The organism is Colwellia sp. BRX8-4 (genome assembly GCF_014077345.1).
GTDB lineage: Bacteria > Pseudomonadota > Gammaproteobacteria > Enterobacterales > Alteromonadaceae > Colwellia_A.
In genome coordinates, this window is record NZ_JACGVS010000018.1 from 57672 (window position 1) to 100743 (window position 43072).

The window sequence follows — 43072 nt, forward strand, 5'->3', positions numbered from 1 at the left end:
AAAGAAGAACAAGCACTCACTATTACACTACCAGCAACCCAACAAACAACAGGTAAAAAACGCCTCTTTATTCTATTCATCCATAACCCTTTATCCAAAAATAATAATATGATGAGTAAGGTAGCTTAAACCTAAACTTTACGTCAACCAATCTGTACAAGTAATTGCCTTAGATATATTTTATCAACACAGAAAGTAATATTTCAACCGACAGGTCTAAACTTAATAAAGGGAAGGTTTAATTGTATTAACAAAAACTAAAAAAAAGCGCTAATAATGAATAGCATTGAAAATTTTATCTGGAGTTGAGTTATCACAAAGAAATAACCGCACTAGTGCACGGTTATTTAACAAGTTATCGCTTACTTTTAAGTATTGGTTAATACTTTTATTATTGCCCTTCAGGTCTTAAATAAGCCAAATCATCTTCATCGTCAGCATGAAAGTCATAGCCACCGTCAAAGTCGCCATTGAGCTCATTAGCAACAGTGATAGGCAATTCTAATATCTCCTGAATATAAATAGAGAGATTTTCCTGTTGATCAATAATGCCCTTAAGTTCAGTGAACGTTAATAACTTTATATCTTGCAGGTAACCTTTAGTTAAAACTGATAATTGTTCAGTAAAACTGGCAATACAAGTATCGACTTTAGTCAGTAGGGCCTGTTTATCTGTTTTGGTCAGGTAAGTATTCAACTGCTCGTACAAACTTGTAGTAAAAACTTTTTTATCACTATCAATAAGTAATAATGCAATGGCGGTGTTTAGAAATTTTTGTAATTCAAACAACAATACCTCTTCATCATCGTCAACAAGTAAACTGGTTGCACAATAATCTGTGGCAATGCTTTTATAAACTTGTAATAACTTGGCACTTTTATACCCTTCATTAACTAACGCTGTATGCATTACTCTGATATCAGTTGTATCATTGATGGCTAAAGCGTAACGGCGAATAGATATTTCTTCGAAGTATGAAGGGGATATTGTTTTTAATTGAGCATACTTTGCCCAGCCTGCCCGAAAGCAATAAACAACACCTTGGCTTTTTAAAATTTCTTTTGCCTTATCTGTGTCGTTATCACAAAGGTCTAACAAACCTAAATTACTCATTCCCAGAACAATTTCACAGCCTTTTTTAATTTGATCAGCATAAATTATTGATAGATTATCAGACGCTATTCTCAAAGACATATCAGATAACTGTTGCTTGGTTTTATGCATAAATTCAGGCGTAAAAAAACCTTCACTTTCGCCGTCTCTTAATACTAAAAGTAAAAACGGATAATTTCTTAACTCTGCAATGTTCATTGATGAATTCCAATCAATTAAAGCGGTTATTATAAGCTAAATAAATACGGTGGCAGTTTAGCGTTAAAGAGGCGCAAACATATCGTCGGTATCCATTTCTACAGCAGTCACTCTTTGTTTATTTGCATTTTGCTTTAATGCATTCTCTATATTATCGAGTGTGCCATTGGTACTAACCGTCATTACTTCACGATAAGCTTCTTCGCTTAAGGATTTTATTTTCATTAATAATTCTTCAATACTACCAGAGGTTTGTTCTTCATCTTCTTCAATTTCTGAAAAATCATGGCCGATGAATGGTAAAGACAAGTATAAAAGACCAAAGTCGTCTTCAACTATCGCCGTTAATACTTCTCGTTGTTTTTCTTCATCATCAGAAGAAAGAAATATTTGCGTTAACAAACTATGCGCTTCTGTTTGTGCACAAAAGACGTGGTCTTCATCAATATTTTGCCAGTAAGATGGTTCAACATTTAAGAGTTGTTTTATTGACTCAGCATCCATTAACCATGTGGCAATAGAGGGAATGGTGGCATCGTGCTCTCTGACAATTTTTGCTACCGTTAAAATATCCATCTCGGTTAACACTGCCAGCATTTTTTCGTCGCCGTGCTCAGAGGCAATAGCCTCTAATGAAGTGCCTGCACGTCTACCGCTGTGTTGTGCTTGTTCTATAATATCGCTAGCTAGAATTAATGCATTTTTTGTCAAGTTGATTCCTTAAAACTTATATTTATTTGTCGATTATTTCGGTTTTTAATGGTGAGTTAAACTTAATTACACTCTTATTGATTAAGCTTAGTAGTTCTCATCATAATCATTAGATTCATCGTCATCATCGACTTGAGCGTAATCATCTTCTTCGGCTTTTAAGGGCGTTGCATCATAACCATTATAGAAATGAATCAGCAAAACAGCTTTTTTCAAGTCGTCTTCAGCATGCGCCATTATTTCAGTAATACATGCTCGAGCATCAGCATGAACGCCGACAAAAGGCTTAACGTCAGCCCACTCTGGTTCATCGTTAAGCTCGATTGTCGATAAATTTTTACTATCGATTCTTACCTTAGTTGAGATAGCCATCGCCAACTGATCAACCATGCCATTAAATAATAAAGGCATTTGCTTTAATTGTTCAAACAAATTTGATAAATAATTTGATAATAGATCAGGATTTTCTGGATCCGATAATGAATTCATATTCTCTAAATACATAGAGAAATCATCCGTTAAATATTCTGGTAAGTTAGTTTGGGATTGCATACAAATCTCCTAGTAAAAAGGCTAATTCTGCGCTTGATTAAAAGCACTTTGCCAAAAAGAATCAGCAATTTCTCGCGGATCGGTTATTACCGTATAGTTACTTTTTAAATATAATGACCGTTTTTTTGGATCAGAAATAACATCATATGCTTTTTGAATAAGTTGAAACTTTTCTTTGGCTTCAACATTATCATTTCTATCTGGGTGATATTTATTGGCAAGTTTTCGATAAGCTTTTTTAATTTCGATGGTGGTTGACACCCTACTCACGCCTAACTGTTCAAAATAATCCATAAAATTTCAACTACCTTTAGCAAGACAACATAAAAATGACTGTTGACACAATTTGCGCAATTTTACCTTCGCTATTACATAATTAACATCATTATGTTTGCTTATTTTTCGTTTATATTAAGGTATAGAGGTAATCGATTAAAACTAAACGCAAATAATGTTGTTAGGGCTAACTTAAGCAACAGATAGAAACAGTTGCCGACTTTACATTTTTATTATCTCTGGTCTCAAAACAGCTAATTTAACCAATATTTTATTTTGGGACTGATAAGAGATATCAACATCTTCCATCGCCTCTATTAACAACTCTACCACACGATTAAAATCAGCTTCATTGATATTCATGCCGGTATGAATATCAATCATGCTATCGCCATTATATTTACAGGGACCATTAACCACACCACACAGATGGTTGATAAAACCGTGCTTGAAATGTTTGACGCTCGACTTGGCAAAATAAGGCAGTATTGCTTTATCCTTGACAATTCTTTTTACAAAAGCATCAACAAGTTGTTCTATCCCTTGATGACCGCCAATATCTTGATAAAGTTCATCACTTGGTATTAAATTCTTACTACTACAGCCAAGGCAAAGTTGCAGGACTAGGACAATAAAAAAACCGTTAACATATTTAATCATTAATAAGATCCCGACAAAGATAAATACCAACCCTTTTGATCGGCTAATGCAGCTATAGTGCCTAAATTAAGATAGGCGAGAGTAACGTTCAAATGTTTGTTTGGGAACCAAGCAACAAAAACATCTTGCCAGTCGTCTTCTCCAAGACCTAAATTGTCTGGTTTATGGCGATATTCAGTGCCAATCGCCAAGTGTTTATTCATTAATACGGCTACTGACATTTCGGTTTGTAATGCACCATTACCTTTTGGGCCACTAAAACCGAGTAACCCCATTTCATTTGCTTTTGTGTAACGAGCAGTGGCATTCCATAACACGTTATAGCCGGCCAACAAACCTAAATGAAGCTTGCTCGCTGCTAAATAAATATCGGTACCTGTGTCATCTTTCGCGCCTAATGAAAAAGCGATATCGGCAGTTGATAGTGATTTGTGCTGTATACCTACTGATAATTGTGGCCAAGTGCTATAAACCAAGTCACCGTACAAACGTACTTTAAGACCTAAAATTTTTTGAGATAAGGTTAATGATAATGGGTCGACCTGAAAATTTTGCTTAGCAAATGAAAACTCGACACGGTCATAAAAATTAATTTGCCCTCCGCAGCTATTTAATTGAAAGTCTTTCACGTTAGCCTGCGAACAAAAGGCAGAAAAGGCTATTTCGTCTTCCGTTGCATAACCCGCTAATTGCGCCCAAGGCACTAGACCACCGCCTCCTGAGCCCTCGACTTGAGAAACACCAGGGGTTGCTAATATTTTACCATTAGCGAAGCTAGTCAAAGGTAAAAGGAGTAATATAAGGCTAAAGAGGCGATTCATAAGTTTTATACCATTCTATAAATTTTTCAGCGCTAACAGGTCTTGATAAATAGTAACCTTGTGCATAGTCACACTGAAAGTCATTTAATAACATTAAGCTTTCTTTGTTTTCAACACCTTCAGCGACCACACTCAGCCCAAGTTTATGACCAAGAGAGATAGTTGAGGCAACAATATCTTGATCTTTCTGGCATTGTTCTAACTTTAAAATGAAGGTTTTGTCAATTTTCAGTTCATCGACGGGTAAACTTTTTAACTTAGCTAATGAAGATTGACCAATACCATAATCGTCGACTGAAATCAGAAAACCTAATGATTTTAGGTGAGATAAACGCGCAACGACTAATGCTTCGTTTTCGGCAATATCTCTCTCTGTTAATTCCAAAGTGATTTGCGATGTTGACACTTCGTGATTATTTACTGTGTTAAGTAAATAATCAACAAATTGCTCATTTTGAATATCTTGTGCGGATAAGTTAATCGCTACCTTAAAACGGTAGCCCATCTTATTCCATTGTTCAGTTTGTTGAATAACTTGTAGGATCACCCAGCGTGTTAAGGATACAATCAAACCGGCCTTTTCAGCTAAATCAATAAACAATTCTGGGTTTACAAAGTTACCTTCTTTATTTATCCAACGAATTAACGCTTCAAGTTTATCAATTTTACCGGTATTCATATTTAATTTTGGCTGATAATTCATGAAAAGTGGACTTACTTCACACTCAAGTGCCTCTTTTAACTCTTCTATTAAGCGCAACTTATAAAGGTAAGCCTCGTCTTCTCCATCTTGATAAAATCGCAATAAGACCTGGTCTTGATAAGCTGAAGCAACTGCCATGGTTGATCGCCTGATCAATCGCTCCGCATCGACACCATGCTCTATAGAGTTGGCGACACCAAAATAAAGTGATAAATTAATTTTAATGTCATCAAGCCAAAAAGGACGATTAAGTTCACTCTGCAGCAATTCGATAAAATGTTTTATTTCATTGGTTTTCTGTATAGGAACAGCCAATAAAAATTCATCTGAATTAGTGCGCGCAGCAATAATATCGTGCTCTAAGTTATGATTTGATTTTTCAATATAGACTAAAATACGGGCAGCAATTTCTTTTAAAATATTATCACCATTAGTCAATCCTATGGTGTCATTAAGTGCCTTAAAGGCTTTAATATTAAAAGTAATCACCACTAAGTGAATATCTTTATTAAAGTAGTCAGCTACTTTCGTTAATGTTTTATGACGGTTGTATAAGCCGGTTAATATATCGCGCTCTGCCTGATAAACAATTGACTGCTCACGATTCTCAATAGCCGCGCCCATCAATGAAAATCCTTGATAAAGTTCGCTAAATTCAACAGGCAAACGGTTGGCCAATTTAGGCACATTAAGTTCACCGCGGCCAATTTTTTTCGTAACTTCCATTAAAATATGTAACGGCGTAGATAAGCCTCGAGATAACAGGCGAGAAAAGGTGATAGCAATAACGATGACAATCACCGCTATTATTAACATAGAAAAAATCAGCCGATTAAAATCACTTTGAATTTGTGTTAAAGGCACAGACAAGGTTGCTTTTATATCTTTAGAACCACCGAAGTTGATGGTTTTGTGGAAGTAATCTGCTCGTGTTAACAATAAGTTTGGCGACTGTTGTTTAGTGCCTTGTAACAATTGTTTTATAATGTCTTCACGTTCGATACTTGACTCAATCAGTTGATTGTTTTGCACTAATGTTAAGTCTAAAGCGATGAGATCTTTCAGTTTTAATAGTGCAACTTGGTCAAATTCAAAGCCAATCACGGTGTAAGCAATAACTCTTGGCGCCTTAACCGGGACAACAATAACTTGGTAAACTTTATTTTCGATACTCAGAATTTGAGCATGAACCTCCCTAAAAGGAAGTTTAGTAATATTTGCTTGAATTGTTTTTTCATCGAATGAGTGTAATGAACTGGTCGTCGATAACTTACCTTCTAAGTCTAGAATCAACATCAAATCAGCATTGATACGTTTACCGTGATTAAAGAGAACGCTCTCCACCGTGTTTTTGTCGCGAGTCGCTACCGCTTGTTTAAAACCAAAGTCTGCGGCTAAAACACTGGCGGTAGTCGTTAACACACGCTCTTGCGACCTTAATGTTTGGTCGAGTACGTTTTGAGCAAAATACATTTGGCGTTCGATTTGGTTTTCTGCATAATCAGCAAACCTAAACCAATTACTCCCCGTTAAAATAATTACGGTTAATAAAATTAAACTGGTTAATAGCCAAGTAATTTGTGCTTTAAAACTAAACCTAGTGTTCATGGAAAGCTAACTCTTCAAAACTGCCTCTTGCTTGAGGTGCATTTACGCTTATGGTGATAAAAATTTCATTGTTATCAATCATTTTTTGATCAACGGTTAACAGGGTATGTTTTGTTAAACCTACAGTGCTATTAGGATGCCAAATTTTTAACTGGGTATTTAACGCTAATGGTTGCGTTAACAAGACCTCTCCGTTGGTATCACTTAAGTAGGCATTATTTTCATCTGAAACATAAATATAGCCGACCATAGCATCATGGATATTGCAGCCCATGACGACAAGACCTTTATCTTCGAAACGAACCGGACTTTTAGGCTTACCTGAATACAATTTTAATTCAAATGTTTTAGCTAGCGAAAAAGAATAAACATGATGTCTAATATCATCTTTATTGGGAAAGCTAACCTGACTATTAACCGGCACAACTAAAACATGAGGGGAAAATTGTTTGTTTATTTGATCCATCACGTAGATACGATCATCGATTGATTGATTTATAACGGGTTGAGGTATGACATACTCAATAACAGCATCGGGCAGAGGGTCGTTATTTTGATCAACAATTTTTATAAGTGTTTGGCTAAAAGCAGTTTCAAGGAATACCACTGAACAGAAAGATATAACCATAAACAATCGAAACGTAAACATTATCATGATGACCTTAAATGATTTTTTTTCGGTTTTAAATAATACCTGTACATATGACAAGAGTCTAATTTTATTAAAGTAATATTCAATCCCACTCCATTGTTAACGGTGTAATAACTTATATTTAACGATAATAGTAAAGTTAAAAGACTTAGCGCTTTACCTGCTAAGCATCAGTAAAAAGAATCGTTGCCAATAGTTTAATGAGTCGATGTAAAAATGAACAATATCCTTTGCACAAGTATAAATATAAGTAAAAGAGCATTAGGGGATCACTTGGGGAGTAATCATAAGCTATAGCAAAATAAGGGGATCACTTGGGGGAGTAACCATAAGCTATAGCAAAATAAGGGGATCTCTTGGGGGAGTAATCATAAGCTATAGCAAAATAAGCGAGTTACTTAGCTATAGCTTGTCTGGTGATTTTTACTTACACAGTTGCAACACAAACGTCTAAAGATTATTGGCCGTTTAAAATGACTTAATTATCAATTAAACCCAGCAAACCTTTTTTGACAAAGCTAGGTAAGGCGAAGGCAGCAGAGTGAAGCGGAGCATTATAATAATCAAAACTTAAGCCTGACTTTTCAACCCGTTCAGCGTTAAAATCATTAATAGGATGGTATTGCTTAGACGCAAAAGTAAAACTCCATAAGCCGCCTGGATAAGTTAAATTACTAAAACTATACAAGTAAGTTTTAGGAAAGACATTGTTTAATACTTTCAATAGCGATTGTTGAATATCCATGGCATACCAAGAAGACTCTCCCTGGGCAACAACGATACCGTCATCGGCTAAACAGTTAAAAACATCTTTATAAAATGCTTCGCCAAATAAGGGTTGAGCCGGTCCAATCGGATCAGTGCTGTCGACAATAATAACGTCAAACTTCTCAGTGGTTTCTTTAACAAATTGCACACCATCACCGATAATAAGATCTATGCGTTCATCATCGAGGGCTGAAGCGGTTTGTGGAATGTGCTCTTTACAGGCGTTGACAACCATCACGTCGATTTCAACCATAGTACATTTTTTTACCGATAGATGACGAATGACTTCTCTTGCCGTTCCACCATCACCACCACCAATCACTAAAACATTCTTAGGGTTAGGATGCACAAACAAGGGCACATGGCTTATCATATCGTGATAAGCAAATTCGTCTCGCTCGGTGACCATAATCAAACCGTCATTTAGTAACATTTTACCATGACCTTTAGTTTCAACAACATCAACGGTTTGAAATTCACTTTTCCCAGAGAAAAGTACTTTTTCTACTTTAAATTTAATCCCCAAAAAGTCTTCAAACTTTTCTTCTACCCATAAATTAGAGTGCATGGTTTTCTCCTGAAATATCAATCATAATTGGCTCAGCAAAGACTGTCTGTGGCAGAATATAGTTGGCAAAGTTTACTAAATAGCCATTATCAAGCTTTTTACAAACACGTGATTTACTCACATATTGTGTTGGAATTAACACCCTTAATTTTTGCTCAAAAGCTTGTTCATTAAAGCTCATTAAATCAAAAGATTTTGGTGCCAGTATCTCTAAAAGTTTTGGCGTAAGCAAAAGTAAATCTATATTCGATTCAAAGCTAATATAACTACTGTCCATTTGAGGCGTCACATGAATGGTTAAATATTGCTGTTCGTTAATCGCATTAAGTGAATAACCGTAAGGAGAAAAGACAAAGTCATCAATAATAAAGCCAGGTAGAATACTATCAATACACAAAAACTGACGAATTTCTTCAGCTGACAAATTAGCTTGTGTTAAATGTTTCGAAGCCTGCTCACTTATTTGATAGGCGAGTAACTCGTAGGTAATGTCATCAGTATCAGCAGTAAAGTCGTTATCTAAATGAAAAACGTAGTTGTGGTGACTGTCCATTTCACCAAAACGATAAGCCTTACCCGGTAAATATTGATTAATTAATTTGATATCATCACCAAAGCAGCTAGGCTGGGCGTTTGAAAAATATTCGTTTTTACGCTGATAAGTGAGCTGTTTAATCACTTTTGTGCCAAATTTTTGAATAAAAAACTCTACCGCTTTAACTAACTGCGTTTCACCACAAGTTAATATTAATATTCTATCTGACCAGACAAATAAACTCGACTCGGACAGTAAAAAAGCTTTGCAATACTCATTTTCAATCGAAGATAATATTTGAGCTTGACTACGATTAACTAATGCTGACCAAAATTCGTCGTCAATATCGTTAAGTAAAGAAAGCTGCTTACCATCGATTAAGATTTCAGCTTTTTTTTCTGATCCCTCAAAAAACATAACAACTCCTCATTAAAAAAATAGTGCGTCATTTTACAAATTATTTCATTTTTATCAATAAAATAATGTAGCTAACATCGAAAAAATAAACAACAAGCTTGCCATCCAATAGCCCTATTTTTATTAACAACACTATATTTTATAAATAAAACTATACATTTAGCCTTTATTTTGGATAATTAAGAAAATATTGCCGTTAGGTATCACGACTCGATGAATATGGTTAAAGAAATTAATGTGGGTTTAATATCCCCGCCAACACCTTTTGAAGGAGCTAAAGATAAGCGAGGTATTTTTCAAAATACGAGCCACATCATCGGCTTTGAGTTTGATGGTACCGCATGCTTTAGAAAAGGAACTAAGGCTGGGCCTAACGCACTTCGAGCCGTTTCTGATGGTATTGAATCGTATTCTCCGTATTTAGACGCAGACCTTGAAGATATTTCATTTGTTGATCTAGGTAATTTACCGATTGATTTATCTATTAATGAACAAAGTTGTCAAGCTGATATAGAAAACGCCTATAGTAATGCTAATGATGCTTTTAACACCTTATTTGAAAATGTTGCTTTAAAAGAAAATAATATTCGCATTGTAACCTTAGGCGGCGAACATTCTATTTCTTACGCTCCAATAAAGAAGTATTTGAGCGAATACCCTGACTTAATCATATTGCATCTCGACGCACATGCTGATTTACGCGATGGTTACTTAGGATATCATTATTCCCATGCCGCTATTATTCGCCGTATTACCGATCATTTTGGTAAAGATAATAAGCTAATACAATACGGTATTCGCTCAGGTACTCGTGAAGAATATCAATGGATGAAAGCACATCAAACACTCAAAAAAAGCAGAGCTGAATTTCTTGCCAGTGTTGAGGCGATTGCACAAGATACACCTATTTATTTAACCTTAGATTTAGATTATTTTGATCCAAGCTTTTTTCCAGGTACCGGAACACCTGAACCAGGCGGAGAAGATTTTCATTCACTGATTAGCTTATGCAAAATTTTACGATCTAAATATTTTGTTGGCTGCGATGTAGTCGAGTTAGCGCCTAAAATTGACAGTACAGGAAATAGTGATGTTTTTGCGGCGAAAGTCGTGCGGGAATTATTACTTTGTTTAGCAGGGCCAAGCACAGCCTAATAGTCGATGAATATCCTAAGAGAACACCTTTAATATAACGCAGTTACATTAAAGGTGTTCCAGATTACTTAGCCATTAATCAAAAAATGAACATAGATACTGGCGCTATAGCCTAAAGCGATAGCCCAACTCCATTTAAGGTGGCCAACAAATGAGTATTTGCCTTTCGTTTGCCCCATTAAAGCAACACCCGCCGCAGAGCCAACCGACAGTAAACTTCCCCCTACCCCAGCGGTCATTGTAACTAATAACCATTGCTGTAAATCCATTACGGGGTTCATACTTAAGACAGCAAAAACAACAGGGATATTATCAATAATGGCTGAAAGTACGCCGACAGCAATATTGGCATAGGTCGGATCCCAGTTGGTATATAATAAGTCTGATACTAAACTTAAATAGCCCATAAAACCGAGGCCACCAACACACATAACAACCCCATAAAAAAACAGTAAGGTATCCCACTCTGCGCGAGCTATTTTTTCAAAAATATCAAAAGGAACGATATTACCTAACCTTTTCAGGGCTTTTTCATCATGACGGATAGTTGCTAAGGTACGTTTTTTATCTAATGAACGAGGAAGGCTTCTTCTTAAATAAAACCCTAAAAACTTGAGGTAACCTAAGCCCATCATCATTCCTAACACGGGTGGCATGTTAACAACACTATGGGTGGCAACTGACGTAGCTATGGTGAGTATAAATAAGAAAATAATTCGCTTCGCGCCACGTTTTAGCATGAAGTCTTCATCGGTTATAGGTGTTGATCTTTCATTAGAGATAAAAAAGCTCATAATAATAGCAGGGACTAAAAAGTTGACCAGGGAAGGTATAAATAGTACGAAAAATTGCTCAAACTTAACTAAGCCTGCCTGCCATATCATTAAAGTGGTTATATCCCCAAATGGACTAAACACACCGCCTGCATTAGAGGCTACCACTATATTGATACAGGCAATGTTAATAAACTTAAGGTCCTTAGGAGCCACTTTAAGGACAATGGCACACATCAACATTGCCGTCGTTAGATTATTAGCAAATGAAGAAATAACGAATGCCATCATGCCTGTTACCCAAAACAAACTGCGTAAACTTAACCCTTTAGAAATCATCCAAACCCGTAAGCTATCGAACACCCCTCGCTCTTCCATCGCATTTATATAAGTCATCGCGACTAATAAAAATAATAATAACTGAGCATATTCTAATAAATTATGATTAAAAGCTTCTTCTGCCGCTTTAGGAATGCCGTGTTGGGTGTAAATCCAACCAATAATCAGCCAAATGACACCAGCCGCGACCAATACCGGTTTTGACTTTCTCAGATGAAGAAACTCTTCACTAATAACCAGTAGGTAAGCGATAATAAAAATCGTTAATGCAGTAAATCCTGCAATAGTGTTAGTGAGATCAATTTCACCGGCTCCAGCGGCAAAAGCAGGTGTTGCAAAGAGGAGCAGCAATACAGTCGTTATTAATTTTTTCACGATATTTCTCTGAGTTAATTTAAAATTTGTCAAAAAACGTTTTATCTCAGCGAGCAGCGCTGCATTAGATATTTCTTTGACAGAGTAGGCAAAGATAATACAAGGCAACGGTCACCATCAAAAAAAGCCTGTGGCTAACGCTTTTAAAGGCTGAAAATTAAAAACAGCCATAATATAAGTATGTTGGGGTTTTATCTGCATGTCTTGCTTACATAAAATAAATATGGGTAAATATCATCAATATATAAGCGTAATTTATCGGTTAATATTTCACACGACAGCCAACAAAACGACAATTATATTCCAATTAAAAGACAATACAATTCTAATTAAATGATAATGAAAATAACATGTCGCTATACAAACATTAAAGGTGGTAAAAACAACAGTCAGACTTACGGTATTCATTGATCATAAAAAGGCGAACTTTGAAAAACTGGCTGCATTAGATGGTGTTAATGCGTCTTAGAAAGCTCGACAAATGATCGGGGAATATATTGAGGAAAAATCAAGAGGAAGTTTGCAAGACGATGTTTTTAAATAAAAAAACTTTAATAGCTTGGTCGTTATCGACTTTTATAGTCTTTATTGTCCCTATAAAGCGCTTAGCTAGGTAGGCTAGTATCGACAGGACTAGTATCTATATTTTCGAGCAAATATAAGGTGAGGTTGTAGCCGAAACCTTAGGTGTTTTGTCCTTTTAAAGGGGAATATCTAATAGCTATTCATTATTAAATGACCAAAAATAGCTATTAAATTTTATTATCCCTAGCTTAAATAAACGTTAACATTATTCAGTTTTATAATCTTGAAGGGTCATAACCGCATCATGCAGGCTATCTTGGTTTACTTGGATAATACCGCGCTTAGGTCTATCTAAATCAATGATAATAAAGACCACCAAGATGATTAAGGTGAATAGTAATATCGTGGGAAATGCGGGGCGCTTCTTCCCTAACCCGCTATTGTAACCAAGCATGCCGCCAACAGTAACAAAAACACTAAACAACAAAAACAATACTGGTTCGGGCACATGGAGTCTAAGCATAGCCGATCGTTTGTTTTCAATTTGAATCATGCTGGACAATGACTGATAAAAGCCATTGGCAATTAACAGTGATCTTGGACTTTCTAATTCTTGTTGTGCTAATTCAATCAGTTTCGCTTGTGATTTACTGACCTTTTTGTTTACAGCCATACGTTGCTCTGCATTGCTCAAATCTATTTGGCTCAGTGAAATACGTAGTGCTAGATAAGACTCTAATTCATCAAAAACGTCATCTTTTACTTTACCACTCAATAGTTTTGCTTGCATGGCTACTCTTGAAATAGCGCCCGCTTCTTCAATAACCGCGCTGCTTCGTCCATCATACCGTTGCAGCGACATATTAAACGTGAAACCCAGCAGCAAAGCCAATAAACCAAGAATACCGGCTTGAATAGCCGTCGATTGACTTTTCATCTCGGTGTTTTCTGCGTCTTTATTACGTAAACCGAAGCTGTAGCCTATTTGGTTAATAATTAACATCAAAATAAAAAGGGTAATAATAATGATAATGCTATTTTTGTCGTACATTAGTTCTTGGCTCACTAATTAAATCTCTACATTTGAATAAATTCGTGGGCAAAGAGTGGGTTGAGGGGGATGATTGGTCAAGGAATATTTTAATAAATATCAGTATTACAGCTAACCTTGATGAAATATTGTAGCCAAAGCGTTATTTTAAGTAAACAGTTTACTCTACTGAGCATATTTTTAATAAAATTTGAAGAAATCAGCACTGCAGATAATAGTGAAGTTAAATTTTTATGATAAATAAAAAAATTGCCAACCTAATGAAAGGTTGGCAATTTTTTAGTGTTATTCCAACAACATAGTTAAGCGTTTAACGGCTGACGTTATGACGATTTTCCTTTATCAACGCCTTTACGTATTAACCAACGCATGTCATTTTTATAACGAGCGAAATAGCGTTTGATATCTTCCATAATCAAATAATTTATCGGCACTAAAAACAATGTAATGATTGTCGCAAATAAAATACCAAATCCCAGACTTACTGCCATCGGAATTAAGAACTGTGCTTGAGTACTCTTTTCAAATAAAAGTGGCATTAAACCAGCAAACGTTGTTAATGATGTCAGTAAAACCGGCCTAAAGCGACGACCACCTGCGGCATAAACAGCCTCAAAAACAGCACTCCCCTCAGCACGCTTTTTGTTAATATAGTCGACCAGGACCAGTGAATCGTTAACCACCACACCCGATAACGCTAAGACCCCCATCAGACTCAATAAGGTTAAATCCATGCCCATTATCCAGTGACCTATAACCGCACCGACAATGCCAAAAGGAATAACCATCATCACCACTAAAGGCTGAGAATAACTTTTAAACGGAATAGCAAGTAGGATATAAATCACCAATAACAAGCCAAACATACCAAATTTCAGTTCTTGGGAAGACTCTTTTTGATCTCTAGCTTCACCAGCCATTTCATAATTCATGCCTGGATACGTACTTATCGATTGTTGTAAAAATTCTTCTAACTCTTCCTGTACCGCAGACAAATTACCTTGCTCTTTGTTAAAGTCAGCCGTAATAGAAAGTGTTCGCTGTCGATCAATGCGTAAAATACTCGAAGGACTTAATCCAGGCACTATATCAGCAATCTGCCATAGCGGAACTTCTTGACCGGCTTCGACTCTTATCATCATCTGCTCTAACGTCTCAATCGACTGTCGAGCAGCAATAGGATAGCGCACCATAACTCGCACTTCTTCACGCCCACGTTGAATACGCTGAACTTCAAAACCGTAGACTGCTTGACGAACTTGTCTTGCAACCATATTTAAATTAAGTCCAAGTAACGTTGCTTCGGGCTTAAGTTTTAATTGTAGTTCTTCTTTGCCATCAGACATTGAGTCTTCAACATCTGAAACTGCTGAGTACTGCGTTAATTTACTTTTGAATTTATCGCCTAGCTCAGCTAAATCATTAGCATTCTTGCCACGCAATTCGATATTAATAGCGGGTCTATTCCAACCAATCTCAGCTCGATAATTTAACTGTTCAGCGCCAGCGACTTGTCCAACCATTTTACGCCATTCTGCAACTATCTGTTGCGTGCCAATATCTGTGCTGCGGTCTTCTGGAGGGATTGTTTCGACACGAACACGTCCCGTACTTGAATTACGTCCACCACTAATAGAATAAATATTCTTAATAATAGACTCACCAGATTCGGGATCAATATATTTCTCTTGTAATAACTTTGCTTGCGTAGTCATATGTTGAACAATACGATCGGTACTTTCAAAGGCGGTACCTGTTGGCATTGTTAGTGTTGCTGTTGCTACTTCACTTTGCACACGAGGGAAAAATACAAATTTTGTTTGTCCGCTTGAAAGCGCACCAATGACTATAAAAAGTGACGACAACATAATTGCCAGCGTCGCGTAACGCCAGCGCAGCGCTAATGCTAATGTTGGTTGATAAAATTTAGCAATAAACGTCTCTAAAGAGGTAGATATTGCCATTTGAATACGTGTTAGCCGCGATGGCGCGCCTGTTCGCGGTTTAATATGTTTAAGATGCGCGGGTAATACCAATTTAGACTCGATCAATGAAAAGAGTAAAACCGGCACAATAACGTAAGGAATACTCTGGTACCAACTGCCTCGTCCTTCAAGTAAAGCCAGGGGTATAAAGGCTGCAACAGTCGTTAAAATACCAAAGGTAACCGGTACGGCAACTTCTTGAGTACCTCTAATGGCAGCGGTAAGGGGATCAGTACCGCGTTGCATATGTTCGTAAACATTTTCCCCCGTAACAATAGCATCATCGACAACAATACCTAGCACCAAAATAAAAGCAAATAGGCTCATTAAATTCAAAGATATACCAAAAAATGGCATCAATATAAATGCGCCCATAAATGACATTGGAATGCCAAGACACACCCAAAATGCAACGGCGGGTCGTAAAAATAAAGCTAAGAGAAGAATAACTAATAGCGCACCTTGCCAAGCGCTTGTAGTAAGCGTAGCTAAACGTGCTTTTATCGATTTACTGCGATCGCGCCAGTAAGTCATCGTTAACCCTACCGGTAATGCTTGTTGTTTACCTGCGATATAATTTTTAACGGCATCGGTTACTTCGATAATACTTTGATCACCAACGCGAAAGACCTCTACCTCTATTGCGGGTATACCGTTAAATCTTGTTCTCAAGGGGGTTTCTTCAAATTCATCACGTAAAACAGCAATATCACCTAAACGGATTAATGTACCATCTTTATCAGTTAATATCGGTAGCTGGCTAAAGTCACTTGCTTTATAAGCTTGACCAATACTGCGGATAAAAATATCTCCGCCTTCAGTTTTCAAATTACCGGCGGATACATCTGTAGAGTTACGTCGTAAAGCGTCGGCAACCTGCTCTAAGGTAATATCATATTTTCTTAATGACCATTCAGGTATTTCAATCGATATTTCAAAACGCAGAGAGTTATCAACACTGACTTGAGTAACCCCAGGCAACGAAGCTATTTCATCTCGAACATCTTCAGCAAAGCGCCGTAATGTTAAGCTGTCATAATCGCCATACATCACCACACCAATGGCGTCACGCATACGCTTAGGCATCGTCACCAAAGGACGTTCAGCTTCAACAGGGAAATTATTAATCGCATCTACGCGAACTTTCATTTCGTCGAGAACTTCTCTAACGTCGAAACCATCTTCTACTTCAACAGTCACGGTTGAACTGCCTTCATTAGAGCGCGAAGTCATTTCACGAATGCCTTCGATATCTTGAATCGCTTCCTCCACTCTTATGGTTAAACCTTCTTCAACCTCTTGTGGTGAAGCGCCAGGTAAAACAGCACTAACTTGTACAGTATTTATTTCAAATTCAGGAAATAAATCTACAGGGATTTTGTTAGACAAACTATAAAGTCCAACAGCAACGATGACCACCATAAGAAGATTAGCAGCGACGTCATTACGAGCAAACCAAGCGATTAAACCATGCATAATGAGTTCCTAGTCCGTAGTCGAAGTGGATGAATTACTTGGGGATTTTTTTAAAGCCGGTAAACCTTCTTGCTTTTCACTATCACTGTCTTGTATCTCTTGATTCCTTGCAGGTGTTGTCATTTTCTTTTTAGCTAATTCTTCATTGGTTGTCGAATTAATGTCATTCAATGATTTAACTCGGGTACCCGCGGCTAAATTGGCCGTTGGCGTTAAAATAAGCTTATCGGTAGAGTCAATAGCGCCAGCATAATTATAAATATCGCCAGCAAGTGAAGAAGCCGAAATAACGACAGACTCAACATCTGTCCACAAAGGTTCAATAGCACGTTTTTGCAATAAACCATCTTCTGCAACCGCAATCATATTATTCTGACTTACTGCTCTTCTTGGAATAGCATAGACATTCTTCAATTGTGTGCCTTCAATCTTTGCTCTTAAAAACTGCCCAACACGTAATGCGGGGAGTTGTGGAGAGCTAACAAAAGGATTATCGAGCTTGGCAACAACGTAAAGCATACGAGTAGATGAATCAAAAGCTCCTTCGCTACGTACTAATTTACCTTTCCACGTATAAGTTTCCCCCCCTAACTCACCTTCAAAAAGAACAACAGATTGATGTTCCTTGTTGTCTGTAGGCTCGTTGCCTGGTGCATTGTATTCATCGGGTAAGTAGATGTGCGCTAGGTCTTGGGCTTTTACCGGTAATCTTACTTCAATATAATCAGTGGAATATATCTCAGCAATAGTTTGAGAAGGATTAACAACTTGCCCTAAATCAACCATTTGCTTCAAAATTTTTCCGTCAAAGGGGGCTTTAACTTGAGTTCTCTCAAGGTTGAGTTTGGCTTTCGCCAATTGCGCTTTAGATGCGTCATAAGAAGCGAGTGCAGCCGCAACTTGTGGAATGCGAAGTGCTAAATCGCGACCCGCTTTACTACCGGGTCTAACATTCCAGTCGCGCTCAGCGACATCTGCTTGAGCCAACTCTTCTTTGTATTTTACCCAAGCATTAGCGACCGTTGATTTTGCAACATCAACTTCTATCTGATAATCACGAGGGTCGATCGCCAGTAAAACATCACCCGCTTTAAATGATGCTCCTGCACGAATATTATTAGCGACCTCAATAACACGCCCACTGACATCTGAAACTAATTGCGTTCTAGTTAAAGGCTCAGCTGAGCCGTAAGATTCAATCCAAACAGGGTAATCCGTAGCCGTTAGTTGTACTGTTTCAACACCAACAGAAGCCGGCGGTCCTCCTCCCCATTTACGTGGAGTAGGTTTACTAGCAAACATCGCTGAAATAATTGCAAAAGCAATAGCAAAAATCACGATGGTTACAATCAAATGTATTCCCCAAACAACAGGTTTTTGGGTCACTTCCACCGGTTTTTGTGGTGAATTAATATCGTTCATTTAGCACTCTCTTAAATTATTTTTGCTGGTGTCTGCACGTTAATCGCACTTACTACCGGTGATATGTATAAATTAATATATGTTATACGATAAAACTAAGATTAAGTTTACTTTTCATGTGAAAAAATAGTTTTATTTTCAGGCGGGTACAACCAAGAAGAGATAATTAAAATTAAACACGAGGGAAAATAACAACGTCAACGCAAAGTTGTCTTATATAAGTACTTTAAAATAAGATTTGGTGCTAAGTGTTTATAGCCAGTTCTTTTAAGTCCTCAATTAAATCATCAAGTTTATTATTAAATCGATTCAATTGTTTATCTGTTAAGCTGTTCATCATAATATGAAATATTTTTACAGAGGTATCACTATTATTTTTAGATAATGTTTTGTGTTGCTCTGACTTTAATGACTCTGGTTCAGAAATAAGTTCAGTAAACATCACTTCATATTCTTGTCTATCTAATCCCATGGCTAATACCTGTTTTAGACCTGAGTGCCATTTTATTCGATAATCCATTCTATGATTAAATGTCGGTGCTAAACTTTTGGTCAGTTGACATACTTCAATTTTTTGACTTTCAGTTAACTTCCCCAACCATTTTTTGAACTGGTCTTGTCGTTCTATACATGTTTCGTTAAGCCATTGCTCTTGAGATAACTCATCATAGTCGTCGAGACGTTCTTCATTATTATTGGCAATTTCATCGACAACTTGTTTTCTTTGGCGACTACTCAGGGTATGAACTAACGATATCAGTGCCGGTTTTGCTTGCTCTCGCACTGCAAGCCAATGCTGTTTGATGATGACTAATTGATCGTCGACTTCTTCTACGGTAATACCGCGATTTACTTGGTCTTTTAGCGTGATAAGTTGCCGACTATATTCACTGAGTTGTGTTCGTCGGTGCCATGTATGCAGCTCATTAAATGTCGTATCAAATGTTTTTTGCTGTTCTTGGCTTAAGGTAACGTAATCATCAAGATACCAATTGCTCCACCAGTCTAAGTGGTTATAAATAAAACTAAAACTACAGGCTGATAGCAAAAATGAACTAAAAATCACCAAAAAACCATTTTTAATTATTAGTGGCATACATAAATCCCATTTTTTATTTATAATTGAAAAACTATTAATGTTCACTACTGTTATTCCTGAGTGTTTTTAGCCCATTCAATATTGAGTTGTTAGACTAAACACCTGATCAAACAATAAAATAAAGCGATACTTTCTAATTCAGTAAAAAGTAAGCATACAACATTGATTAAATTAAACTAAATACGTATGAAATTCACATAAGGTTCAGAAGATACTTATTTTATTGGCTAATATTTTTATAGAACGATTTTAAAACAATAAATATGTCAGTATTTTTTACATTTTATCTTTTTGTCATTTTGCTACACATTACAAACTGTTGTTTTTATAATCAATTAGTAAAAGGGTTTAAACCTTGCATATGACTCATCAACCACTTTAAAAAGGATTACACGGATGCGTAAAGTTCTCAGGTTTTGTTCTATTCTATGTGCTTTTAGTTTAATTGCACCAACAGTTACTGCGGGGTTAATTCCGCTAGATATCTCTATTACCGGTAACGCTGAACTCGATACCACTTATTCAGCTTCTACTACAGGTAACGCCAGTCAAAGTGCCAATATGTCACTTGTTATTGGCGGCGGCACGACACTTACCTCTATTGCTAATCTCACGCCAACAGGTGCCACCCCTTTAGCAGGGACATTGACTGATTTTGGAGATGGCGTTGGTGTTAGTGCTATTGGGTCTTCTACTGCGGGTGCAATAAGTGAAGTTCCTGATTTTTTCTTTGATATCGATTTTTCATTACTCAATAGCTCGGCAACAGATACCTATCAAATATTTTTTGAATTAGCCTATTCAGTCTCTGCCCATGCACAAGGTAATGGTACTTTTATTGATAACGGCTCTGATGCTTTTGTTAATTCAGAAGTTAATCTCTTTGATGACTTAGCCGAGGAAATATTCGCTTCTGATTTAACCTCCGATCGTCGTAATGGTGATGAAATAGGTGATGTACTAGGTAGCACATTTCCCGGCACCAATGGAGCTTCGTTATCAGATAGTGGTACCTTTCTTTTTGATATTACGTTGGCGGCAGGAGCTTCAAATAACTTCTCAGCGTTGGTAAGAATGGATGGAGGGGCATTTAGCAATGATGCTTTTTTTAATGGGCGCAGTAGCGCGTTTATCAGTATTTTATCTGCTGATAATTTAACTGCGGTACAACCACCGTCACAAGTGCCAGAGCCTAGCACATTTATACTGTTTTTTATGGCGATGGCACTATTACAAGTAAAGCGAAAAATAAATAATTAATGGTTTTTTACAAATTAAGGATAATAGAAATGAACATTGTAAAAGTAATAAAATTAAGCTGCATTTTAGGATTTAGTATCACGGCTATCACGATGCCGATGAAAGCATTGGCCTGCTCTTCTCAACCATATTTGGGTGGAATGTGCGCTTTTGGTGGTAATTTTACTATTCGAAGTTGGGCAAAAGCTGAAGGGCAATTACTGGCTATTTCAAGTAATACCGCGTTATTTTCCATTCTTGGCACAACCTTTGGGGGCGATGGTCGTTCAACTTTTGGCTTACCCGATTTACGTGGCCGCTCTCCTATTGGTCAGGGACAAGGACCCGGACTTGGTAATTACCGTTTAGGACAAAGAGGTGGGTCAGAAACTCATGTCTTGAATATTTTACAAATGCCGGCTCATAATCATACCGCAACAACCACAACGAGCAATGTTGTCGATACCAGTGCTACCACAATAGCATTACGTGCATTAGCATCAAGTAGTACAACTAATTCACCGACGGATGCGGTTTTATCAAATAGTCCGAATAGGGAAAATATATATAGTAATGGTGCTCCTAATGTCGATATGAGAGCTGATGCGATTGCATTAAGTTTAGGTGTTGAGGTAAGTTCAACATCTGATACCGTGGTTAATAATAATGGGAGTAGTCAAGCCTTTAATATTCGCGGCCCTTACCTTTCGCTCACTTGGTTAATTGCCTTACAAGGTATTTTCCCGTCGCGTAATTAATATGACTAAATCATCTAAAGGTCAAATAATTCAAGGTCGATTAACTACCGGCCTTGTTATTTTTATTCTACTAATACTCTTCAAACCACCTGTTTTTGCCAACAATGTTGATGATTGGGCAGGCCCATTAAGTAATGCCCAAGCATTACTGGCAAAGCAGCAATATAAAGCCGCATTAATAGCCTTTAAAGAACAAGCCAATTTAGAAAATGGTCTTGCGCAATTTACTGTCGCGTTATTTTACGATCTAGGCTGGGGGATCACCCCCAACCGTTCAACCGCCTGTCAATGGTATCAAAAAGCAGCAAAAAATAATATGCCAGGCGCTATGCAATCATTGGGGCAATGCTTTTTTGAAGGACAAGGAGTTAAGCAAAACAAAAAATTGGCTTACCATTGGTTTATAAAAGCGTTTGAACAAGGAATACCGTCAGGAGCATGCCAGGCTGGCGAATTATTACTTTCCGGTGATGGTGTTAAAGTTGATTTAATGGCTGGGCAACGGCTTTGCCTTGAGGCCGGTCAGCAAGGCTCGATTAGTGCACAAAACAAGCTTGCTCAGTGGTATTTTTATGGTCAATATTTCCCGCAAGATTATCAACAAGCTTTTAACTGGCTACAGCATGTTGCGAGTGAAAAATCGCCCAGTTCAGCTTATCTGTTAGCACAATTTTATGATAAAGGAATTGGCATGAATGTTGACGAGAAAGAGGCTTTGCACTGGTATGAAATCGCGGCATTAGGAAAATACAAAAAAGCTTATATGCCAACCGCTTTATTGTATTGGCAAGTCTTTAACAAAGCACAAATCAATAAAGATAAGCTTTTAGCAAAAAGCTATTTATGGGCAACAATATTGTCACACTCATCAGAGCAATTAGAAGATAAGGCAGTGGCTAAGCAATTATTAGTGCGAATTATGGAGAAAATGCCAGAAACGTGGCAAGAAAGTTTAGATGAAAAGAGTGTTAATCATTTGGCAGTCCCTTAGCCGTTGTTACCTCGATAAAAAGAGTGTTGTAAAAATGCCTCTATATTTAATGGCATTTTTTATATTTTTAAGAACCTCCTTAACTATGCTCTACTACCTAGCCTCACTATTTTTCTGTACTTTAAAGTAAAGAAATGATCAGCTAAATATGATGATTGGCAAGTAACACTATCATCAATAGACTCGATTAAATGTCCTCATTGATATAATCATTAAGGCTGTCAAAAGCCGTTGTATCGTCTAACACTTTTGCTAAAATCATCATCCCTTCTAAAGTAGCTAATAACTGAATAGCTTTAGTTTTGGCAATGTCTACTGCTAAACCTTTTTCTTCAATATAGACTTGTTGTAACCATGCGATGTTTAATTCAAAAAAGCGTTTTATTTCTATGTTGACTTGCTCTGGCAGTGCATCTGACTGTGCGCCTAACAAGCCACATAAACACATTTGATTGTCTTTTTCTAATGCCGTTTTAAAAGCATTAATATAGAGATTAATCGCACTACGGCCCTTTAATTTTGCTTTTTCAGCATCTAATAACGCTAAAAAATCATCTACGTACTGGTGTGCTAGTGCGGCACCTAAATCAGCTTTTGTACGAAAATAGTAATGAACACTTGAGCTTTTAATGCCAATTTCATCAGCCAGTTCCCTAAAGCTAAAATTACCATAGCCACCAGATCTTACTTTATTTTCAGCTAATTTGAGTATTTGAGATTTTTTATTCATAAATAAATGCTATTTGAAGGTGAAGTAAATGATGAAATTATTAAATAAATTTAATAATTTCATCCATTATCAATGACTAGGCTATTTTATTCAAATAGTTAATAATATCTCCAGATTCATACAGCCAAGATTCTTGACCATTTTCTGTAATTTTTAAACAAGGTACCTGTTTCTTTCCCCCTTGTTCGATTAACTCTTTATTAAAGGCTAAATTTTTCTCTGTGTCACGTAATTCAAGCGTAACATTGCTAGTTTTCATTGCGGCAATGACTTGTCGGCAATATGGACAATGAACCTTGTGATATAAAGCATAAGAACTTTTACTCATTATATTTTCTCTCTAGTTAAGGTCATTAAATTCTTTTTTTAATGACCTAATGGTTGTATTTGCGGCAAATAATGCGCCTTCAAGGTAACCGGCTTCTTGCTGAGCAAATTCGCTACCGGCTAAATATAAATTTAATGAGGATAATTCGCCAGCAAACCCCTTCATATTAAAATAAGGATGATTTGGTGGCTCCACTCTGTCTTTTTCAACGGCAACATAATGATCATTACCCCAGCTTTTTAAATAACACTGTGAGTATTGCTGGGCCTCATCACCAAATAATAAGCTCAGTTGATTAATGCACAAAGCTTTAACCCGTTCTACAGATAAACCTTCTATCGCTTGTGGCGAAAGCCCAATAAAACCAAATAAAGCGAAATCTTGCTGTACTTGTGCCGAGGCATCATGAATTTCTATCATAGGTCCAACACGGCTAAAGGCTTGCCCTGCTAAGCCTTTCGTTCGCCAAAAAGCCTCTTCATAAGTTGCAATAAACTTAGCTTGGCTTGCCATCCAAGTCGGCACAGCGACAAGGGCTGCGGTTAAAGCTTTGCTTGCCCAATGAACGGGTGTTAAAAATTCATTAATGATCCGCGGCGGTAAAGCTAAAACTAAATGGTCGGTTTCAAAAATAGATGTCGAGTCATCTTTAGTATTTTTTACTGTCACTTGCCAGCTATCGTGCACTTTTGTTAATTGCTCGACTTGACAACTAAGCTGATAGTTATCTTTAGATAGCTTAGCCTGTAAAGCTAAAATGAGCTTGTATAATCCGCCAGCTAAACGATGTAAAAGTGGCCCTTGACCATTTTCAATAATTTGCGGCTGAGTATGCTGATCCGCATGATAAACAACCGCACCTTCAATATGTTGGTCAAATAAATGTGTTTGCAAGTCAGCCACTAGTGCTTTCATCTGGTGATGATGCGGAAATATCCACGTCGGACCTAAATCATGTAATGGTTCATTTTCATCATACACTTTCGGTTGCTCGCTATATATACGGCCACCAAAAACATCTTTTGCTTCAAAAAGAAGATAAGGAATATTCAACTGTTCTAGTTGATAAGCGGTATATAAACCCGCTAATCCCCCACCGACAATAATCACACGTTTATTATTCATATGTAAACTTTAAAAAAAACTATCTACTGATAGATAAATATTAACTAGCTCGACCTGTAAAAGCAACTTTAATTTTTTAGAAGACTTGAGTTTTAAATAAAATTTGACAATATAATTAAAAATACGCAGACTACCTACCAGTAGGTAGTCAAGTAAACAACGATAACCAAATTAATTGGAAATATAAAATGAAAATATATGATATAGAAGGTTTTCCTAACCCATTGCGTGTCCGCATGGCGTTAGCAGAGAAAAACGCCTCTGACAAGGTCACTTTTATTGCTGTTGATGTGATGAACAAAGAACATCGAAGTGACGCTTTCATCGCTATGAACCCCTTAGCCAGCGTACCCGTATTGGCATTAGATGATGGAACTTACATCGCTGAATGTTCTGCTATTATTGAATATATCGACCACACTTTTGAGGGGATATCGTTAACAGGGTCAACGGCAAAATCGCGTGCCGTTATTAGCATGATGCAACGAAGAGCTGAATTAATGGTACTTGATGCTGTCGCTACTTATTTTCATCATGCTACCGACGGCCTAGGACCTGAACTTGAAACATATCAAAATAAAGAATGGGGTAAGAAACAAGGCGAGAAAGCACTTGCTGGTTTTAAATACTTTAACACTGTTTTAAGCAACCAGACTTATGTCGCAGGTGAAGCTTTTACTGTCGCTGATATTACCCTGTTTGCCGGTCTTGGTTTTGCTGACTTTGCAAAAATAGCCGTACCCGACGAATACACACATTTACTCAATTGGCGTGCTAAGGTTGCTGAACGTCCAAGCGTTAAATAAAAAATGACTGTTAGTCATTTTACATGAAGGTTTTTACTAAATGTAAAATGACTCACTTTCACCCTTACTGTTTTAAAATAGGATTGATTATGGAAATTTTAGCTAACTTTGAACAAAGAGCTATCGTGCACAGTACCTCATTAGCATGGTTAGCTTCACCTATGCCTGGCGTAGACAGAAGACCGTTAGACCGAGTAGGCGGTGAAGTGGCCAGAGCAACATCGATAGTAAGATACGCAAAAGGAAGCAAGTTTTCTGCCCACGTTCACACCGGTGGTGAAGAATTTATTGTACTTGAAGGTGTATTTCAAGATGAACACGGCGACTACCCTGTCGGCTCATATATTAGAAACCCACCACAATCTTCTCATACACCTCGTTCTGATGAAGGCTGTATTATTTTTGTAAAACTTTGGCAATTTCAGCCAGAAGATAGAAGCCATGTTTGTTTACAAACACAGCAAATGTCTGCAACACCGACAAAAATACTAGGCGTTTCAATTATCCCACTACACCAAGATACCATTGAAGAGGTCGCTATTTTATCTTTTGAACCGAGCGCAGTAATGAATATTGTCGCGACTCAAGGGGCTGAAGTTTTAGTGTTATCAGGGGAGTTACAAACACCCAGTGATTTATTACAAAAGCATAGTTGGGTACGTTTGCCATTAGGCGATACCTTAACGGTAACCGCTGGTAGTGCTGGCGCAAGAATTTGGCTTAAGACAGGTAATTTAACTGAGGTAAACAAGCAAATAAAACGAGTAAAATTGGCGGGTTAATATTTAATAGCACAGACAAATATCTACCGGGTATATAACTGTTCAAAGTTAGGAATAGCCCGTTCCCAAATAGGTATTTCTTTTCCTAAATACTCACGAACCGCATCAAAAAATAATCGCGTTCTAACGGGTAGATCGCGATGTGGATATACTGCATAGATAGCGCCATACTCCATTAATCTAACGTCGGTCAATAAAGGTACTAAACGACCATCTTTCACTTCGTTATCAAGTACGAAAGCTGGCGCAACAAAAAACGCGCTACCTGATAATGTTTTCATCAATAAAACTTCGGCATCGTTTGCCCTAAAAATACTATTGAGTTTTTGTTCCTTGGCTTCACCATTTTTATCATAGTAGCGAACACCTTCGACTTTAAACGAGGTGCTAGCGTAACTTGCCGCCGGTAATTGCGTTAAATCTTCGATAGTTTGAGGTAAACCATAATTAGCAATAAATGTCGGGGTCGCTAAAATTAACAAACGATTACGCGCTATTTTACGAGCAATTAACGACGAATCTTTGGGCTCACCGATACGAAACGCAAGGTCAAACCCTTCTGAGACAATATCAATAACACGATCATCTAAACGCAATTCTACTTCAACCTGCGGAAAGCGCATTTGAAAATCGTTAATGACTGGCTGTAAGTAACGTTTCCCAAATAAGGTAGAAGACGTTATTTTGAGGACTCCTTGGGGCTCCAAATGATAATTTTCAGCCATTCGTACTGTTTCGCCCAGTAACTCTCTAAGTTCAGCTGCTTTTTTAACCATCTCAGCGCCAGCAGCCGTTAAGGAAAATGAGCGTGTAGTGCGATTAAGTAATCTAACGCCTAATTGTTCCTCAAGGCGGCTGAGCTGTTTAGAAATAACCGAACGGTCAATATTACGTACCTCAGCCGCTTTAATAAAAGAACCTTGTTCAACCACTTCAAGCAACATCAATAATCGGCTAGTCGTATCCATACTTTATTACCATCACAATTCTATTGGTGCTATTTTGGCACTAATCAAATGCAAAATCTATGGTTTTTATCAACAGGTTTGTTACGTAAAATTGCGCTCAAATTAAAAGAGGTCTTATTATGAATAAACATTTAATCGCAGTAGCTATTGCTATGGCAAGCTTAACTTTATTAGGTTGCTCAGAAGCGCCTAGTCAAAAAACACAGCAGCAACAACTACAGTCGATTGATGTGGCAGAAGTGCTAGTCAAATCTGTACAAAATTGGCACACCTATACCACCCACTTAGAAGCACCTGAGCAAGTTGCTTTGAAACCACGTGTTTCAGGGGTAATAGAGTCGATTGCTTTTGATGAGGGTCAGCAAATTAAAACGGGCGACCTACTGTTTAAACTAGATGATCGACCCTTTTTAGCTATTGTTGCTAGCCTTCAAGCACAAGTTAACAGTGCAAAAGCTGCATTTGATCAAGCCAAAAGTGAAGAAGAACGTGCAATACGTTTAACTCAACGAAAAGCGATATCCACTGAACAAGCAGAGTCTCGCACGTCAACATTACGTCAGCGCGAAGCACAACTCGCCGCATTACAAGCACAATTAACAGCAGCACAACTTGATTTAGAATTTACCGCTATTCGTTCACCTATCGACGGTATTATTTCTCGCGCCAACATTACCAAAGGCAATAACATTATCGCCGGACAAAGTGTGCTAACAACGATTGTTTCTAACCAAGCGATGTTTGCTTACTTTGACATTGATGAGCGCACTTGGAATAGCGATTTTGCTAATATTAGTGCCTCCGATCAGCAAAAAGTCATGATGCAAAAAGTAGGACAAAGTGAGTTTGCTTACCAAGGCTATATTGATTTTATTGATAACCAAATAAATTCGGCAACCGGCACATTGCGGGTAAGAGCGGTATTTAATGAAGAGAAAAACCAACTCCGTGCAGGCTCTTTTGCGCGCATCAAGTTGGCTGCAAATGCCATTACCGAAAAAATTATCGTGCCTTCACGCGCTATTGGTACCGACTTAAAAAATAATTTTGTTTTAACTGTTGGTGAAAATAATATTTTGCAATATAAGCTGGTTAAATTGGGTGAGCGTTACGGCAGTTTACAGGCGATTACTTCTGGGCTAAAAGCAACGGATGTTATTGCTGTTAATGGTCCTGCCCGCGTAGGTCCAGGCATGCCTGTCGCACCTAATAATGTCACCATTGATAGTGCTGGTATTGCCTTTACTTTATCACCTGTTGCTGATGCCAGTTTAACGGCAAAACTAACGTCAGAAGAATAAGAGTTAACCATGAACTTTTCACATTTTTTTATACAACGCCCGATATTTGCAGCTGTCTTGTCATTTGTCATTCTGCTTGCTGGTGGACTTTCACTTTTTCAACTACCCGTTAGTGAATACCCTGGTGTTGTGCCACCAACCGTGGTGGTTACGGCAAATTACCCAGGGGCAAACCCTTCGGTTATTGCACAAACAGTGGCAACCCCACTTGAGCAAGAAATCAACGGCACTGAAAACATGCTATACATGTTTTCACAAGCCACTGGCGATGGTCGTATGACCTTAACGGTGACGTTTGCTCTTGGAACTGATCTAGATCGCGCGCAAGTACAAGTACAAAATAGCGTTAATAGTGCATTATCTCGCTTACCAGAAGAAGTGCAACGTCTGGGTGTGGTTGCAGAAAAATCATCGCCTGATTTAGCTATGGTGGTACATTTATATTCACCCCAAGAAAGCCATGATATCGCATATTTATCTAACTACGCCGATCTCTACGTTAAAGATAAAATCTCCCGCTTACCCGGCGTTGGTGATATAAAATTATTTGGTGGTGGTCAATATTCGATGCGCGTTTGGCTTAACCCAGATGCATTAGCTGCGCGTGAATTAACCGCAACCGATGTTATTAATGCATTACGTGAGCAAAACCAACAAGTTGCTGCCGGTAGTTTAGGCTCTCAACCTGCTGCTAACGACAGTGAATTTCAAGTATTACTCAATGTAAAAGGCCGTCTTGATAACATTGAAGAGTTTGAACAAGTTATTATTAAAGTCGGCGAACAAGGCCAGCTTACTCGATTAAAAGATGTCGCTCGTGTTGACCTAGGACAAAATACTTATGCCTTGCGTGCCATGTTAGACGGGCAACCTGCTTTAGCTATGCCTATTTTTCAACGACCTGGTTCTAATGCTATTGAGTTATCAGATCAAGTACGGGCAACTATGGCGTTATTATCTGAAGACTTCCCTGCTGGTGTCGAATACGACATAGTTTACGATCCCACTATTTTCGTCCGTGACTCTATCGATGCAGTAATAACGACCTTAATTGAAGCCATTGTTTTAGTTGTGATTGTGGTAATACTATTTTTACAAACATGGCGTGCTTCAATTATCCCGTTAATTGCCGTACCCGTGTCGTTAATTGGTACCTTTGCGGTAATGCAATTACTTGGCGTTTCAATTAACACCCTATCACTTTTTGGTTTAGTACTGGCAATAGGTATTGTCGTCGATGACGCTATTGTTGTCGTTGAGAATGTCGAGCGTAACATCGAAAAAGGGCTAAGCCCTTTAGAAGCAACACGCGTTGCCATGACAGAAGTCACCGGACCTATTATCGCTATCGCCTTAGTATTAAGTGCGGTATTTATACCAACGGCATTTATTAGTGGCCTATCGGGGCAATTTTATAAACAATTTGCCTTAACTATTACGATATCAACGATAATATCGGCCTTTAACTCTTTAACGTTATCGCCAGCATTGGCGGCATTGTTATTAAAATCACACGATAGTAAACCAGACCGATTAACACGCCTACTTAATAAACTTTTTGGCCGTTGGTTATTCGCGCCTTTTAACCGTGTTTTTGAACGTGGTAGCCATGGTTATCAGAAGCTGGTTAAAAAATTAATGCGTATGAGTGTTATCGTTATTGTTGCCTATATCGCACTCTTGGGTGGAACGGTACAGTTATTTAGCAGTGTGCCCGGTGGCTTTATTCCAGCACAGGATAAACAATATCTTATCGCTATTGCTCAATTACCTGACGCAGCAAGTCTTGACCGTACCCATGCGGTGGTTAGAGAAATGGAAAAAATTGCTCTAGATATACCAGGTGTTGCTCATACTGTTGCTTTTCCTGGCTTGTCGATCAATGGTTTTACTAATAGTCCTAATAGTGCGATTGTTTTTCTTCCTTTAGATGCTTTTTCTCTGCGAACTGATGATAGTAAATCAGCTATGGCAATTGCAGCGCAATTAAACCAACGTTTTACAGCCATAGATGAAGCTTTTGTTGCGGTATTTACACCACCACCAATCCAAGGTTTAGGTACAACCGGCGGCTTTAAGTTACAAATTGAAGACCGTGGTAACAAAGGCTTTGAAGTGTTATTTAATAGCTTACAGGCAGTTATTGACAAAGCAAGACAAGACCCTGCATTGGTAGGACTGTTTTCAAGTTTTAGAATTCAAGTTCCACAAATGGATATAGATATCGACCGTGAACAAGCCTTAATACAAGGAATTCCACTTGATGAAGTCTTTAATGCCCTGCAAGTCTATTTAGGCTCAGTTTATGTCAATGACTTCAATATGTTTGGTCGTACTTATCAAGTAAAAGCGCAAGCAGAAGCTGAGTTTCGCCAAGACCCTGAACAAATATTAAACCTCAAAGTGCGCAATCGCCATGGTGATATGGTGCCGTTAGGTTCTGTTTTAACCGTAACGCCAACAACAGGTCCAGACCGTGTAATGCATTACAATGGTTACCCAAGTGCTGAGCTTAATGGTAGCCCTGCCCCTGGTTATAGTTCAGACCAAGCACAAACGGCAATAGAAGGTATATTGGCCAATACCCTACCCAAAGGTATTGCTTATGAATGGACAGAAGTGACTTACCAACAAATATTAGCCGGCAACACTATGGTGTATGTTTTTCCGCTAGTGGTGCTTTTAGTCTTTATGGTTTTAGCTGCACAATATGAAAGTTTGCGTTTACCTTTAGCCATTATTCTCATTGTACCCATGACTATATTCTCTGCTTTGTTAGGTGTTTGGCTCGTTGGTTCAGACAACAATATTTTCACCCAAATTGCGTTAATTGTTCTGGTCGCACTGGCCTCGAAAAATGCTATTTTAATGGTAGAGTTTGCTAAGGATCAAAACGAGCAAGGCTTATCTCACTTTGACGCTATTATTGAGTCATGTAAGCTGCGTTTACGTCCAATACTCATGACTTCGATAGCCTTTACGGCTGGTGTACTACCGTTAGTTTTTGCTACAGGTGCTGGAGCAGAAATGCGCCATGCTATGGGTAATGCGGTGTTCTCAGGCATGATAGGCGTGACTGTATTTGGCCTGCTCTTTACGCCAGTATTTTATATTTTAGTGACCAAGACTAAACAAAAAAAGGTTGAGGAGTAGCCAATGATTAAGTTACTTACCCGTAGTTTAAAAGCCAAGCAATTTAGCGCTAAACCGCTAAAAACCAAGTTAACTGTCGGTGTCGTTTTAGTCGCCAGCTTATTATCGGGATGTGCCACCAAAATTGATGAGCAACAGCATCAACAATTAATGAAAAGTTTTATTGCTGATGCTGATATAGCCACACAGTTGACCGGTCAAGACGAGATTAATTGGTGGCAACAACTCAACTCAGTACAATTGAATCAATTGATTAAAGATGCACTTACCAATAACCATGACTTAAAAACAAGTCAGTTACAATTGCAAAGTGCTTTAGCTAAACTCAAGGTAGAAAAGAGTGATTTTCTACCACAAGGTGGGCTTGAGATTGGTGCGCAACGCACCAGCATAGCTGATAATATTAGTCGTCAATCAAGTGCTAATCTAGCCTTAAGTTGGCAACTCGATTTATTTGGTCGTATTAATGCGTTAGTTGATGCCGCCAATGCATCAGCGATGAGCCAGGCTGAACAATTACGCGCCTTGCAAATCGAAGTGATTTCGTCTGTTGTTAAAGGTTTCATTAGTTATCAGGGCAATATGCAAAAGCAAGAGATTATTAGTCTGCAAGTTGCTGCGCTTAAAAAAAGTATCTTGGTTCTTTCCGCCAGGGTTGAAGAAGGCATTGCTAATGAACTTGACTTAAACCGCACTCGTGCCCAGTTAAGTCAACAACAAGCATTATTACCTGAAACAAGTTATGCATTATATAACGATTTATCTACGTTGGCCTTATTAACCGGTCGTTTAAGCGGCGATATAAAGCTTAATAATGAACAAAAGATCTTTGACTTACCCTTTGAGGTCACTTTAGCGCAACCCAGTTCGGCTATAGCTTTACGTCCTGATATTAGCGAAGCCTTATATCAATTTAGCCAAGCTAATTCGTTAAGTGTAGCCGCAAGTAAAGCCTTGTTACCTGACATTAGTTTAAGTGCCTTTGTTGGTGTGCTAAGCCTTGGCAGTAGTCAATTAAATAATAGCCAGCATCAATGGCAAGTCGCGCCACAAATACAATGGTCATTATTAAGCTATCCAGCTTTACTGGCGCAACGTGACGCGCAGCAATATTTAAGTGAAGCGGCTTATAGCCAATATCAGCAGGTTGTTTTAGCGGCTATTAATGACAGTGAACTATCGTTACAATTGCTGACAAAGCACCTTGAACAAAAACGCTTTGCAGATAAACGTTTTCAATTTGCTCATCAAGCTTTTATGCAAGCTAACGCTATGTATCAAGAGGGGCAAATTCCTTACTTAGAGTTGTTAGATGCGCGGCAGGATGTTTTAATAGCCCAAGAAAATGCAGTAAACGCGACCATTTCTTCATCTCTGGCCAAAGTAAGTGCCTATCAGGCTTTTAATGGTCGGTGGAGTTACGGTTTAATCACCTTGTAAAGTTTGAGTTTTTTTATGCTAACTACTGAGATATTGCCCAACATTGACCAACCTACTTCTATGCGAGCTATAGTGCTTGAAAAGGCAAACGAAAAAATCCATTTATCTGATGTGCAATTGCCGTTACCTGAGTGCGATGAACACGAGCTGTTAGTTAAGGTTGAATATGTAGGTCTCAATCCTATTGATGCTCATTTCGCTAAAAGTGGATTTTCTCAATGGCAATATCCTCATATTCTTGGTTTAGATGCAGTTGGCATTGTCGTTCAAGCTAAAAAAGGCCTGTTTCCTAATATTGGCGACCGCGTTATGTGGCATGCCAATATTGGTCAACAAGGCGTGCTAAGTGAGTACGCTAAAGTCCCTAACTTTGCCGTTTCTATTGTGCCAAAAAATGTTACAGCAAGTGAAGCGGCAACACTTCCTTGTGCCGGTATGACGGCTTTAATTGCTTTAGATAAATTACAAGTAGTACAAGGCGATACTATTTTAATTGAGGCTGGTGCAGGTGCTGTTGGGCAATTTGCTATTCAGTTTGCCAAGGAACGTGGTGCAGATGTGTTTACCACGGCTGCTAAGCATAATCATAAATTAGTAAAGAAACTCGGTGCTGATGCAATATTTGATTACCACGATAAAAAACTTTGTCAAAAAATTCGCCTAGCATTAGGACCACAAGGTTTTGATGCAGTTCTTGACTCTGTTGGTGGTGACTCAACAATGCGTAATATTGAGCTGATGAGGTTTTGTGGTCGTATTGCTTGCTTGCGTCCCTTGCCTAACATTGACCAAGAGCTCATGTTTAGAAAAGCGCCCAATATCGGCATAGTATCACTCGCTGGTGCGTGGTTAGCCAATAGCTTGTGCGCACAACAAAAAATGAGTTTTAAGAGTAATCAATTACTTGATGCACTAGCAAAAGGCAGTATTCAAACGCCTGATATTACCTTAATTGAATTTAACGCACAGCAGGTTTCTCGTGCCCTGCACATTCAAGTTGATGGAGGTTTTACCGGTAAACAAGTGGTAAAAATACTTGCCTGAGGGTTTTATTTAGTCCGTTGGCTGGCTACTTTTTTGAGTGCCAATCTGAGATACCATAACGCTGCAATATTTTTGACAGTTGTCCTTTTTTTCTTAGTTTTATTAAGCCTTTATCAAAGGCACTAATATATTTAAGCTTAGTGTCTGGTGCAAAGCCGATAAAAAGAGGAACAAATATACCTTGGGTACCGGCATATTGTAAGTTAGTGATTTTTTTATCCTGAATTTCATATTCAACATTAAAACGCGAATCAAGCAGCACAGTTATACGCTGCTTACTGAGCATTTTTAAAGCACTGGATAACGGCTTATCTCCCGAGGCTAAAAATATAAATTCACCCGAGGTTTCTTTTAGGCGACTCACTGCACTGCCGTATTCATAGCCATTAATAAGCCCAAGAATATTGCCCTGTTCAATGAAGTTTTTAAGGTTCTCTATGGTAGAAAATTTCCATTGAGTTTCGTTACTAACATAAAAGTCATTATACAAGCCGCCATAAACTTGTTGGCTTTGCCTTAAATCAAAAGCTTCAATGTGTTCTTTTGTTAAAGCGAGGACCATGTCTAACTTTGATTGTTGAAGAAGCCTTAATGAACGAGCCAGCGGCATAAGGGTAAAATTAACATCATAGTCTTGAGCTTCAGCAATTTCACTGATGATTTCAATTAATATACCTGGCTTATCATCTTCATTACAAATGTAAGGACACCATTCGTCTGAAGCAATGTTTATGGTGTCATTTGCCCCAACTTGCAGTGACCATGAAAAAACAATAAATAATATATATTTATACGGCATTTAGCACCATCGTTTTTACCTAATTTCAACGGTGAAATTAGGTAAAACCCCATAAGAATGTAAGTAGATCTATTGGTATATTAATAATTATAACAATAGTCAGCTATTAGCTTGTTAAAGATTAGCTTATTTTTAACTTTAACTTTAACAGAAACGACCGATTACTTGTTACTAGGGTCAAAAGTAACAATACCAATTTATACCTTACAGGCATTGCTAATGTAAAGTCGCTCGTCAAACAACTGGCCATTCATCCCATGATTGTAATCAATACACCCCGTTATTTTATCATGTCAGTGGCAACTACCTATTTGAAAACCTAGCATTAAATCAAGTCTTTGCCTTAACAGGACTACAGACCATAACTGCCGGTAAAGTCTAAAACAATGACATTAACACATGCAAGGAAATGTACAGGTAACATTTTATCTTATTACTTGCGAAAATAAATTATGTAGGATCAATAGGTACACAAAAATGATCATTTATTGAACTGGCAAGTGTCTTATTGCATTGATTTTATTGTTGTACACTCCCAAAAGTATCATTAACATCTTTTTATATTTATCTCAGCCATTTGATTTAAGTAATCTAGCCTCTCTTATTTAGATACTATTAGCCTTATACACCTAAAATTTAGTAAGATGCTGGCTAATCTTTGTCACTTAATAGCATGCTAAAGATTTAAAATAACGATGCTTGGTCAGAGTATCGTTAAAGTAATCATAATTCTTCACTGCATATACGGTAATATTTTTAGGAAATGAAATGAAGTTAAATTGCGACCTCGGCGAAAGTTTTGGCTCTTGGAATATGGGCTCAGACGCAAAAGTAATGCCGCACATTGATCAAGCAAATATTGCTTGTGGCTTCCATGCCGGCGATCCTTTGGTCATGCAAAAAACATTACAATTAGCTAAGCAGCACAACGTTAGTGTTGGCGCTCATCCTAGTTACCCTGATTTAGTTGGTTTTGGTCGTCGCTCAATGAAGTGCTCCACAGAAGAAATTATTGCGTTAGTTTTATATCAGGTGGCGGCTATTGATGGCGTTGCTCAGTCTTTAGATATTGAGCTTAGCTATGTAAAACCTCATGGTGCACTATATAACGACATGATGACTAATATTGAAGTGCGCGAGGCGATACTTTCAGCCATAGCCCAATATCACAAACCACTTAAGCTAATGATACAAGCAAGCTCAAATATTAAAAAACATCGCGCTCAAGCAGAAAAATTTAACGTGGAAATACTCACTGAAGCCTTTGCTGACAGATGCTACAACGATGATGGCAGTTTGTTATCACGCAACATAACAGGTGCGGTGCATAATAGAGAAAAAATGATCGCACAAGTTAAACTGTTAAAAGAGCAAAGCAGTGTCATCACTATTAATGGTAAGCGCTTACCTTTAGAAGTAGACAGCTTGTGTGTGCACGGTGACAACCTCGAGGGCGTAGAAGCAATAGCCACTATTAGGGAGCTTATTCGTTAATGTCAGCAACATTTAAAATAGAAATTGCCGGTGAAAACAGCTTGATCCTTTATTTTGACCAACCCGTTAATGATGAAGTTGCCGCAAAAGTACAGCAAGCACAATGGCTGATCAGGCAAGAGATGAGCAATGATATTATTGATTTAATACCATCTTATGCTTCAATATTAGTGATGTTTAATTTACACAATATCGACCATCATCAGATCACTAACAAATTGCAAAAGCTATTAATAAACTCACCAATAATTAATCATAATCAAGGGGCACTCATCGAATTACCTGTTTATTATTCGAGCGAGTCAGGACCCGATTTAGCGGCTATGGCTAAATCTAAAGATTTAACCATAGAGCAAATAATTACCCTACATCAGCAACAAGAATATAACGTATATGCTATTGGCTTTGCGCCGGGCTTTGCTTATTTAGGCGAAGTTGATCAGCGTATTGCGATGCCTAGATTAAACACTCCTCGTATAAAAGTGCCTAAAGGAGCTGTTGGTATTGCTGACAGGCAAACAGCTGTTTATCCAAGTACTTCTCCTGGCGGTTGGAATATTATTGGTCTTTGCCCTATTGAAATGTTTAACGCCAATAAAGCGCCAACAATGCCCGTTCAAGTAGGTGATAGGGTTAAATTTAAAGCGATTTCCAAAGATGATTTTTTTGCACTAGGTGGTGTATTAGGTGCAACATATGATTAGTCAAAGTAAAGCTTCTTTAAGAAGACCGGCAATAAACTTAGGTTTTATTGTTAAACGACCAGGCATGTTAAGTCTTGTTCAAGATGAGGGTCGTTATGGTGCTTTTAATGTCGGTTTAACCAATGGTGGTCCGATTGATAAGCTGGCTTTTCACTGGGCAAACCGCTTATGTAATAATGCCCTTAATGTTAGTGCTATTGAAGTGAGTGTTGGTGGTTTTGCCATCATTGCACAAGTAGATGCTGTTATTGCCGTAACAGGCGCTGACATGCCATTAACCATTAACGGTCAAGTAAAAACGTTATGGCGCAGTTATCAGGTGAAAGCCGGTGACTTAATCGAACTAGGTTTTACTAACCTTGGTATGCGAAGTTATTTTGCTGTTGCTGGTGGTTTTAATATAACACCCAGTTTTGGCAGCACTGCAACCGTTTGCCGTGAAGGTATCGGGGGATTAAAGGGCAAAAAATTAGCCGCGAACGATATACTCCCTTGTGTAACAACAAAAGATTCTCAATTAGTTAGTTTATCTATAGAAGACCAACCTAAATATAGCCAAGAAGTACTGCTGCGTATTATTCCTAGTTATCAGCAACATCATTTCAGTGTAGAACAGCAAAAATTGTTTTTTTCAAGTGAATATAGCGTTGGTAAAAGCTTTGATCGGATGGGTTATCGTTTAGAAGGTCAAAAAATTGTCTCTGATATTAACGGCATCTTATCAGAGGGTATTTGTCATGGTGCCGTGCAAATTCCTAGCGATGGCCAACCAATAGTATTAATGAATGATCGTCAAACAATTGGTGGCTACCCTAAAATCGGTGCAGTTATATCCATTGATACCGCCAAATTAGGTCAGTTATCTCAAGGCGGTAAAGTACGCTTTGCGCCTATTACGATGGAAAAGGCACGTGAACTTATTCTCGAAGATTTAAGCTTATTTGAACAAACCCAAGTTAGCGTCTGTGATTAATATAAGTCACACAAATAAGCTATTGGTTTAGTTTGAAGCTATGGTTGTATTACTTAGCGCGAGTAAAGACCTGCTTATAGTAATAATGCAAAACATTACCAGAAGCGAGTACAGGGAAAATAATAGAACTTAATAAATTAGCCCACTGCCCTGTTGATGGCTCAAGTAGAACTAAACTAACCAATAGACTTAGACCAAGCCCAAAAAGTGCACATAATACAACAACGCCGAATAAAACGATTTTACTGGTAAAATAACAATCATCTTCTGCTAACTTTTTAACACCTACACCCATTAACTGCCCTTATTAAGCTAACAACTTATTATAACTGTGTTTCATTATATCTATAAAAATTAGAATAATACCTAATAAAAACAATATCACACTAATAATAATGAAGAAGCTTACGTTTATTAGTACTTTAACTGCAGATATTAACTCGTCTAGTTCTACAGTTGATTTTGATTTGTATCGCTATTTGGGCTTTCATATTTGGTCGCTCTTCAACGTTGATACTCAGTAGCGTTTTTAGCCAAGCCTTGATTTATTTTATGTTGCATATAAACCACATGTAACAACGATGTAATAAACGGGTTTAACCAAAGTTTGTCTCCTTTATTAGCGCCTGCAATTAGATTAATACGATTACGCACCATAATTATCCAGGTGATATCGAAAATAGATGAGATAATATGAAAACCTAAGGTGAAATTTAAAATACCAGGCTCTTGCCAGTTTACTAGTGCGTGAATTAGAGTGCTAAACGAAATAATATATAAAAATATAGTGATAAAAATAAAAGTCTTAGATATTTTTAACGCTGTATGTTTATTAATTTGCTTAGACAACAGGTAGAGCTTATATATCAAATATGAGCCGATACTTAGAATACAAAGAGCTAAAGTCTTTGTTACTGACGCAATATCAAAAACGCCCATAAATCCATTTTTCATTTATTCTCCAAAGGTAAAACACACTAATACTATTTAGCTACACTCCAATAAGGAGAGGTTAAAAGTTTACTGAAATGTTGAACGAAATAAAAACAGCCAATTGTTAATTTTCATTATTGAGTGGCTTGTCAGCTAGATACTGAAATTTAGAATATAGTATATCGTCATTACGCCTTAATAAAGCCAAAGCTCATTTTGGTTGCCAATGGTATACGTAAATAGGTGTTTGATAGAAGTCTCTAAGCCTGATGACTCTTGTTGGTTGACATAAAGGTAAGGCGAAGGTGTTACTCACAATAGTAACCTTATTAAAGACTTCATCTACTAACTTTTCTTGAAGAGCGACCATGCCTTCAGGAAAAAGGTAACAAACTAGGGTCGAGGCAGTACTGAGATCAGCGTTTTTAAAGTCTTTACGAAAGAGAGTAAGGTTATCTAAACGTAAACTGTGTTTCAAAATTTTTGAAACCAACCACGGAAACCAAGATAACTCGTAGCCGATAACTTGCTGATTGGGGTGTTTTTGGGCAACAGCTATAACCAGCGTGCCCCAACCAGAGCCTAGATCAATTAAAGGTCCTTTTTCATACGTATCTATTTCAGCAAGCATGGTTTTGCACGCTTTGCTTGAACTCATCATAGGGGAAATCCCCGTTTTCAGCGTACTCCAAACAATGGATAATACTATTAGAATAACTATGACAAGAAGTATTAGAGAAAAAAAGTCCATGTTAACAATAGCCTAAAATAGTTGAACGCTGATGATTTCGCTTACACCTAACACCGCAACAAGCGGAAAAAGCCAACTGTTCATTTTACCTTTAATAAAAATTAACAAGATACTCATCCTAAATGTGAGTTAATTTCCCCCTACCTATAGCAGTTTATAATAATCACCAAAGCCGGCTAAAATATTCGTGATAGCAATAGATGAAAGAATGAGTCCCATAACTCGACTAATCACACTTGCTCCACTTGTCCCTATAATGCGGTTAATGAAGCCAGCGAGTAACATTAAGATATAAACTAAAATTAGGACAGATAACATAACTAATGCAGTTTGCGTTTGCTCCCAGAGTGAATATACAGAATTTTTAGTTAAGAGTACGGCCGCTAGCATGGCTCCGGGGCTTGCAATGGAAGGAACCGCAAGTGGAAATATGGCAGTTTCTTTATGGGAGTTTTGTAATGATTTTATTTCTTCATCGGGTTTACTATCGCCAAAAATCATATTGAGAGCAAAAAGAAACAAAACGATCCCTCCAGATATTTGAAATGCGGGTAATGGAATGGATAACGCCGTTAAGACTATTTCACCAACAATCAAGAAAAACAACAACACACACGCAGAGACAATGGTGGCGAGTAAGGCAACACGACGCTTAGTTTTTTGGTCATATTGAGCTGTTACAGCTATAAATACTGGTATTGTGCCAATTGGATCTACAACAGCAAAGAATGTTATAAAAACCGCTAAAATATCTATCATTTTACATGTCCCCCAGATTTAGAAAAGTTTAAAACACGATTGTATTATTTAAGTCGAAAACTGGTGAAGTATACAAGATATAGACTTTCTAAACGATTTTAATTAAGGTAATTATCCCTTCTTAAAGATTGATCCCCTCAATAATACCTTAGGCTTTTCAAAATATTACATCAACTAAGTCTAAATAAGAAACGGTTATTAAACACACAACACCAGCTTTTAAATGTGCTTCTACGCTAAAACCTTCTGTTCCTTTTACGCTATTTACATCTACTATCAATTATCTCAGATAACTTAGTGTATTATCGACTTTCAATCATAAGGAATTGTTTGCGGCAAAGAAATTGGCTGATGAGTCATGGGTCTATCAATTTGATGGGCAATCAAAGACTGAGACAAACGCGGATGTAACAAATGTTCAAATTGATCAAGTTCATCACATTGTGGATCTAACCACTTGTCTATGAGTGATAAATTTTGCGGGAGTATCAGTGGCATGGCTTTGCTGTGGATATGTTTTAATTTTTCATGTGCGGGCAGTGTTATCACCGAGCAACTGAGTTTTATTTCACCCGTTTTAATGTGCTGCCATGTTCTATACAAGCCCCCCAATATTAAACCGCCAGACTCTGCTTGCATATCAAAGTAATGAACCGGCTTTTTATCGACAAATTCAGTTTCACCAAAGCCTTTAACGGCAATAATACACCTAGCGCTCCGATACGCCTGATAACCTGCACTTTGGGGAGTATTAAGCTTATCAAATCGGGTATTAAATGAAGTAAACCGAGAGGGTTTAAAGTCATTTTCAGTTTGATCTAGCAATAACCACCACATAGCATTTTCTACTCGGCGTTGTTCACCCACATTCCTCACAATGGAAACAGTGTCTGCAGCTTTAACAAAGCGACGACCAATCGGCCTATCGATAACCTTATTTATTTTTAAGCGGGTATAAAGCTTTTTTACACCGCTATCAAACGTCGTATTCAACCGACCACACATAATACTATCCTTATTTATATCGGCCAGTGTAGCAACGAATATTAGCTGTGTCTTGCCAACGAATGTAACAAGTTGGTGTTAAAGAGAAAATGACTTAGTGACGACTGATGATTAAAAAGAAGATGTTTTTAATGATAAAAGTGAGCCTATTCAACTCACTTTCATATGACTAACAAGGGTAGTTACCCAATTAGTTAAAAACGATAGGTAGCGTAAACACCTGCCACACGATCAAAATTATTATCATATTGATAACCATTTTCTTGGGCATCGAAGCTTGAATAACCAACAAACATCCCAATGTCGGTCTGTTTGCTGTAATTATAATTAACACCAAGACTAACTTCATGAGCGGATTTTTGCTGAAAGTCTTTTAAATCTCGATAAGTATAGTTAACGTTAGCCGTCCAATCTTTTGCTAAGTGGGTTTGCACACCAACAGAGTAACGGTATTCATCTTTATTTTGTAGCTTCTCTTCATCCCACTTTACATAACCTAAAGAAAAAATCAGAGCTAAGTTTTTATCAAAGACATACTTACCCTTTAAGTCGGTACCATAAGCAACCGAATCTCCATTAATGGTTGATTCTTGAAAGCCCCTTAAACCTAACCCAACCGCTAACTCAAAGCCTGCTTCATTGTCAGGGCGAGCTAAAAGTCGGTAACTAATACCATTCAAACCAATCGTTAAATTGTCAGTCAGCCCGTAGCCCAGATTTAAATTTAGCGCTGCGTGTCTTTCATCCTTCTCTTCTCCCCACGCTAAGGTACCACTGACGGCAATGGTGCCATCAGTTAATGTTAAAGGTCTTAATATTGGATTGGTAGGATATTCAGTTTCTGCAAAAACAGTCGATGAAGCTAAAAGTAATACCGTGCTAATAAGTGATTTGTTCATAATAATTGTTCCCTAAAGTTTATGTTTTGTAATTTATGGGGGTATTATAAAAACTTATTGCGTTCGGTTCCTGAGGCTTTTTGTCTATCAAATGTCAGCGTTGTGTGAAAAATTGTAAGAAAGAGCAATCCGATGGAAGTCATTACTCATCAATACAAGCGTTATGAACAGGCTTGGTCACCTGTTTGTGTACTTGTGTTAACACTTCATCGTAAGCATTAGGTCCTGTAACGCCTAAAACATTAGGATGTAATTCGATGATTTCGTCTTTCTTAACGCCTAAACAGCCAGTAACCAATACTTTACC

The 43072-nt window shown here is 37.8% G+C and carries 40 protein-coding genes and 1 pseudogene (1 of these 41 running past the window's edge); 13 read left to right on the forward strand and 28 right to left on the reverse strand.

Translation table 11 applies throughout. The annotated features are described in order from the left end of the window. From H4J56_RS14790 to H4J56_RS14840, 11 genes are all read right to left on the reverse strand, one after another. Positions 1 to 80 carry the 5' end (the start) of a hypothetical protein gene (locus H4J56_RS14790; RefSeq protein ID WP_182241945.1) on the reverse strand. It extends 643 nt beyond the left edge of the window, so 80 of the gene's 723 nt are visible here — the first part of the coding sequence; the start codon lies at positions 78 to 80; the stop codon falls past the left edge of the window. A gap of 311 nt (positions 81 to 391) precedes the next feature. Next, positions 392 to 1312, reverse strand: a complete 921-nt coding sequence (locus H4J56_RS14795) for a hypothetical protein (RefSeq protein WP_070376445.1) — start codon at positions 1310 to 1312, stop codon at positions 392 to 394. A 63-nt stretch (positions 1313 to 1375) separates the two neighbouring features. Next, the gene (locus H4J56_RS14800) at positions 1376 to 2023 is read right to left on the reverse strand and encodes a hypothetical protein (protein ID WP_070376444.1); all 648 of its coding nucleotides are present in this window, start codon (positions 2021 to 2023) and stop codon (positions 1376 to 1378) included. Positions 2024 to 2110: 87 nt separating this feature from the next. Further along, positions 2111 to 2575 carry a hypothetical protein gene (locus H4J56_RS14805; RefSeq protein ID WP_070376443.1) on the reverse strand — a complete coding sequence of 155 codons (465 nt, stop codon included), beginning with the start codon at positions 2573 to 2575 and terminating at the stop codon, positions 2111 to 2113. 21 nt (positions 2576 to 2596) lie between these two features. Next, on the reverse strand, positions 2597 to 2869 hold the full coding sequence (locus tag H4J56_RS14810) for a DnaJ domain-containing protein (RefSeq protein ID WP_070376442.1): 273 nt from the start codon (positions 2867 to 2869) through the stop codon (positions 2597 to 2599). Between the two features lie 204 nt (positions 2870 to 3073). Beyond that, positions 3074 to 3511: a group 1 truncated hemoglobin gene (locus H4J56_RS14815; protein WP_182216343.1), complete on the reverse strand. Its 438-nt coding sequence runs from the start codon at positions 3509 to 3511 to the stop codon at positions 3074 to 3076. Beyond that, complete coding sequence (locus H4J56_RS14820) at positions 3511 to 4332, reverse strand: DUF3034 family protein (RefSeq protein WP_182251324.1); 822 nt, start codon at positions 4330 to 4332, stop codon at positions 3511 to 3513. The genes H4J56_RS14815 and H4J56_RS14820 overlap by 1 nt, the downstream gene beginning before the upstream one ends. Beyond that, on the reverse strand, positions 4316 to 6643 hold the full coding sequence (locus H4J56_RS14825; RefSeq protein WP_182230621.1) for an EAL domain-containing protein: 2328 nt from the start codon (positions 6641 to 6643) through the stop codon (positions 4316 to 4318). Before H4J56_RS14825 ends, H4J56_RS14820 begins: the two co-directional genes overlap by 17 nt. After that, the gene (locus tag H4J56_RS14830) at positions 6633 to 7292 is read right to left on the reverse strand and encodes a methylamine utilization protein (protein ID WP_182230622.1); all 660 of its coding nucleotides are present in this window, start codon (positions 7290 to 7292) and stop codon (positions 6633 to 6635) included. Before H4J56_RS14830 ends, H4J56_RS14825 begins: the two co-directional genes overlap by 11 nt. A 481-nt stretch (positions 7293 to 7773) precedes the next feature. Beyond that, a complete protein-coding gene (gene speE, locus H4J56_RS14835; protein WP_182175720.1) occupies positions 7774 to 8631 on the reverse strand; it encodes a polyamine aminopropyltransferase in 858 nt (285 codons plus the stop codon). Further along, on the reverse strand, positions 8621 to 9583 hold the full coding sequence (locus H4J56_RS14840; protein ID WP_182251323.1) for an adenosylmethionine decarboxylase: 963 nt from the start codon (positions 9581 to 9583) through the stop codon (positions 8621 to 8623). Before H4J56_RS14840 ends, speE begins: the two co-directional genes overlap by 11 nt. 213 nt (positions 9584 to 9796) lie before the next feature. Between H4J56_RS14840 and speB the strand changes: the two genes are divergently transcribed. Continuing rightward, positions 9797 to 10738, forward strand: a complete 942-nt coding sequence (gene speB, locus H4J56_RS14845; RefSeq protein ID WP_259368061.1) for an agmatinase — start codon at positions 9797 to 9799, stop codon at positions 10736 to 10738. A gap of 68 nt (positions 10739 to 10806) precedes the next feature. Here speB and nhaD read toward each other — a convergent pair whose 3' ends face one another. From nhaD to H4J56_RS14870, 5 genes are all read right to left on the reverse strand, one after another. Next, positions 10807 to 12228 carry a sodium:proton antiporter NhaD gene (nhaD, locus tag H4J56_RS14850; protein WP_310733551.1) on the reverse strand — a complete coding sequence of 474 codons (1422 nt, stop codon included), beginning with the start codon at positions 12226 to 12228 and terminating at the stop codon, positions 10807 to 10809. Between the two features lie 787 nt (positions 12229 to 13015). Then, entirely contained in the window at positions 13016 to 13816 is an 801-nt protein-coding gene (locus H4J56_RS14855) for a hypothetical protein (RefSeq protein WP_182230627.1), read from the reverse strand. Positions 13817 to 14124: 308 nt separating this feature from the next. Next, complete coding sequence (locus H4J56_RS14860) at positions 14125 to 17262, reverse strand: efflux RND transporter permease subunit (protein ID WP_182244270.1); 3138 nt, start codon at positions 17260 to 17262, stop codon at positions 14125 to 14127. A 9-nt stretch (positions 17263 to 17271) separates the two neighbouring features. After that, a complete protein-coding gene (locus H4J56_RS14865; protein ID WP_182251321.1) occupies positions 17272 to 18684 on the reverse strand; it encodes an efflux RND transporter periplasmic adaptor subunit in 1413 nt (470 codons plus the stop codon). 244 nt (positions 18685 to 18928) lie between these two features. Further along, positions 18929 to 19780 (reverse strand): DUF6279 family lipoprotein, encoded by an 852-nt coding sequence (locus tag H4J56_RS14870; protein WP_182230629.1) that lies wholly within the window; start codon positions 19778 to 19780, stop codon positions 18929 to 18931. A 399-nt stretch (positions 19781 to 20179) separates the two neighbouring features. On the opposite strand from H4J56_RS14870, the gene H4J56_RS14875 reads away from it, so the two are divergent. The 3 genes from H4J56_RS14875 to H4J56_RS14885 are packed head-to-tail and all read left to right on the forward strand — an operon-like array spanning position 20180 to position 22771. Then, entirely contained in the window at positions 20180 to 21043 is an 864-nt protein-coding gene (locus H4J56_RS14875) for a PEP-CTERM sorting domain-containing protein (RefSeq protein WP_182259533.1), read from the forward strand. A gap of 29 nt (positions 21044 to 21072) precedes the next feature. After that, the gene (locus H4J56_RS14880; RefSeq protein ID WP_220465957.1) at positions 21073 to 21780 is read left to right on the forward strand and encodes a phage tail protein; all 708 of its coding nucleotides are present in this window, start codon (positions 21073 to 21075) and stop codon (positions 21778 to 21780) included. 1 nt (position 21781) lies between these two features. Beyond that, complete coding sequence (locus H4J56_RS14885) at positions 21782 to 22771, forward strand: tetratricopeptide repeat protein (protein WP_182259534.1); 990 nt, start codon at positions 21782 to 21784, stop codon at positions 22769 to 22771. Positions 22772 to 22958: 187 nt separating this feature from the next. Here H4J56_RS14885 and H4J56_RS14890 read toward each other — a convergent pair whose 3' ends face one another. The 3 genes from H4J56_RS14890 to H4J56_RS14900 all read right to left on the reverse strand — a co-directional run bounded on the left by H4J56_RS14890 (position 22959) and on the right by H4J56_RS14900 (position 24954). After that, entirely contained in the window at positions 22959 to 23501 is a 543-nt protein-coding gene (locus tag H4J56_RS14890) for a TetR/AcrR family transcriptional regulator (RefSeq protein ID WP_182230632.1), read from the reverse strand. A 76-nt stretch (positions 23502 to 23577) separates the two neighbouring features. Then, positions 23578 to 23829: a glutathione S-transferase N-terminal domain-containing protein gene (locus H4J56_RS14895; protein WP_182218245.1), complete on the reverse strand. Its 252-nt coding sequence runs from the start codon at positions 23827 to 23829 to the stop codon at positions 23578 to 23580. A gap of 12 nt (positions 23830 to 23841) precedes the next feature. Continuing rightward, complete coding sequence (locus H4J56_RS14900) at positions 23842 to 24954, reverse strand: FAD-dependent oxidoreductase (protein WP_182259535.1); 1113 nt, start codon at positions 24952 to 24954, stop codon at positions 23842 to 23844. 188 nt (positions 24955 to 25142) lie between these two features. Here H4J56_RS14900 and H4J56_RS14905 point away from each other — a divergent pair, with 188 nt between their 5' ends. Next, a complete protein-coding gene (locus tag H4J56_RS14905) occupies positions 25143 to 25760 on the forward strand; it encodes a glutathione S-transferase (protein ID WP_182251317.1) in 618 nt (205 codons plus the stop codon). An 89-nt stretch (positions 25761 to 25849) separates the two neighbouring features. Then, positions 25850 to 26542, forward strand: a complete 693-nt coding sequence (locus tag H4J56_RS14910; protein ID WP_182251316.1) for a cupin domain-containing protein — start codon at positions 25850 to 25852, stop codon at positions 26540 to 26542. A 23-nt stretch (positions 26543 to 26565) separates the two neighbouring features. Here the strand turns inward: H4J56_RS14910 and H4J56_RS14915 are convergent, their stop codons facing one another. Then, complete coding sequence (locus H4J56_RS14915) at positions 26566 to 27510, reverse strand: LysR family transcriptional regulator (RefSeq protein WP_182218253.1); 945 nt, start codon at positions 27508 to 27510, stop codon at positions 26566 to 26568. A gap of 119 nt (positions 27511 to 27629) precedes the next feature. On the opposite strand from H4J56_RS14915, the gene H4J56_RS14920 reads away from it, so the two are divergent. The 4 genes from H4J56_RS14920 to H4J56_RS14935 are packed head-to-tail and all read left to right on the forward strand — an operon-like array spanning position 27630 to position 34448. After that, on the forward strand, positions 27630 to 28811 hold the full coding sequence (locus H4J56_RS14920; protein ID WP_182175705.1) for an efflux RND transporter periplasmic adaptor subunit: 1182 nt from the start codon (positions 27630 to 27632) through the stop codon (positions 28809 to 28811). A gap of 9 nt (positions 28812 to 28820) precedes the next feature. Continuing rightward, positions 28821 to 31964 (forward strand): efflux RND transporter permease subunit, encoded by a 3144-nt coding sequence (locus tag H4J56_RS14925; RefSeq protein WP_182259536.1) that lies wholly within the window; start codon positions 28821 to 28823, stop codon positions 31962 to 31964. 3 nt (positions 31965 to 31967) lie between these two features. Beyond that, on the forward strand, positions 31968 to 33404 hold the full coding sequence (locus tag H4J56_RS14930; RefSeq protein ID WP_182244277.1) for a TolC family protein: 1437 nt from the start codon (positions 31968 to 31970) through the stop codon (positions 33402 to 33404). Positions 33405 to 33419: 15 nt separating this feature from the next. Then, the gene (locus tag H4J56_RS14935) at positions 33420 to 34448 is read left to right on the forward strand and encodes a zinc-binding dehydrogenase (protein ID WP_182244278.1); all 1029 of its coding nucleotides are present in this window, start codon (positions 33420 to 33422) and stop codon (positions 34446 to 34448) included. A gap of 25 nt (positions 34449 to 34473) precedes the next feature. Here H4J56_RS14935 and H4J56_RS14940 read toward each other — a convergent pair whose 3' ends face one another. Further along, complete coding sequence (locus H4J56_RS14940; RefSeq protein ID WP_182244279.1) at positions 34474 to 35247, reverse strand: ABC transporter substrate-binding protein; 774 nt, start codon at positions 35245 to 35247, stop codon at positions 34474 to 34476. A 768-nt stretch (positions 35248 to 36015) separates the two neighbouring features. On the opposite strand from H4J56_RS14940, the gene H4J56_RS14945 reads away from it, so the two are divergent. The 3 genes from H4J56_RS14945 to H4J56_RS14955 are packed head-to-tail and all read left to right on the forward strand — an operon-like array spanning position 36016 to position 38418. Further along, positions 36016 to 36741: a 5-oxoprolinase subunit PxpA gene (locus H4J56_RS14945; protein ID WP_182222388.1), complete on the forward strand. Its 726-nt coding sequence runs from the start codon at positions 36016 to 36018 to the stop codon at positions 36739 to 36741. Then, complete coding sequence (gene pxpB / locus H4J56_RS14950; protein ID WP_182230636.1) at positions 36741 to 37445, forward strand: 5-oxoprolinase subunit PxpB; 705 nt, start codon at positions 36741 to 36743, stop codon at positions 37443 to 37445. Before H4J56_RS14945 ends, pxpB begins: the two co-directional genes overlap by 1 nt. Further along, on the forward strand, positions 37438 to 38418 hold the full coding sequence (locus H4J56_RS14955; protein ID WP_182230637.1) for a biotin-dependent carboxyltransferase family protein: 981 nt from the start codon (positions 37438 to 37440) through the stop codon (positions 38416 to 38418). Before pxpB ends, H4J56_RS14955 begins: the two co-directional genes overlap by 8 nt. 49 nt (positions 38419 to 38467) lie before the next feature. Here H4J56_RS14955 and H4J56_RS14960 read toward each other — a convergent pair whose 3' ends face one another. The 7 genes and pseudogenes from H4J56_RS14960 to rimO form a co-directional block, all read right to left on the reverse strand. Further along, the gene (locus H4J56_RS14960; protein ID WP_182259537.1) at positions 38468 to 38713 is read right to left on the reverse strand and encodes a hypothetical protein; all 246 of its coding nucleotides are present in this window, start codon (positions 38711 to 38713) and stop codon (positions 38468 to 38470) included. Between the two features lie 209 nt (positions 38714 to 38922). Next, positions 38923 to 39372 carry a hypothetical protein gene (locus tag H4J56_RS14965; protein ID WP_182259538.1) on the reverse strand — a complete coding sequence of 150 codons (450 nt, stop codon included), beginning with the start codon at positions 39370 to 39372 and terminating at the stop codon, positions 38923 to 38925. A 190-nt stretch (positions 39373 to 39562) separates the two neighbouring features. Then, positions 39563 to 40012: a methyltransferase gene (locus tag H4J56_RS14970; protein WP_310733698.1), complete on the reverse strand. Its 450-nt coding sequence runs from the start codon at positions 40010 to 40012 to the stop codon at positions 39563 to 39565. A 234-nt stretch (positions 40013 to 40246) separates the two neighbouring features. Continuing rightward, positions 40247 to 40861 (reverse strand): MarC family protein, encoded by a 615-nt coding sequence (locus H4J56_RS14975; RefSeq protein ID WP_182244283.1) that lies wholly within the window; start codon positions 40859 to 40861, stop codon positions 40247 to 40249. A 312-nt stretch (positions 40862 to 41173) separates the two neighbouring features. Further along, the gene (locus H4J56_RS14980) at positions 41174 to 41866 is read right to left on the reverse strand and encodes an SOS response-associated peptidase family protein (protein WP_182259539.1); all 693 of its coding nucleotides are present in this window, start codon (positions 41864 to 41866) and stop codon (positions 41174 to 41176) included. Positions 41867 to 42060: 194 nt separating this feature from the next. Next, positions 42061 to 42765: a porin gene (locus H4J56_RS14985; RefSeq protein WP_182259540.1), complete on the reverse strand. Its 705-nt coding sequence runs from the start codon at positions 42763 to 42765 to the stop codon at positions 42061 to 42063. Between the two features lie 148 nt (positions 42766 to 42913). Next, positions 42914 to 43072: pseudogene (gene rimO / locus H4J56_RS19780) on the reverse strand (30S ribosomal protein S12 methylthiotransferase RimO); the annotation flags it as partial.

What these genes read in the sequence shown, in the direction of transcription:
- H4J56_RS14895 (WP_182218245.1), bottom strand. Translation starts at nt 23,829, where the DNA reads ATGAGTAAAAGTTCTTATGCTTTATATCACAAGGTTCATTGTCCATAT.
- H4J56_RS14910 (WP_182251316.1), top strand. Translation starts at nt 25,850, where the DNA reads ATGGAAATTTTAGCTAACTTTGAACAAAGAGCTATCGTGCACAGTACC.
- H4J56_RS14865 (WP_182251321.1), bottom strand. Translation starts at nt 18,684, where the DNA reads ATGAACGATATTAATTCACCACAAAAACCGGTGGAAGTGACCCAAAAA.
- H4J56_RS14900 (WP_182259535.1), bottom strand. Translation starts at nt 24,954, where the DNA reads ATGAATAATAAACGTGTGATTATTGTCGGTGGGGGATTAGCGGGTTTA.
- H4J56_RS14860 (WP_182244270.1), bottom strand. Translation starts at nt 17,262, where the DNA reads ATGCATGGTTTAATCGCTTGGTTTGCTCGTAATGACGTCGCTGCTAAT.
- H4J56_RS14880 (WP_220465957.1), top strand. Translation starts at nt 21,073, where the DNA reads ATGAACATTGTAAAAGTAATAAAATTAAGCTGCATTTTAGGATTTAGT.
- H4J56_RS14890 (WP_182230632.1), bottom strand. Translation starts at nt 23,501, where the DNA reads ATGAATAAAAAATCTCAAATACTCAAATTAGCTGAAAATAAAGTAAGA.
- H4J56_RS14885 (WP_182259534.1), top strand. Translation starts at nt 21,782, where the DNA reads ATGACTAAATCATCTAAAGGTCAAATAATTCAAGGTCGATTAACTACC.
- H4J56_RS14870 (WP_182230629.1), bottom strand. Translation starts at nt 19,780, where the DNA reads ATGCCACTAATAATTAAAAATGGTTTTTTGGTGATTTTTAGTTCATTT.
- H4J56_RS14905 (WP_182251317.1), top strand. Translation starts at nt 25,143, where the DNA reads ATGAAAATATATGATATAGAAGGTTTTCCTAACCCATTGCGTGTCCGC.
- H4J56_RS14960 (WP_182259537.1), bottom strand. Translation starts at nt 38,713, where the DNA reads ATGGGTGTAGGTGTTAAAAAGTTAGCAGAAGATGATTGTTATTTTACC.
- H4J56_RS14820 (WP_182251324.1), bottom strand. Translation starts at nt 4,332, where the DNA reads ATGAATCGCCTCTTTAGCCTTATATTACTCCTTTTACCTTTGACTAGC.
- H4J56_RS14970 (WP_310733698.1), bottom strand. Translation starts at nt 40,012, where the DNA reads ATGATGAGTTCAAGCAAAGCGTGCAAAACCATGCTTGCTGAAATAGAT.
- H4J56_RS14830 (WP_182230622.1), bottom strand. Translation starts at nt 7,292, where the DNA reads ATGTTTACGTTTCGATTGTTTATGGTTATATCTTTCTGTTCAGTGGTA.
- pxpB (WP_182230636.1), top strand. Translation starts at nt 36,741, where the DNA reads ATGTCAGCAACATTTAAAATAGAAATTGCCGGTGAAAACAGCTTGATC.
- H4J56_RS14965 (WP_182259538.1), bottom strand. Translation starts at nt 39,372, where the DNA reads ATGAAAAATGGATTTATGGGCGTTTTTGATATTGCGTCAGTAACAAAG.
- H4J56_RS14810 (WP_070376442.1), bottom strand. Translation starts at nt 2,869, where the DNA reads ATGGATTATTTTGAACAGTTAGGCGTGAGTAGGGTGTCAACCACCATC.
- H4J56_RS14925 (WP_182259536.1), top strand. Translation starts at nt 28,821, where the DNA reads ATGAACTTTTCACATTTTTTTATACAACGCCCGATATTTGCAGCTGTC.
- H4J56_RS14940 (WP_182244279.1), bottom strand. Translation starts at nt 35,247, where the DNA reads ATGCCGTATAAATATATATTATTTATTGTTTTTTCATGGTCACTGCAA.
- H4J56_RS14955 (WP_182230637.1), top strand. Translation starts at nt 37,438, where the DNA reads ATGATTAGTCAAAGTAAAGCTTCTTTAAGAAGACCGGCAATAAACTTA.
- H4J56_RS14945 (WP_182222388.1), top strand. Translation starts at nt 36,016, where the DNA reads ATGAAGTTAAATTGCGACCTCGGCGAAAGTTTTGGCTCTTGGAATATG.
- H4J56_RS14935 (WP_182244278.1), top strand. Translation starts at nt 33,420, where the DNA reads ATGCTAACTACTGAGATATTGCCCAACATTGACCAACCTACTTCTATG.
- H4J56_RS14825 (WP_182230621.1), bottom strand. Translation starts at nt 6,643, where the DNA reads ATGAACACTAGGTTTAGTTTTAAAGCACAAATTACTTGGCTATTAACC.
- H4J56_RS14795 (WP_070376445.1), bottom strand. Translation starts at nt 1,312, where the DNA reads ATGAACATTGCAGAGTTAAGAAATTATCCGTTTTTACTTTTAGTATTA.
- speE (WP_182175720.1), bottom strand. Translation starts at nt 8,631, where the DNA reads ATGCACTCTAATTTATGGGTAGAAGAAAAGTTTGAAGACTTTTTGGGG.
- H4J56_RS14930 (WP_182244277.1), top strand. Translation starts at nt 31,968, where the DNA reads ATGATTAAGTTACTTACCCGTAGTTTAAAAGCCAAGCAATTTAGCGCT.
- H4J56_RS14815 (WP_182216343.1), bottom strand. Translation starts at nt 3,511, where the DNA reads ATGATTAAATATGTTAACGGTTTTTTTATTGTCCTAGTCCTGCAACTT.
- H4J56_RS14875 (WP_182259533.1), top strand. Translation starts at nt 20,180, where the DNA reads ATGCGTAAAGTTCTCAGGTTTTGTTCTATTCTATGTGCTTTTAGTTTA.
- H4J56_RS14980 (WP_182259539.1), bottom strand. Translation starts at nt 41,866, where the DNA reads ATGTGTGGTCGGTTGAATACGACGTTTGATAGCGGTGTAAAAAAGCTT.
- H4J56_RS14975 (WP_182244283.1), bottom strand. Translation starts at nt 40,861, where the DNA reads ATGATAGATATTTTAGCGGTTTTTATAACATTCTTTGCTGTTGTAGAT.
- speB (WP_259368061.1), top strand. Translation starts at nt 9,797, where the DNA reads ATGAATATGGTTAAAGAAATTAATGTGGGTTTAATATCCCCGCCAACA.
- H4J56_RS14985 (WP_182259540.1), bottom strand. Translation starts at nt 42,765, where the DNA reads ATGAACAAATCACTTATTAGCACGGTATTACTTTTAGCTTCATCGACT.
- H4J56_RS14805 (WP_070376443.1), bottom strand. Translation starts at nt 2,575, where the DNA reads ATGCAATCCCAAACTAACTTACCAGAATATTTAACGGATGATTTCTCT.
- H4J56_RS14920 (WP_182175705.1), top strand. Translation starts at nt 27,630, where the DNA reads ATGAATAAACATTTAATCGCAGTAGCTATTGCTATGGCAAGCTTAACT.
- H4J56_RS14840 (WP_182251323.1), bottom strand. Translation starts at nt 9,583, where the DNA reads ATGTTTTTTGAGGGATCAGAAAAAAAAGCTGAAATCTTAATCGATGGT.
- H4J56_RS14915 (WP_182218253.1), bottom strand. Translation starts at nt 27,510, where the DNA reads ATGGATACGACTAGCCGATTATTGATGTTGCTTGAAGTGGTTGAACAA.